The organism is Oceanobacillus alkalisoli (genome assembly GCF_022213125.1).
Lineage (GTDB): Bacteria > Bacillota > Bacilli > Bacillales > Amphibacillaceae > Oceanobacillus > Oceanobacillus alkalisoli.
On the sequence record NZ_JAKNRA010000009.1, the window covers coordinates 1 to 57671 of the forward strand.

53 protein-coding genes, 1 other RNA gene, 2 pseudogenes and 3 other annotated features (1 of these 59 running past the window's edge) are annotated in these 57671 nt (G+C 40.2%); of the genes and pseudogenes, 6 read left to right on the forward strand and 50 right to left on the reverse strand.

Annotation, left to right across the window (positions count from 1 at the left end):
- Positions 1–139: 139 nt before the first annotated feature.
- From ssrS to hisS, 3 genes are all read right to left on the reverse strand, one after another.
- Positions 140–318, reverse strand: a non-coding RNA gene (gene ssrS, locus L3V42_RS11665) — 6S RNA.
- A gap of 227 nt (positions 319–545) precedes the next feature.
- Complete coding sequence (gene aspS, locus L3V42_RS11670) at positions 546–2312, reverse strand: aspartate--tRNA ligase (protein ID WP_238472062.1); 1767 nt, start codon at positions 2310–2312, stop codon at positions 546–548.
- Between the two features lies 1 nt (position 2313).
- The gene (gene hisS, locus L3V42_RS11675; RefSeq protein WP_238472063.1) at positions 2314–3594 is read right to left on the reverse strand and encodes a histidine--tRNA ligase; all 1281 of its coding nucleotides are present in this window, start codon (positions 3592–3594) and stop codon (positions 2314–2316) included.
- Positions 3595–3664: 70 nt separating this feature from the next.
- Positions 3665–3882, reverse strand: a binding site (T-box leader).
- A gap of 158 nt (positions 3883–4040) precedes the next feature.
- Here hisS and L3V42_RS11680 point away from each other — a divergent pair.
- Entirely contained in the window at positions 4041–5099 is a 1059-nt protein-coding gene (locus L3V42_RS11680; protein WP_238472064.1) for an N-acetylmuramoyl-L-alanine amidase family protein, read from the forward strand.
- Positions 5100–5179: 80 nt separating this feature from the next.
- Here L3V42_RS11680 and dtd read toward each other — a convergent pair whose 3' ends face one another.
- The 7 genes from dtd to L3V42_RS11715 form a co-directional block, all read right to left on the reverse strand.
- Complete coding sequence (gene dtd / locus L3V42_RS11685) at positions 5180–5626, reverse strand: D-aminoacyl-tRNA deacylase (RefSeq protein ID WP_238472065.1); 447 nt, start codon at positions 5624–5626, stop codon at positions 5180–5182.
- 25 nt (positions 5627–5651) lie between these two features.
- Positions 5652–7856 carry a RelA/SpoT family protein gene (locus L3V42_RS11690; RefSeq protein ID WP_238472066.1) on the reverse strand — a complete coding sequence of 735 codons (2205 nt, stop codon included), beginning with the start codon at positions 7854–7856 and terminating at the stop codon, positions 5652–5654.
- Positions 7857–8065: 209 nt separating this feature from the next.
- A complete protein-coding gene (locus L3V42_RS11695) occupies positions 8066–8578 on the reverse strand; it encodes an adenine phosphoribosyltransferase (protein ID WP_238472067.1) in 513 nt (170 codons plus the stop codon).
- Positions 8568–10880 carry a single-stranded-DNA-specific exonuclease RecJ gene (gene recJ / locus L3V42_RS11700; RefSeq protein ID WP_235760996.1) on the reverse strand — a complete coding sequence of 771 codons (2313 nt, stop codon included), beginning with the start codon at positions 10878–10880 and terminating at the stop codon, positions 8568–8570. The genes L3V42_RS11695 and recJ overlap by 11 nt, the downstream gene beginning before the upstream one ends.
- A 55-nt stretch (positions 10881–10935) precedes the next feature.
- On the reverse strand, positions 10936–11271 hold the full coding sequence (locus L3V42_RS11705; RefSeq protein ID WP_238472068.1) for a LapA family protein: 336 nt from the start codon (positions 11269–11271) through the stop codon (positions 10936–10938).
- 20 nt (positions 11272–11291) lie between these two features.
- Complete coding sequence (gene secDF, locus L3V42_RS11710) at positions 11292–13544, reverse strand: protein translocase subunit SecDF (RefSeq protein ID WP_238472069.1); 2253 nt, start codon at positions 13542–13544, stop codon at positions 11292–11294.
- Between the two features lie 40 nt (positions 13545–13584).
- Entirely contained in the window at positions 13585–13869 is a 285-nt protein-coding gene (locus tag L3V42_RS11715; protein ID WP_235760999.1) for a post-transcriptional regulator, read from the reverse strand.
- Between the two features lie 112 nt (positions 13870–13981).
- Here L3V42_RS11715 and spoVB point away from each other — a divergent pair, with 112 nt between their 5' ends.
- Both spoVB and L3V42_RS11725 read left to right on the forward strand, forming a co-directional pair.
- Positions 13982–15535 (forward strand): stage V sporulation protein B, encoded by a 1554-nt coding sequence (gene spoVB, locus L3V42_RS11720; protein ID WP_235761000.1) that lies wholly within the window; start codon positions 13982–13984, stop codon positions 15533–15535.
- 99 nt (positions 15536–15634) lie between these two features.
- Complete coding sequence (locus L3V42_RS11725; RefSeq protein ID WP_235761001.1) at positions 15635–16012, forward strand: TIGR04086 family membrane protein; 378 nt, start codon at positions 15635–15637, stop codon at positions 16010–16012.
- Positions 16013–16125: 113 nt separating this feature from the next.
- On the opposite strand, the gene yajC is transcribed toward L3V42_RS11725, so the two are convergent.
- The 28 genes and pseudogenes from yajC to L3V42_RS11865 form a co-directional block, all read right to left on the reverse strand.
- Positions 16126–16383: a preprotein translocase subunit YajC gene (gene yajC, locus L3V42_RS11730; protein ID WP_235761002.1), complete on the reverse strand. Its 258-nt coding sequence runs from the start codon at positions 16381–16383 to the stop codon at positions 16126–16128.
- A 48-nt stretch (positions 16384–16431) separates the two neighbouring features.
- Positions 16432–17571, reverse strand: a complete 1140-nt coding sequence (gene tgt, locus L3V42_RS11735) for a tRNA guanosine(34) transglycosylase Tgt (protein WP_235761003.1) — start codon at positions 17569–17571, stop codon at positions 16432–16434.
- A 16-nt stretch (positions 17572–17587) separates the two neighbouring features.
- The gene (gene queA, locus L3V42_RS11740; RefSeq protein WP_238472070.1) at positions 17588–18616 is read right to left on the reverse strand and encodes a tRNA preQ1(34) S-adenosylmethionine ribosyltransferase-isomerase QueA; all 1029 of its coding nucleotides are present in this window, start codon (positions 18614–18616) and stop codon (positions 17588–17590) included.
- 43 nt (positions 18617–18659) lie between these two features.
- On the reverse strand, positions 18660–18851 hold the full coding sequence (locus L3V42_RS11745; RefSeq protein ID WP_235761092.1) for a DUF2905 domain-containing protein: 192 nt from the start codon (positions 18849–18851) through the stop codon (positions 18660–18662).
- Between the two features lie 2 nt (positions 18852–18853).
- Positions 18854–19858 (reverse strand): Holliday junction branch migration DNA helicase RuvB, encoded by a 1005-nt coding sequence (ruvB, locus tag L3V42_RS11750; protein ID WP_235761093.1) that lies wholly within the window; start codon positions 19856–19858, stop codon positions 18854–18856.
- 18 nt (positions 19859–19876) lie between these two features.
- Entirely contained in the window at positions 19877–20476 is a 600-nt protein-coding gene (ruvA, locus tag L3V42_RS11755) for a Holliday junction branch migration protein RuvA (RefSeq protein ID WP_235761005.1), read from the reverse strand.
- Between the two features lie 102 nt (positions 20477–20578).
- Positions 20579–21313, reverse strand: a complete 735-nt coding sequence (locus tag L3V42_RS11760; RefSeq protein WP_235761006.1) for a YebC/PmpR family DNA-binding transcriptional regulator — start codon at positions 21311–21313, stop codon at positions 20579–20581.
- 170 nt (positions 21314–21483) lie between these two features.
- A complete protein-coding gene (locus L3V42_RS11765; protein ID WP_235761007.1) occupies positions 21484–22017 on the reverse strand; it encodes a YhcN/YlaJ family sporulation lipoprotein in 534 nt (177 codons plus the stop codon).
- Positions 22018–22075: 58 nt separating this feature from the next.
- The gene (gene nadE / locus L3V42_RS11770) at positions 22076–22816 is read right to left on the reverse strand and encodes an NAD(+) synthase (protein ID WP_235761008.1); all 741 of its coding nucleotides are present in this window, start codon (positions 22814–22816) and stop codon (positions 22076–22078) included.
- Positions 22817–22953: 137 nt separating this feature from the next.
- Entirely contained in the window at positions 22954–23856 is a 903-nt protein-coding gene (locus tag L3V42_RS11775) for a LysM peptidoglycan-binding domain-containing protein (RefSeq protein ID WP_235761009.1), read from the reverse strand.
- Between the two features lie 140 nt (positions 23857–23996).
- Positions 23997–24848, reverse strand: a complete 852-nt coding sequence (gene pheA, locus L3V42_RS11780) for a prephenate dehydratase (RefSeq protein WP_235761010.1) — start codon at positions 24846–24848, stop codon at positions 23997–23999.
- A 21-nt stretch (positions 24849–24869) separates the two neighbouring features.
- Positions 24870–26150: a GTPase ObgE gene (gene obgE, locus L3V42_RS11785; protein WP_235761011.1), complete on the reverse strand. Its 1281-nt coding sequence runs from the start codon at positions 26148–26150 to the stop codon at positions 24870–24872.
- A gap of 11 nt (positions 26151–26161) precedes the next feature.
- The gene (locus L3V42_RS11790) at positions 26162–26674 is read right to left on the reverse strand and encodes a Spo0B domain-containing protein (RefSeq protein WP_235761012.1); all 513 of its coding nucleotides are present in this window, start codon (positions 26672–26674) and stop codon (positions 26162–26164) included.
- 108 nt (positions 26675–26782) lie between these two features.
- Complete coding sequence (gene rpmA / locus L3V42_RS11795) at positions 26783–27073, reverse strand: 50S ribosomal protein L27 (protein ID WP_235761013.1); 291 nt, start codon at positions 27071–27073, stop codon at positions 26783–26785.
- A gap of 13 nt (positions 27074–27086) precedes the next feature.
- Positions 27087–27416 (reverse strand): ribosomal-processing cysteine protease Prp, encoded by a 330-nt coding sequence (locus L3V42_RS11800; protein WP_235761014.1) that lies wholly within the window; start codon positions 27414–27416, stop codon positions 27087–27089.
- 12 nt (positions 27417–27428) lie between these two features.
- Entirely contained in the window at positions 27429–27737 is a 309-nt protein-coding gene (rplU, locus tag L3V42_RS11805) for a 50S ribosomal protein L21 (RefSeq protein ID WP_235761015.1), read from the reverse strand.
- A gap of 14 nt (positions 27738–27751) precedes the next feature.
- Positions 27752–27828: a sequence feature (ribosomal protein L21 leader region), on the reverse strand.
- Positions 27829–27888: 60 nt separating this feature from the next.
- Complete coding sequence (locus L3V42_RS11810; protein WP_235761016.1) at positions 27889–28740, reverse strand: M50 family metallopeptidase; 852 nt, start codon at positions 28738–28740, stop codon at positions 27889–27891.
- Entirely contained in the window at positions 28727–29488 is a 762-nt protein-coding gene (locus tag L3V42_RS11815; RefSeq protein WP_235761094.1) for a M23 family metallopeptidase, read from the reverse strand. Before L3V42_RS11815 ends, L3V42_RS11810 begins: the two co-directional genes overlap by 14 nt.
- A gap of 319 nt (positions 29489–29807) precedes the next feature.
- Positions 29808–30608 (reverse strand): septum site-determining protein MinD, encoded by an 801-nt coding sequence (minD, locus tag L3V42_RS11820; RefSeq protein ID WP_235761017.1) that lies wholly within the window; start codon positions 30606–30608, stop codon positions 29808–29810.
- Positions 30601–31287, reverse strand: coding sequence for a septum site-determining protein MinC (gene minC / locus L3V42_RS11825; RefSeq protein ID WP_235761018.1), 687 nt, complete (start codon positions 31285–31287; stop codon positions 30601–30603). Before minC ends, minD begins: the two co-directional genes overlap by 8 nt.
- 41 nt (positions 31288–31328) lie before the next feature.
- Positions 31329–31862 (reverse strand): rod shape-determining protein MreD, encoded by a 534-nt coding sequence (mreD, locus tag L3V42_RS11830; protein ID WP_235761019.1) that lies wholly within the window; start codon positions 31860–31862, stop codon positions 31329–31331.
- Complete coding sequence (gene mreC / locus L3V42_RS11835) at positions 31859–32761, reverse strand: rod shape-determining protein MreC (protein ID WP_235761020.1); 903 nt, start codon at positions 32759–32761, stop codon at positions 31859–31861. The genes mreD and mreC overlap by 4 nt, the downstream gene beginning before the upstream one ends.
- 12 nt (positions 32762–32773) lie before the next feature.
- On the reverse strand, positions 32774–33811 hold the full coding sequence (locus L3V42_RS11840) for a rod shape-determining protein (protein WP_235761021.1): 1038 nt from the start codon (positions 33809–33811) through the stop codon (positions 32774–32776).
- Between the two features lie 202 nt (positions 33812–34013).
- Positions 34014–34154, reverse strand: a pseudogene (locus L3V42_RS11845) (JAB domain-containing protein); the annotation flags it as partial.
- A 79-nt stretch (positions 34155–34233) separates the two neighbouring features.
- Positions 34234–36113 (reverse strand): annotated as a pseudogene (locus tag L3V42_RS11850) (reverse transcriptase/maturase family protein).
- 551 nt (positions 36114–36664) lie between these two features.
- Positions 36665–37225, reverse strand: coding sequence for a RadC family protein (gene radC / locus L3V42_RS11855; protein WP_235761023.1), 561 nt, complete (start codon positions 37223–37225; stop codon positions 36665–36667).
- A 166-nt stretch (positions 37226–37391) separates the two neighbouring features.
- Positions 37392–38144, reverse strand: coding sequence for an SPOR domain-containing protein (locus tag L3V42_RS11860; RefSeq protein ID WP_235761024.1), 753 nt, complete (start codon positions 38142–38144; stop codon positions 37392–37394).
- Positions 38145–38237: 93 nt separating this feature from the next.
- A complete protein-coding gene (locus tag L3V42_RS11865; protein ID WP_235761025.1) occupies positions 38238–39458 on the reverse strand; it encodes a bifunctional folylpolyglutamate synthase/dihydrofolate synthase in 1221 nt (406 codons plus the stop codon).
- A gap of 59 nt (positions 39459–39517) precedes the next feature.
- Here L3V42_RS11865 and L3V42_RS11870 point away from each other — a divergent pair, with 59 nt between their 5' ends.
- Positions 39518–40408 (forward strand): ATP-grasp domain-containing protein, encoded by an 891-nt coding sequence (locus tag L3V42_RS11870; RefSeq protein ID WP_235761026.1) that lies wholly within the window; start codon positions 39518–39520, stop codon positions 40406–40408.
- A 36-nt stretch (positions 40409–40444) separates the two neighbouring features.
- Here L3V42_RS11870 and L3V42_RS11875 read toward each other — a convergent pair whose 3' ends face one another.
- Positions 40445–43087: a valine--tRNA ligase gene (locus tag L3V42_RS11875; RefSeq protein WP_235761027.1), complete on the reverse strand. Its 2643-nt coding sequence runs from the start codon at positions 43085–43087 to the stop codon at positions 40445–40447.
- Positions 43088–43142: 55 nt separating this feature from the next.
- Positions 43143–43367 (reverse strand) — a binding site (T-box leader).
- A 145-nt stretch (positions 43368–43512) separates the two neighbouring features.
- Between L3V42_RS11875 and L3V42_RS11880 the strand changes: the two genes are divergently transcribed.
- Entirely contained in the window at positions 43513–43701 is a 189-nt protein-coding gene (locus tag L3V42_RS11880) for a YszA family small membrane protein (protein ID WP_235761028.1), read from the forward strand.
- Here the strand turns inward: L3V42_RS11880 and L3V42_RS11885 are convergent.
- The 7 genes from L3V42_RS11885 to hemA form a co-directional block, all read right to left on the reverse strand.
- Positions 43698–44690 (reverse strand): YutH/CotS family kinase-like spore coat protein, encoded by a 993-nt coding sequence (locus L3V42_RS11885; RefSeq protein WP_235761029.1) that lies wholly within the window; start codon positions 44688–44690, stop codon positions 43698–43700. The genes L3V42_RS11880 and L3V42_RS11885 overlap by 4 nt on opposite strands.
- A gap of 64 nt (positions 44691–44754) precedes the next feature.
- Positions 44755–45726: a stage VI sporulation protein D gene (gene spoVID / locus L3V42_RS11890; RefSeq protein WP_238472071.1), complete on the reverse strand. Its 972-nt coding sequence runs from the start codon at positions 45724–45726 to the stop codon at positions 44755–44757.
- Positions 45727–46112: 386 nt separating this feature from the next.
- Positions 46113–47402: a glutamate-1-semialdehyde 2,1-aminomutase gene (gene hemL / locus L3V42_RS11895; RefSeq protein WP_235761031.1), complete on the reverse strand. Its 1290-nt coding sequence runs from the start codon at positions 47400–47402 to the stop codon at positions 46113–46115.
- Positions 47403–47416: 14 nt separating this feature from the next.
- The gene (hemB, locus tag L3V42_RS11900; RefSeq protein WP_238472099.1) at positions 47417–48394 is read right to left on the reverse strand and encodes a porphobilinogen synthase; all 978 of its coding nucleotides are present in this window, start codon (positions 48392–48394) and stop codon (positions 47417–47419) included.
- Between the two features lie 28 nt (positions 48395–48422).
- A complete protein-coding gene (locus L3V42_RS11905; RefSeq protein ID WP_235761032.1) occupies positions 48423–49169 on the reverse strand; it encodes a uroporphyrinogen-III synthase in 747 nt (248 codons plus the stop codon).
- Positions 49169–50095, reverse strand: coding sequence for a hydroxymethylbilane synthase (gene hemC / locus L3V42_RS11910; RefSeq protein WP_235761033.1), 927 nt, complete (start codon positions 50093–50095; stop codon positions 49169–49171). Before hemC ends, L3V42_RS11905 begins: the two co-directional genes overlap by 1 nt.
- A gap of 40 nt (positions 50096–50135) precedes the next feature.
- Entirely contained in the window at positions 50136–51509 is a 1374-nt protein-coding gene (gene hemA, locus L3V42_RS11915; protein WP_235761034.1) for a glutamyl-tRNA reductase, read from the reverse strand.
- Positions 51510–51770: 261 nt separating this feature from the next.
- Between hemA and L3V42_RS11920 the strand changes: the two genes are divergently transcribed.
- Entirely contained in the window at positions 51771–52253 is a 483-nt protein-coding gene (locus tag L3V42_RS11920) for a LiaI-LiaF-like domain-containing protein (RefSeq protein ID WP_235761035.1), read from the forward strand.
- A gap of 69 nt (positions 52254–52322) precedes the next feature.
- Here L3V42_RS11920 and yihA read toward each other — a convergent pair whose 3' ends face one another.
- From yihA to tig, 4 genes are all read right to left on the reverse strand, one after another.
- Positions 52323–52904, reverse strand: coding sequence for a ribosome biogenesis GTP-binding protein YihA/YsxC (gene yihA / locus L3V42_RS11925; protein ID WP_235761036.1), 582 nt, complete (start codon positions 52902–52904; stop codon positions 52323–52325).
- Positions 52901–55228 (reverse strand): endopeptidase La, encoded by a 2328-nt coding sequence (gene lon, locus L3V42_RS11930; RefSeq protein ID WP_238472072.1) that lies wholly within the window; start codon positions 55226–55228, stop codon positions 52901–52903. The genes yihA and lon overlap by 4 nt, the downstream gene beginning before the upstream one ends.
- Before the next feature lie 357 nt (positions 55229–55585).
- Positions 55586–56863: an ATP-dependent protease ATP-binding subunit ClpX gene (gene clpX, locus L3V42_RS11935; RefSeq protein ID WP_235761038.1), complete on the reverse strand. Its 1278-nt coding sequence runs from the start codon at positions 56861–56863 to the stop codon at positions 55586–55588.
- A gap of 264 nt (positions 56864–57127) precedes the next feature.
- Positions 57128–57671 carry the final stretch of a trigger factor gene (tig, locus tag L3V42_RS11940; protein WP_235761039.1) on the reverse strand. The gene runs 746 nt beyond the window's last position, so 544 of the gene's 1290 nt are visible here — the last part of the coding sequence; the start codon falls outside the window, past its right edge — the gene reads right to left on this strand; the stop codon is at positions 57128–57130.

The window sequence follows — 57671 nt, forward strand, 5'->3', positions numbered from 1 at the left end:
AGTTCACCGCCAAAAACTCCAAAAAAATAAATAACGATGATAAATTTCTATCAAAAAAGAATCCAAGCCGCATTTTAATGACTTGGATTCTTTTTTTATTATTTTTGGCTAGTTATGTCCCAGCCTCTTTTTTTATGTACGATATCCCGATCGTGCCGTCCAGTAAAAGTTTTGATCCCGCTTTTAGCAGGTGGGTGCCCTGTTCCAAACTGCTGATATTGTCTGCAATAGACGGTATGGCAGAATGGAAACTTCCAGGCTCCCTATCATTTGGTGTTCGGTCAAAATACTTCGTATGAACGCACACATCAGGATATATTGGATTACTTTTTTGAATGTAAACTTATATTAACATAGCTTTTTAGATTAATCAAATGATAAAGTGAAACTTCAATCAGTGGGGGTTCCTTACCTCTCGCTGATTGGTAGTTGAACAGAATCAAGGTGTTAGCTCACGTTCCTTCCCACCTAAACTTTCTCGATATGACCTGAAGGTTTGAGATGAAGATTTTACGGATGGTTACACCGGGATAAACAAACCATAATTAGTCTTTTTGTTTTGCTAATTGAATCGATAACTCTTTCAGTTGTTCTGGAGATACTCCACCTGGCGCTTCCGTTAACAGGTCTGAAGCAGAAGCTGTTTTTGGAAACAGGATCGTATCACGCAAGTTGGAACGGCCTGCAAGCAGCATGATAATCCGGTCAAGGCCTAACGCAATTCCTCCGTGTGGCGGTGCACCATATTCCAGAGCTTCCATTAAAAATCCGAACTGTTCTTCTGCTTCCTCTTTTGTAAATCCAAGGGCTTGGAACATTTTTTCCTGCGTTTCTTTTTGATAAATTCGGATGGAACCTCCACCTAATTCATATCCGTTTAAAACAAGGTCGTACGCATTCGCCCGAACATTCTCAGGTTCTGTTAATAATTTATCGAGCTCCCCTTCCACTGGAGATGTGAATGGGTGATGCGCAGCAAAGTAACGATCAAGTTCTTCGTCGTACTCAAGCAATGGCCAGTCTGTTACCCAAAGGAAATTGTATTTCGACTGATCGATTAAATTCAAGTCTTTCCCAAGCTTTAAACGTAATGCACCTAAACTGTCAAAAACGACTTGATTTTTATCTGCAACAAATAATAATAAGTCACCGTCTGTCACTTCAACTGCTGTTGTTAATTGTGCTTTTTCCTCTTCCGTTAGGAACTTGGCGATTGGACCTTTTAATTCCGTTTCTTCCGCTTTCAACCAAGCAAGTCCTTTAGCACCATACACAGCAGCATATTCTCCCAGCTTATCAATATCTTTTCTGGAGAAATTAGCTGCTTCGCCTTTCACATTCAGGAGTCTCACGCTTCCTCCATTTCCAATTGCCCCTTTGAACACTTTAAATTCTGAGGTTTTGAAAATCGACGTGGCATCAATAATTTCCATAGCAAATCTAGTGTCTGGCTTATCTGAACCGAAGCGATTCATGGCGTCATCATAAGACATCCGTGGAATCGGTAATGTAATATCAATGCCTTTTACTTCTTTCATAACGTATTGCATCATTTTTTCCGTCATTTCCATAATGTCATCACTCGTCTGGAATGACGTCTCAATGTCAATTTGCGTGAATTCCGGTTGACGATCGGCCCGTAAATCCTCGTCACGGAAACAACGGGCAATCTGATAGTATTTTTCAAAACCGCTCATCATGATCAACTGTTTAAACAGTTGCGGAGATTGTGGCAGGGCATAGAATTCTCCAGGATGGACCCGACTAGGCACAAGATAGTCACGGGCACCTTCTGGCGTACTTTTTGTTAAGATTGGTGTCTCCATTTCAAGGAACCCGTCATGATTTAAAAAGTTACGAATCGCCTGGGTTGTTTGGTGACGTAATTTAATGGTCTCTTGCAGACTTGGACGTCTTAAATCAAGATAACGATATTTCAACCTTAGATCCTCAGCAACATCCGTTTCATCTTTAATCATAAACGGCGGGTTCTTCGATTTATTTAAAATTTCAACAGATGAAGCAACTACTTCTATTTTACCTGTTTCCATTAGCGGGTTGACCGTACTCGCGTCCCGTCCGACAACGAGCCCTGTAATCTCCACTACATATTCTGATCGAATCGTATCTGCAATCTTCAGCGCTTCTTCTGATTCATCTGGATTGAACACAACTTGGACAATTCCCGATCGGTCACGTAAATCAATGAAAATTAATCCGCCAAGGTCACGGCGCTTTTGCACCCAACCTTTTAAAAGTATCGTTTGACCGATATGTTCTTCATTTATCGTTCCGGCATAAATTCTCGTCATCTTACTTACCTCCTAATAATTTCCCTGTTAACGTATCGACTATATTCTCAATCGGCAGAACCTGTTGTTCCCCAGTAGCCATTTCTTTTACTGTTATAGTATTGTTTCGTACCTCATCTTCCCCAAGGATTAAAACATATTTCGCTTCATAACGGTCCGCCGCTTTCAATTGGCCTTTCATCTTACGCTGTTGGTAATCTTTATCGACCCCTACACCATTGGCACGCAAATCATGTACGAGACGGACGGCTGCTTGTTCCGCTTCTTTACCAACAGCAACAACATAACAATCTAATTTATCTGTATCCGGTATTTCAACCCCTTCTGCCTCAAGGGCCATCAGAAGACGCTCCAAGCCCATCCCGAATCCGATAGCAGGTGTAGTTGGTCCACCGAACTCCTCAATCATTCCGTTATACCTTCCGCCACCAGCAAGTGTTGTAATTGCGCCGAAGCCTTTTGCATCACTCATGATTTCAAAAGCCGTATGGTTATAATAATCGAGTCCGCGAACTAATGTTGGATCTACAACATACGCAATGTCCATTGCATCCAAGTACTCTTTTACTTCTTCAAAGTAGCTTTTCGATTCTTCATTTAAAAAATCAAGAATCGATGGTGCTGTTCCCATCGCCGGATGGTCTCGGTCCTTTTTACAATCAAGAACCCGTAATGGATTTTGCTCAAGACGGACCTGACAATCAGCACATAATTCTTCTTTATGCGGCGTGAAGTGATCGATCAATGCTTGACGGTGATTCTCTCTACTCTCCTTATCGCCTAAAGAATTAATTACAAGTTTCAAGGAAGTTAATCCTAATGATTGATATACCGTCATTGCCAGGTCAATCACTTCTGCATCGACTGCGGGATCCGCACTGCCTAACACTTCAATACCGAACTGATTCAATTGACGCATTCTTCCCTTTTGCGGACGTTCATAACGGAACATTTCTGCAAAATAATACAATTTGACCGGCTGGTTCACGTCTCCATATAGCTTATTTTGCACATAAGCTCTTGCGACACCAGCTGTCCCTTCAGGTCTTAGTGTTAAACTTCTTCCGCCGCGATCCTCGAACGTGTACATTTCTTTCTGGACAATATCTGTCGTATCGCCGACCCCGCGCTGGAACACTTCCGTATGCTCAAATACAGGTGTACGGATTTCTTTATAATGATACCTTTTACAGACTTCCTTAATTTGTTCTTCAACATACTGCCAAGCTTTGACATCTTTCGGTAAAATATCAACTGTACCTCGTGGTGCATTCATACTCAACACCATCTCCTCCTTCACTCTCTAAAATCATTTGCTAAAAAATCATATAAAAATCCCGTCCCTTATAAAAATAAGGGACGGGATTTTTGCCCGCGTTGCCACCCTAGTTGATGTAAAAACATCCGCTCTCAACAGTTAACGCCTGTCTACGTATATTCCTACTCCAATTTCGGTCTATATCCTCTAGAATGTCTTTCATCGGACTATCGTATAGAAATGCTCTCAGCCAGTGACATTTCTTCTCTGCTTTACCTAGTTTCCAATTACTTTTTCCGTCAACGGTATTGTCTATTTATTCGTATCTTATTTGAATGATTATAATAATAAGCTGTTCCAAGAAAATTGTCAAGAACGATTCCTCCACCTCTAGCTTTGCCACTAGCATTAAAATTTATTATACTTTAAAATGTTACTATAGATTGTATGGATAGATTGGAGGAACAAAATTGTCTTTTAGAAAGATTATTATTCTCTCTCTCACATTTATTTTATTACTTACTTCAACCGTTTTTGCAAAAGAAGCAACGATTAATGAAGATAATTTAAATGTAAGAAGTGGACCTGGTACAGATTTCGACCCTATCGGACGAGTTGATAGTGGTGATGAGTATGAAATCCTTGAAGAAACCGACGAATGGATAAAAATTCAATATGATGATTCTGAAGGCTGGGTAACAAAAGAATTTGTGACAATTAATCAAGACGAATCAAATGAGCAAACGATAGAAGATGAAGAAAAAACAAACGAATCATCGCTATCTACCGTGTCAATCCAGCAAGATGGGACACACTTAAGAAAAGAAGCCTCTCCTCAGTCTGATATTGTTGCATTTACCGAAAAGAATGAAGAATTTGAAGTTGTATCCGAAACCGAGAACTGGCTGGAAATCTCAAATGATGATGTGACAGGCTTTGTTTTACGGGATTATGTTGAAAATAAGGGAAAACGAAATACTAGTCTGCGGGGTAAAACAATTGTCATTGATGCTGGACATGGCGGCAGAGACGTCGGTGCAATTGGCATTAGCGATTCATACGAGAAGGACATTACCTACTTAACGGCTAGGGCGTTGGAAAATGAACTGACAGCGCTTGGAGCTGAAGTTGTAATGACCCGCTTGGAAGATGAATTCGTCCCCTTAGAAAGCCGATCTAGCTTGGCTAACGTTATCAATACAGATGCATTCTTGAGTATACATTACAATAGTTTTCCGGAAGTGCCAACTGTTTCAGGAATCGAGACGTTCTATTACCATGATCAATACGAACCGCTGGCAAGATATGTTCATGACGAAATTATTAGGGAAACCGATGAAGCGGATAGAGGAATTTCCCATCAAGATTTATACGTCACCAGGCAAACGTTCAAACCTGGCGTTCTGCTAGAGCTTGGGTTTATATCCAATAAAGACAGCGATGAGCTATTACATAGTACAGAGTATCAAAAGAAAATGGTGACTGGTATTATCAACGGTCTCCAAAGGTACTTTGCAGAGATCGAATAATACAAAAGAAGCAAGGATACAATGATCACGTATCCTTGCTTCTTTTTTATGAATACAACAAAACTTCAATCATGAGAAGTTCAATTATCTTTGCTGTCGATGATGATGGTGACCGGGCCCTTGTTGGTGAGGTTCACGTCCATCATAGCACCGAATTCGCCTGTTTCTACGTGGATATCCGCCTCACGTAGGGCTTCATTAAAGTGTTCGTATAAACGATTAGCTTCATCAGGCTTAGCTGCATGAACAAAACTCGGTCTTCTTCCCTTTCTCGTATCCGCATATAACGTAAACTGCGAAATGGAAAGAATGCTTCCAACCGTATCTTTTAAAGATAAATTCATCTTTCCATTTTCATCTTCAAAGATACGCAAATGGATGATCTTATTCACCAAATAATCAACATCCTGCTGCGTATCTTCATGTGTCACCCCAAGCAAAACGACGAGGCCGTGTTCGATTTCACCTATGACGGAACCGTCCACAGTTACAGATGCATTGGTTGCGTGTTGAATTACTGCTTTCATTCTACTATTTCTCCTTACTTTATAACTAGTTTATCGTTCTTGTTACAGAGTAAACATCTGGGATTTTCTTTAATCTGCCAACAATTTTTCTTAAATGACTCGTATTTTGAATAAGAATGGTTAGCTGGATAACAACCATTTTATTTTTATCTGTCTGGCCATTCACATGGGTAATGTTTGTCTTCATTTCACTTACAGCATGGAGCACTTCATTCAACATTCCTTGACGATCATATCCAGAGATTTGTAAATCGACATAGTAATGCTTCGAATCCGTATAATGCTCTTCCCAAGATACGTCAATGAAGCGGTCTTTTGCTTCTTCTGTGTCGATATTCGGACAATCGGCACGGTGAACGGACACTCCCCGTCCTTTCGTAATATAACCTTTAATTTCGTCACCTGGTACTGGGTTGCAGCATTTCGCTAAACGAACTAATAAGTTTTCTACGCCTTCTACCCGAACACCAGAATCTTTACGATGGGCTCTTCTTTTTGTCTTTTCGGCTGATTCTTCGGTAAGTATTTTTTTAACACTTTCTTCTTTTTCTCTATCTTTCCGTATTGTATCTGTTAATCTTGTAGCTACAAGTGCCGCCGTAATTCCTTGGTAACCAACAGCTGCATAAAGATCTTCTTCATTCGTAAAACTGAATTTCTCACAAACTCGTTTTAAATTTTCCTCCGTTAACACTTCTTTTGGAAGGATATCCATCGCTCGGATTTCCCGATCGACAGCTTCTTTTCCTTTGATAATGTTTTCTTCCCGACGCTGTTTTTTGAAAAATTGTTTGATACGGCTTTTTGCTTGTGATGTTTTAGCAATCTTTAGCCAATCTTGTGACGGACCATAGGAATGTTTCGAAGTCATCACTTCGATAATATCGCCATTTTTCAGTTTATAATCCAGTGGCTCCATTTTCCCATTAATTTTAGCACCTATTGTTTTATTACCTATTTCTGTATGGATTTTATAGGCAAAGTCAATTGGTACGGATCCGGATGGTAATTCGACAACATCTCCTTTAGGTGTGAACACATACACCATGTCAGAGAATAAGTCGATTTTTAATGACTCGATAAACTCTTCTGCATCATGGGTTTCACTTTGCCAATCCAATATTTCCCGAAACAGTGATAATTTCTCTTCAAATGATCTGCCTGAACCGCTCTTCGCTTGTTTACCTTCCTTATACGCCCAGTGTGCAGCAATCCCGTATTCCGCAATTTCATGCATTTCCTTTGTTCGGATCTGCACTTCAAGCGGATCTCCCTTTGGACCGATAACGGTCGTGTGCAACGATTGATAAAGGTTCTGCTTCGGCATTGCAATATAATCTTTAAACCTTCCTGGCATCGGTTTCCAGTTTGTATGGATGATACCAAGCACAGCGTAACAATCTTTAATACTGTTCACAATAATCCGCACTGCAAGTAGATCATAGATTTCATTAAATTGTTTATGTTGCTTCACCATTTTTTGGTAAATACTATACAAATGCTTCGGTCGGCCAGACATTTCCGCTTCAATATGAACATCATCCAGCTGTGAGGACAATTGCTTGATAACCTCTTCAATATATGTTTCACGCTGTTCCCGCTTCTGCTTCATCAATTGTACGATTCGGTAATACTGCTGCGGGTTCAAATAACGTAGTGAAGTATCTTCGAGCTCCCATTTAATCGTTGAAATTCCGAGCCGATGGGCAAGCGGGGCGAATATTTCGATTGTTTCATTCGCTTTTTGCCGTTGTTTATGAGGTGGTAAATGTTTCAGTGTCCGCATGTTATGCAGACGGTCCGCAAGCTTAATGAGAATGACGCGGATATCTTTAGCCATTGCGACAAACATTTTCCTGTGGTTCTCCGCTTGCAGCTCTTCTTTTGATTCATATTTGATTTTCCCGAGCTTTGTCACACCATCAACAAGCAATGCGACTTCCACATTAAATTCTTCCTCAATTTCTTCCAGAGTTGTGTCGGTATCTTCTACGACGTCATGTAAAAATCCACCTGCAATCGTCTCTGCGTCCATTTGCAAATTGACAAGTATCCAAGCAACTTGGACAGGGTGAACGATATACGGTTCTCCTGACTTCCTAAATTGGCCTTCATGGGATATTTTCGCATATTCATAGGCACGTTTAATAAAGGCTAAATCGTCTGCAGATAAATATTCACTTGCCCTGTCCATTAATTGTTCAATTGTTATAATTTCATCTTTTGCCATTTAATCACCTTTATCAACTATCTAAAATTGTGTAAATGTTTCCGTAGATAAGAAAATTTCCTTGAAAATAATCCTTCTAAATAACTTCCATTATATGCGTTTATTCTTCCACTGTCTATAATTTCGCGAGGAAAGCAGGGCTATGGTCGAATTGGAGGGGTATATTAGAAGAGGTCTGACCAATAATATAGCCAGACCTAATGTGCATGTTAATACGTCATCAAAGATAAAACTTCGTATCCTTCTAATTTATCAATTCCATTTAAATAGCTCAACTCGATAAGAAACGCGCATCCTACTACTACTCCGCCAAGTTCTTCCACTAGCTTAATCGTAGCCTCAATTGTTCCACCTGTTGCTAATAAATCGTCTGTAATCAGGACACGCTGCCCTGGTTTAATAGCATCTTTATGCATAGCCAGAACATTTTCACCGTATTCTAAACCATAATCCACTTGAATTACTTCTCGAGGCAATTTACCTTTTTTCCGAACAGGCACAAATCCGCGTCCCAATGCGTACGATACAGGACAACCAATAATAAATCCTCTTGCCTCTGGTCCGACAATGATGTCCACTTCTTTTTCTTTTGCAAATTCTACAATATCATCTACCGCTGCACGAAATGCGTCGCCATCGGCCATGAGCGGGGTAATGTCTTTAAAAGAAATCCCTTCTTTCGGCCAGTCATTTACGATTTCAATGTATTTATTATAATCCATTTATCATTTCCTCCTTGGGATTCTTCAAATAACCCATATATGGTGTAAACCAGTTTTTAAATTCCTCATAATTGGAATAATACAATTGTTGTTCAATTTCCAACTGACGAACGCGGCTTTGATATGCGTCGGCAGTTTTCAAGTCCTTTTTCTCCGGGTTCGGATTAACATGGACTACTCCGTTATCCATCGTAACAAATTTAAGTTCGGAAAACACGCGCAGCATAAAGATAATATGCTCTTTTGACCATGACTTTATTTTCATAATGGACTGGATTTCCTGTTTCATGTCAATAGTTTTACGCTTATGGAACAGTGCATATAACCAGACAAAATCTTCCCGTGTTGGAAATGTTTTTAAATAGGCACTTTCATTTAATTGGAAACAGGCGTAAATATTGACCGGTTGTATCTTCTGAATGAGTTGAACTAATTCTTCCATATGGGATGGTAATTGATATAAAATCAAATGTGGGACTTTGGGCAATTCTTCGTCTTTCGCTTTATAGCTCATGGTTGGAATCGAGAGGTTTTCAAGGGGTTGCTCAGAAACTGCAACTGCCTCTTCTGTCTCCAAAAAGCTGAAATCGACATTTCTTCGACCACGATAATCAAATAGCTGCCATTCCTCGATGCGCATGTCTTGAATCATAATCTGTGGTTTTCGGTTGCCATTCCATTCATTGATTCCTAACTCCCCCACTACTTGCAGAGGGGTGTTTGGCGAAACTGCATAATATAAATTACCGAAACCAAAGCCGATTCCATCTAAAGTCTTTCCATCTTCGTGAAATTGCAATTTCAAATGGTTCCTTTTGCTCCCAATCTGCCTTCCTTCAGCTGGAATATGCTCAATCTTGAATATAGGTTTTGGGTTACCCATACCATACGGTGCTAATCGATTGATTTCGTTAATCAACCCTTCATTTATTTCAGCAATAGCTATTTCACCGCTAATTGTAATTTCTTCTTTACAATCTTCTTCTGTTAATTGCTCTCTCATATATTCATCAAGCGTGTCCTGGATCAATCCGACATTTTCAAGTGGAATGGTCATCCCCGCAGCTTGGGCATGACCGCCAAACTTAGAAAATAAATGACGGACTTTCATGCAGTTTGCGAATAAATCGAAAGCTGGAATACTTCTTGCAGAGCCTTTTAATTCGTTTGTTTCTGGATTAAAGTTTAAGACAATCGCCGGCTTGCCAAATTGCTTTACAAGTCTTGAAGCGACGATTCCAAGTACACCTTCATTCCAATTTTCCTTATAAACAATCATAACACCAAACTTGCTCGGATTGACCATTTTCTCAGCTTCTTTTCTGATTTCTTCCACAATCCGTTGTCTTTCCTGGTTCAATTGATTAATCTCTTCAGCGAGTTCCTGTGCTTCTTCTGTAAACTCTGTCAGCAGAAGTTCAACGGCAAGCCCGGCATCCTGCAATCTTCCAACAGCATTCAAACGAGGTCCTATTTTAAAGCCGACATCTTCTTCTGTCACATTGCCTTCGATTTTGCAAATCTGTTTTAACGCTGCTATCCCTGGTGTATTGCTAGTCGTTAATTCTTTCAATCCGTAATAAGTAAAGATGCGATTTTCATCTGTTAACGAAACTAAATCAGCAATCGTTCCTATTGCTACGAGTTCAAGAAGATGTTTCGGGAAATAACCAAGTAAGTAATGCGCAAATTTAAAAGCAACTCCAACTCCTGCTAATTCTTTAAATGGATAATCAACAGAGAGTGCGGGATGGATAATTGCATAAGCATCAGGAATTTCATTCTGTGCTTCATGGTGATCGGTAATAATCAAATCAATGCCAAGTGATTTTGCCACGTCAGCTTCATGGACAGCCGTAATTCCGTTATCCACCGTAATAATCACCGTGAAACCATTAGCATAGGCCTGACGAAATGCCGCTTCATTCGGCCCATACCCTTCCGTAAAACGATTAGGTATATAATAAGAACAATTTGCTCCAATCTCTTCTAACGCCTTCATGAGAAGCGCTGTAGATGTGACGCCATCAGCATCATAATCCCCGTATACTAAAATCTTTTCATTTTGTTCCATCGCTTCTCTCACACGTGCAACTGCCTTATCCATCCATTGTATCTCTTCTGGTGAATGAATATCCTCATACGAGGGAGATAAAAACTTTTCCGCTTCTTTAGACGAGCGGATTCCTCGCTGCAGCAATAACTTTTCAACGACAGGAGAAACTTCAAAAGATGTATCATTTATTAATGTTGCATCAGATTCTATTTTGAATGTTTTCCAGTTTGCCTTACTATGTAACATAAATTCACCCCTGACCAATCTATTATACAAAAGACCGGCAGGGGTAGCAATTTAATTATTCTTTTTCATGAGCGGTTTTAAGTTTTTTAGTCTTTGCTTCCTCTTTGATGACAGGAGGCGTTATTCCTGCATTCTCTAAACTTTTCCGGTAGAGCTTATGCTCTTTCTCCAGCTTTGCCATTTGTTTTCTCATTTGAAAGATTTTAAACATGCCTGCAACAGCTGTAATGAGTCCTCCCATTAATACGGAAAACAGAATAACGAGAATGAGAGGAGATGTCGCACTCCAAAAGAAATAATTCACTTGGACAGGTTCAATATTAATAACTGCAAATATTGCAATTAAAATCGTTAGCACAATTGCTAGAATAACGTAACCTTGACCTTTCATTTGCATCTCCTCCTACAAATTTAAACTTGTGGTCCTTCCACACGTTTTTTCTTTCTGAAATCGAGTGGCTTTTCTTTAAGATTTCTGCCCCGTAAAGCGAGCCACACTTGGGCTGCCAAGAAGAGCGATGAATACGTACCTGCAACTAACCCAATGACTAATGCAAGTGTGAATGTAAAGATGGATGAAGCTCCAAGCACGAGAAACGCTAGAATTGCAATTAATGTCGAAATTGTCGTATTCATCGTACGAGTAAACGACTGAATAATACTCTTATTAATAATCTTGGCAAGTACTTTACTAGACGTTACCCGTTTTTCAAATTGAATATTCTCCCGGACTCGGTCAAAGATTACAATTGTATTATTAATGGAGTAACCGATGATCGTAAGGATTGCCGAAACAATCGTTACATCGAATTCAATTTGCGTAATACTGAAGGCAAACAACATGATTAATACATCATGGAAAAGCGCAAGGACTGCAGTTATCCCGAATATCAATTCGAACCGGAATGCAACGTAAATAATGATGAATACCGCTGCAATTGCAACTGCATAGAGGGCATTCTTTACAAGTTCTTCTCCAACAATTGGTGAAACGACACTTATTCCTGGATCAAAGTGATACCTTTCATTAAAAGCTTGTTGAATATCAGCAATTTGTGTATCAGATAGCACCGTATCAAAGCGGGCAACAGCAAGTTCATTATTTTCTCCGGAGAGCACGAGGCTGCTTGCCTCCACTCCGAACTCATCAAATGTTTGTTCCACTTCTTCGATATCAATTGCTTCGTCCGCTACTACTTCAATCCGCGAGCCGCTTGTAAAATCAATGCCTGGATTAATCTTAAAGATTGCTAGTGCAGCAAATCCTGCAACTAAAATAATTCCTGTAAATACAAAAAACTTTTTCCGGTGTTTGACAATATTAATTTCCCGGTTCCATAGCTTCGGTTCTCTCTCCGGTTCCGCAATATCTTTAATTTCGTTGTTCTTGACACCGAACCATGTCTTTCTATTTTTCAAGAAACCGCTTTTCACCCAGAAATTAAGGAGTAGACGGGTTCCCAATACTGCCGTAATGAAGCTGACGAGAATACTAATGATTAACATCGTTGCGAATCCCTTAACTGAACTCGTACCAAAAATGAAAAGGACAACAGCCGCAATCATCGTCGTAATGTTCGCATCTAATATCGTACGGAATGAGTTCTTGCTTCCTGCTTGGAAGGCAGCTTTCACCGACTTGCCTGAGCGGAGTTCTTCCTTATAGCGTTCAAACGTAATAACGTTCGCATCCACTGCCATACCTACACCAAGAATCAACGCGGCAATACCAGAGAGCGTCAGTACTCCATTCATCGCCATGAAGACAAGCAGAACGAAGTAAGTATAGATAATCAGATTGATGGAAGCAATAAATCCAGTAACGCGGTAAACAGCAAGCAAAAATAGAACGACAAGAGCGATACCAATAATACCTGCAAAGACTGTATCATTCAGTGCCTGTTCACCAAACTGTGCCCCAACAGAGGTAGAAAAGATTTCATTCATATGAACTGGCAGCGAACCGGAGTTAATAATATCAGCTAATGCTTTCGCTTCCTCCACCGTGAAATTACCGGTTATCATGACATCGGTCGTATGTAAAGTCTGATCCACGCTAGGTGCGGAAACGAATTTTGGATTCTCCTTTGTTATTTCTTTTTGAAAAGAGTCTCCTTCCTGGAAATCCATCCAAATGACCAATAAATTATCAGGTGATCCCATATCTCTTATCTGCGTTGTAACTTCTCCAAACTTATCTGCGTCATTCAATTTTAGAGAAACAATCGGAGAGTTCGTTGTCTGGTCAAAATCCTGTTTTGCGCTTCCTGGCCGGACGTCGGAGCCATCTAATAATTCGACATCATTTACGTCACGGAAAGAAAGCTGTGCGGACGTGGCAAGCATCTCCCTTGCCTCCTGCTGATTCTCCACACCAGCAAGCTGTACACGTATTCGATTTTCTCCCTCAATATTAATGACTGCTTCACTAATTCCTAACCGGTTCACACGATCATTCAATGTTTGCACGGTACCTTCCATGAGTCCCCGGGTAATTTCCTGATTTTCATCAATCGGGTCGACTTCGTACAGAACTTCAAAGCCGCCTTGTAAATCCAATCCTAAACTTATGTTTTTTGTAACTCCAGTTGTCGTTGTTCCAATCAGTGCACCAAATATAAGCACGATTAGAAAAAAGGCAACGAGTCTGCCTCTTTTTTTCATGTTCCTTGTTCCTCCCTTGATCTCTCGGGTTAAAATTTCTTTATGTATCTAATAAAGCAGCAATGGAATCGGCAAGATTATCATTTTGAAATGAATGGACAGTAAGGTAACTTAAATAAGTAGCTGAATTTAATTGCATAATATCAGCTACCATTTCATAAATCCGCTTATCCGGATATCCTTTCCACACTTTATCGATGAGACATTTCCAGACATCTTCACTTGTTGCCTGTTCATAGCCCATTAAATGTAATTCCTTTGCTTTACTGTCTAAAAATGGTGCAACAGTTCTTTTCCACGTCTTAACATTTTGAATAGCTTCCATCCTTACCCCTCCTAAATGGAGTATTTACAGATTCTTGTCATGCTTGGCCAACACAATTGCATATATATCATTGTATATGAATTTGTATTTTTTGAGAAGGCAGGACGATAAAATGACAAGGCAAACATTTTTACAAGGCGCTTTAATTCTCATGCTCGCAGGAATGATTACGCGTTTTCTCGGTTTCATCAACCGAATTGTAGTTGCGCGTTTAATTGGTGAAGAAGGTGTCGGTCTCTACATGCTCGCCCTTCCGACCTTGTTTTTAGTCATTACTTTAACCCAAATTGGGCTGCCTGTTGCTATTGCTAAACGGGTTGCTGAAGCGGATGCAGTCGGCAATCAAGAGAAAATTAGGAGTATTCTTGTTGTTTCTCTTCTCCTTACGTCGGTTACAAGCATTGTATTAACAATTGCCATGATTCTTGGCTCACCATATATCGCCTCTACACTGCTCACAGACGAACGCACGATTTATCCATTGCTCGCAATCAGTCCGATTGTTCCTATCGTCGCAATCTCTTCTGTTCTAAGGGGCTACTTCCAAGGCAAGCATAATATGAAGCCGCAAAGTTACGCCCAAGTGTTAGAACAAATTGTTCGGATTGTATTTGTCTATATTTTCATTAAGCTACTTCTTCCATATGGAGTTGAATTTGCTGCAGCAGGGGCAATGTTCAGTGTTATCCTCGGCGAGTTCGTCTCTTTAATGTACATGCTATATCAGTTTAAAATGAGAAAATCAGGAGAAAACCGCAGCCGGATTCGTTCTTATTTTAGAAATACACGAGAAACGATACAAGCGTTATTTTCCATCGCCTTACCAAGCACTGGCAGCAGACTAATAGGTTCCATCTCTAATTTCCTTGAACCAATCCTTGTGTCCCAGTCTCTTGCAATTGCCGGAGTCACTGCAACATTGGCAACAAAACAATATGGTGAACTGACAGGCTATGTGATTCCATTATTATTCTTACCAACTTTTATTACACATTCCTTGGCAATCGCTCTTATTCCTTCCATTTCAGAAGCCGGTGCTAAAAATAATCAAAAACTTATTCATTACCGGATCCATCAAGCGATTCGCATTTCCTTTGCCTCAGGTGCAATTGCAACCATTGTACTGTTACTTTTCTCTGAGCAGATTTTATTATTCATGTACGGGAGTTCGAGTGCCAATCAACTGCTCGTTCTCATGGCGCCTTTCTATATTCTACTTTACATCCAGGCCCCATTACAAGCAGCACTACAAGCATTGGATTTTGCAAAAGAATCCATGTGGAATACGTTAATCGGTGCTTTTATGAAATTATTAATTATCATTGTACTCGCACAGCAACCAGAGTTTGGAATGAGCGGAGTTGCCATTGCGCTTTCAACCTCCGTCATTCTCGTTACGCTTTTACACCTTACTGTATTAAATAAAAAAATCAAGTACCGGATCCCGTTGATAGATATGTTAAAAATGGTCGTGCTTTTTATCCTGCCTTTCTTCATCGGTTGGACTTTAAAAGAAATTTATTATTTTAGTTCTGGTAGCTTGATTGTACTCGGAATAGTATTTCTTATCTTGATTGCAGTTTATGTCAGTGCATTGTTTCTCCTTCGCTTTATTACAAAGGAAGAATTACGAGCAATTCCATTACTTGATAAATGGTTACGCTAAATACGACTTGAAAAATTGAGGAGTCTATGAAAAATCACTTCTATTAGGAAGGGGGGATGAATAAAGTAATAAAAAGGACGACCATAGGGGGAGATAACGTTGCAACGGCAATTTATCGCATTATTGTATGGCTGGGTTTTTATTCTTCTGTTCATAGTAGTTTCCAGTTTTGTATTAGCATTAGTTCTACAGTTTACGACGATTAGTCAATGGATGCTTTCCTGGGTAGCATTTTCAGTTGGGTTGGTTGGGTTGTTTATTGGTGGGATGATTACAGGGATTAAGGGGAAATCAAAAGGCTGGGTTGTTGGCGGTTTAACGGGGCTTGGGTTTACATTATTTATCTTCCTTGTTCAATACCTTGGCTATCAAAACGGCTTTTCCATACAGCAAATGCTCCATCACTCAGGATTCATTCTCGCTGCCATTTTTGGTGGCATGATTGGTGTTAACCTATTCCAAAAAGATGCTGAATGATGAAGTTCGGTTTTCCCAGCCACTTGATTACATTAATTTCCCAAACAAAAAATGGCCCTTTAACAGGACCATTTTTTTGTTTGCAATTCTATGTAATTGAATCACATGATAGCTTACTCAGCAACCTTTTCACGGATTGCAGATCGGTCGTACGTAAGTTTCGTACCGTCTCCTGCTTGAATAACTACTGTACCTTCATCAAGCGCATGAATAATTCCATGGAAACCACCGATTGTAACAACTTTATCACCTTTTTGCAGTTCACTTTGCATTTCCCTTACTTGCTTCTGTCTTTTTTGTTGTGGACGGATAAGCAAAAAGTAAAAAATAACAAACATTAAAATAATAGGCAACAACGCCATTAAATCCATACCTCATCCTCCTTCCGTGTTTATTTCTCATAAGAGAAGATTTTCAATTTAAAAGTTTTTTGCATCTGGTTTATTAAACCCGTATTGTTCAAAAAACTCCTCTTTAAAATCACCAAGACGATCTTCGCGTATTGCAGTTCGTACTTGCTCCATTAATTTTAACAGAAAATGAAGATTATGATAAGTGGTAAGTCTGAATCCGAACGTTTCATTACTTTTTACAAGATGACGGATATACGCCCGGGAATAATTTTTACATGCATAGCAATCACAGTTTTCATCAATCGGACGGAAATCACGGGCGAATTTCGCATTTCGCACAACGAGCCTTCCAGTTGATGTCATACATGTCCCATTTCTCGCTATCCGAGTCGGGAGTACACAGTCAAACATGTCAATTCCACGCATCGCCCCATCGATTAAGGAATCAGGTGAGCCGACTCCCATTAAATATCTCGGTTTATCTGTAGGCAGTAAAGGTGTTGTGAAATCAAGCACCCGGTTCATCACATCTTTCGGTTCTCCGACGGAAAGGCCGCCAATTGCATATCCAGGGAAATCAAGAGAGATTAAATCATTGGCACTCTGTTTCCTTAAATCTTCATACTCACCGCCCTGAATAATCCCAAATAATCCTTGTTCATCCGGCCTACCATGCGCTTTTAGGCATCTCTCTGCCCAGCGCGACGTCCTTTCAACGGAAGACTTCATATAGTCATGTGTCGCTGGGTATGGCGGACATTCATCAAAAGCCATCATAATATCAGCGCCGAGATCGTTTTGGATCTGCATCGCTTTCTCTGGAGATAGGAAAAGCTTGTCCCCGTTTAGATGGTTACGGAAATGGACGCCCTCTTCCACAATTTCCCGCATATCACTCAGACTGAATACTTGGAATCCACCTGAATCAGTAAGGATCGCCCCATCCCAATTCATAAATTTATGGAGCCCGCCCGCCTCACGGATAATATCCTCACCTGGCCGGAGCCAAAGGTGGTACGTATTAGAAAGAATAATATTTGCATCCATTTCTTTCAGTTCTTCCGGGCTCATCGTCTTGACCGTTGCAAGTGTCCCGACAGGCATAAATGTCGGAGTATCGAAAGAACCATGTGGCGTATGGACCCTTCCCAACCTTGCTCCTGTCTGTTTATCTGTTTTAATTAATTCATATGTTATAGGTACCATATTATTCTTCCTTTGTCTATATAATTAGCATTGCATCGCCAAAGCTGAAGAAACGATATTCTTTCTCAACCGCTTCTTTATAGGCATTTAATACTTTATCTCTTCCGGCAAGAGCACTGATTAACATAATAAGGGTTGATTTCGGCAGATGGAAGTTCGTAATCAGCCCATCAATCGCCTGGAATGTGTAAGGCGGATAAATAAAAATATCCGTCCAACCGCTTGTTGCAACAAACTTCCCATTATGATCCCTTGCAATTGTTTCTAACGTACGAGTTGAAGTTGTACCAACGGAAATAATCCGGCCATTTGACTGTTTTACTTCATTTAATGTAGCCGCAGTCTCCTCGGGCATATGATAAAATTCTGCATGCATTTCATGTTGTTTAATATTATCTACACTGACTGGACGGAAAGTTCCAAGTCCGACATGTAACGTAATGAATGCAAGTTTTACTCCATATTGCTTAAGTTCCTCCATCAATTCGGTTGTGAAATGTAAACCTGCAGTAGGTGCAGCCGCAGACCCTTCTTCCTTCGCATAAACGGTCTGGTAACGGTCTTTCTCTGGTAATTGTTCTTTTATATATGGCGGTAAGGGCATTTCCCCTAATTTATCAAGCACTTCATAGAAAATACCTTCATAAGAAAACTTAAACATCCGGCCACCATGATCCTTGATTCCAGTACAGACCGCTCGTAACTCATCATTTCCGAATACCAGCTCTGTGCCGATTTTTACTTTCTTCGCAGGCTTTGTCAATACTTCCCATGTGTCCTCTTCTTCTTGATGCAGCAGTAATACTTCAATCTTTGCACCTGTATCTTTTTTTATACCGAATAATCTTGCTGGCAGAACTTTCGTATCGTTTAGCACAAGACAGTCGCCTTGCTTCAAATAATCCTTGATGGCTTTAAATTTCCGGTGCTCTAAGTTATCATTGGCTCGATTTAAGACGAGCAGCTTTGATTGGGTCCTGTCTTTCAGCGGCGTTTGTGCGATGAGATGCTCTGGTAAATGAAAATCAAATTCTTCTATGTTCATAGGTGTCTCCTTCACTCTGCTTCGGTTTGGAAATTTATTCGCATTATTTGAACCTGCCCACAAGATAAAAGAACAGAGTTAAAATAATACTGATTAATATGGAGGTGACAATCGGAAAATAAAAAGTCACGTTTCCAGTTTTGAATTGAATATCACCTGGAAGTCTGCCGATAAAACGCCATATGAGTCCAAGAACGATTAAAACAACTCCAGCGGTGATGAGCAGCTTACTCATATTCATTTTTTCTCTGGCCTCTTCATTCCAAAATGTTCATAAGCTTGGGCAGTAGCCATCCTTCCTCGTGGCGTCCGCTGGATGAATCCTTGCTGCAATAAATACGGTTCATACACATCTTCAATCGTTTGTGATTCCTCGCCAATTGTAGCAGCAATCGTATCTAATCCCACAGGGCCTCCATTAAACCGTTCAATGATGGTCGTTAATAGCTTATGATCAATATGATCAAGCCCAGCGTCATCCACTTGCAGCATCGTCAATGCCTGTCTTGTTATTTCTAAACTGATCGTTTTTTCTCCTTTTACTTGAGAGATATCACGTATACGTCTGAATAAGCGATTCGCAATTCTTGGTGTCCCCCTAGCCCGCAAGGCAATTTCTGCTGCAGCTTCTTTCCGGATCGATGTTTCAAATATTTCTGCAGTCCGTTCCACGATGGAAGTCAAATCCTTCTGCTCATAGTATTCCAGTCTGCTTAAAACACCGAATCGGTCGCGGAGAGGTGCAGTAAGCAGTCCAGAGCGGGTCGTCGCTCCAACTAAAGTAAAGGGCGGAAGATCAATCCGGACGGAACGGGCACTCGGCCCGGTGCCAATGACGATATCGAGAAAATAATCCTCCATTGCAGGATAGAGGACTTCCTCCACTACTCTTGGCAATCGATGTACCTCATCAATGAACAGGACGTCACCTGCCTCAAGCGAAGAGAGAATCGCAGCCAAATCACCAGCTCGTTCTATCGCTGGACCTGAAGTCGTTCGGAAATCAACTTCCATTTCATTCGCGATAATAGCCGCAAGTGTCGTTTTTCCAAGTCCTGGCGGGCCGGAGAGTAAAACATGGTCGAGCGGCTCATTACGCATTTTAGCTGCTTGGATAAAAATTTGTAAATTCTCTTTCACTTTATCTTGCCCTATGTATTGTTTTAATGTTTCCGGACGTAAACTCTGCTCAAGACCGATATCTTCTTCCTGGACTTCCCCGGCTAGCATTCTTTCTTCCATCATACGCTTCCTCCTCTCTTAGCTCTGTAATAATAATGCAAGTCCTTTTCGTACAATCTCATCCGAATTCGATAAGTTTTCTTTTCGTAATGCAGGCATGATACGTGTCAGTTCTCTTTCTGTATAGCCTAAAGCCTTCAGTGCTTCTTTCGCTTCTGATAGAGCAACTTCATCTGTATGACTGATATCTTCTGTATCAGTTGGTGTAATACGGAATGAACTGGTGAGCTTTCCTTTCAGATCTAAAATAATTTGTCTGGCAGTTTTTTTACCAACACCAGGAAACTGTGTCAGGAATTTCTCGTCTTCATTTTCCACTGCTGCAACAAATGATGGGATATCAACCGCACTCATTATACCTAGTGCTCCCTTTGGACCGATTCCTGAGACAGAAATTAGCTTCGTGAATAAATATTTCTCATCTTCATTTTTAAAACCATATAAAAGCTGCGCATCTTCGCGAACGTGGTGATATGTTTGTATGGTTACTTCTTCTTTAAGCCGATTCTGGTAATAAAACGGATTCGGACAAAGCAGTTCATAACCAATCCCACCTGCTTCGACAATTACAGCTTCATCTTGTATTGCCATCAGCTTGCCTTTTATATATGCAATCATCAAAGACCTTCCCCTTTAAATTCCTCATAATTTTATACTAACACAAAACGGTAAAAATGATTAAACTTCTATCCCAGTCTGGAATAGAAGTTTTATGGATAATCATTCATTCGATTCATCTATGTTGTGGTAAACCTCTTGAACATCTTCATTGTCTTCTAATGCATCGATCAATTGCTGTAATTTCTCTGCATCTTCTCCAGATACTGGGGAGTAATTTTGTGGGATTAACGTTAATTCGCTATCTGCTATGTCAAAATCCTTTTCAGTAAAGTAAGCAACCACATCAGAGAAGTTTTCCGGACTCGTAACAATCTCAAATACACCCTCATGTGTCAGGATATCATCTGCTCCTGCTTCTAAAGCTTCAAGCGTCATTTCATCTTCATCGATTTCACCATTATCATTATGGATGATGACGATACCTTTTCTGTCAAACATGAAAGCGACACTTCCGCTTTCTCCAAGGTTTCCGCCGTTTTTACTAAAAGCGTGTCTTACTTCCCCCGCTGTTCTGTTTTTATTGTCGGTAAGCGCATGGACAATAATCGCTACTCCTGCTGGTCCATAACCTTCATAGGTAATCTCCTCAAAGTTCTTCCCGTCTAATGTACCTGTTGCCTTTTTAATGTTTCTTTCTATGTTATCGTTCGGCATATTATCTGCTTTAGCTTTCTCAATTGCTAAGCGCAGTGCCGGGTTCATCGCTTCGTCTCCGCCACCTTGTTTCGCTGCGGTATAGATATCCTTTGCATGACGCATGAAGATTTTACCTCGTTTCGCGTCTTGTGCACCTTTTCTTCTCTGTATATTCTTCCACTTGGAATGACCAGCCATTGGACATTCTCCTCTCTAGCAATATCTTTCATAACTATACCAAAAAATGGCCCTAGTGAAAAGCATAGCCATCACAGCACGATGTTCAGATTGAGGAACGCCATACATTTTTTGGGAGTCCGCAGACTTTCTGTGAGTGCTGCGGATCCCCAGTAGTGCATATACAGCTTTTATTCCCTTTCAAAAAACTTATCGAAACTGTTCATCGGCTTAAATTCTGCTTCTTCGTTTTTATATTCGTTCCACTCGGTATGATCAGTCCAGATAATAAGCTGCTTTTCATCGGCTCCAATTACCTCTCTTACCTGCTTCTCAATTTCCGGAATGACATTTTCTTTATGGGAACGCCCCGAAACATTTTCCCTCAGCCGAACCGCAACATAGATTTGATCATCCAGCTCATGTACCTCTGCCATAATAATATCACGGTTCTCCATTAATTTTTGTGAAATTTGTTCACTCTTATCCGTAGTTGTCGGATCCGTGTAAGAATCAAATTCATTTGTCGAGAGCTGTTCCTTTTGCAACTTTCTGCCATAATCATTGACATTGCCTTCATCATGCCCGCTATGTTTATAACTGGTAGTCCGAGGGCTGATTGTTCTCCCTATTTCATCTTGCTCTGAATTATTTTCCGGAGACATTACGCAGCCTGTTATAAACAAAAACAAAAGCGATAGAAAGAATATTGATTTTTTCATCATAATAAAACAACCTCCTTATCCATAGTTTGTATAAGAAAGGCTGTTTTACACATCTATTTTATTGTCTCCGGTACATTGGCAGGCTTTCCCTCTTATGCTTCGTGCGTTCATGCATGCTTTCAATCAAAACTTGGTCAGCTTCTGATATCGTTTCACCTTTCAAATACGCGTCGATTATCATATAGGAAATACCCATTTCGATTTCATCTGTTTGCTCTTCCCACAAGTCAGCACTCGGAACTTTTTCAATAACAGCTTCTGGCACATTTAAAGCTTGAGCCATTTCACGGACTTCTGTTTTTGTAAAATCAACGAGTGGAAGAATGTCAACTCCTCCATCCCCATATTTTGTAAAGTAGCCGGTGTGCCATTCGGACGCATTATCCGTACCAACGACTAGATAGTTACGGTGCGCTGTAATCGTGTATAAGGTGCTCATTCGTAAACGGGCACGTAAATTGGCATCAGCCAGTTGGTCCTGTGCTTGTGCAAAGCTTTTATTTTCAATCATTTTTTCAGAAATCGTTTGATACATCATCTTGTGTGTTTCCGTTAAGTCGATCGTCATTTCTTCAATCCCGCAAGCTGTCGTCACATCACGGGCATCTTGAATGTTTTTTTCGCTAGTTTGGATAGGCAAGATGACTCCTAAAGAGTTATCAGGATAAGCAAGCTTAATCAGATTTGCTACGACCGCAGAATCCAGTCCGCCACTGACACCGACAAGCAAACCGTCTGCTCTCGCTGCTTCAGTTCGTTCCCTTAACCATTTTACAATCGATTCAATATGTTGTTCCAAGTTGGTCCACTCCTTTATGAACAGTATCTCGTCCCATATTAGCATGAAAATTGGTTTTTTAACACTTACACATACTATACGGTTTACTTCTATTTTACCCGAAAAAAAAGAGACATAACGTCTCTCGTAATTTGGGGCTATTCTTCTTCTACCTCAATTGGTTTATGATCTGTTTCCTTTTCCTCAGGGGTAGGGTATAATTCTAACTCTTCATTCCTCAACCCTGCAGTTGGTTCTGGATACATCTGCATCATATTTGGATCCACCGACTGATACATCTCTTCTTGTGGAGCCTGAAACTGCTGTTGGTGCATCATATTCGGAAAGACTTGAGGTTGGGGTTGAGATTGCATTGGCATAAATATCGGTGCCTGCCAGCCGTGATGAAATGGGTGGTGATACCCGTGTCCCCCGCCACAGCCAAAACCGCAATTACTAGGTACATGCGGCATTGGCATATATCCTTGACAAGGATAAGTAAACATTGGCATCATTGGGGGTTGAGCGAAACATGGTTGGTCCACCGGCGGCATCATTGGCTGTTGCATGGGAGGATGCATTGGCATTGGTGGCTGCATTGGCTGTGTTTCTGGCATGTCTTGTTTCTCTTGCTTCGGCTGTTGTTTCGGTTTTACTTGTTCTTTAGCTTTCGGTTTTTCTTTCTTTTTACTTGTTTTTGGCAGTTCTGGTAAAATTTCTATCGGATATTCTTTATGCTTTTCTTCAAGGGTTGGCAACATTTTTTCTGGTTCAAAAGGAAAGGTCGGCATTTTTGGCAGTTCTGCTGCAGGCTTCTTCTCTACCTGAACTTCTTTCTTCGGAGCTGGAACATGCTTCAGCTCTTCTTTTGGCAATGTTTTTGTTTTTTCGCCTTGCGTTATCTTTTTGGAATGAGTCGGAATCCTTATTTTCATCCCAGGCATGATCATGTCAGGGCTTGCTAAATGTGAATTTAGTTCTTTTAATTCTTCAAAATCCACATGATACTTCTTCGCAATCTCCCATAACGTGTCTCCTTTTTGGACAATGTGTATTTTCAAAAAGATCCTTCCTTTCTAGTTAACAATCTAGGCTAATTACTCTATATCAACATATGCAATGTAATCTTAAAAGTTAACCCGGAAGATACATAAAAAAAGAAGCTGGGATAAATTTTATCTTCCTAGCTTCTTTTTTCTTTCTATAAATTCATGTGATATACAGGATAAGTACCTAATATATTCACCTCACAGCCAAGTGCTTCCAGTTCCCCTTTCACTCCGGGAAATAGAGCATCATCATAGGCTTGATTGACGTCAATAATGAAAAAGTAATTGCCTAACCCTGTTTTTGTCGGACGTGATTCAATTTTTGACAGGTTCATCTTTCTCCAGGCAAAGGCAGAAAGAATTTGATGCAATGCACCTGGTTGGTCGCTTGGTAATATAATTTTTAATGTTGTTTTTTCCAATTGAATCGGGTGTTTAATTTCTAACAAATCCTTATTCTTCGTCAGTGCGATAAATCGTGTATGGTTGTTTGGATAGTCATGAATATTATTCGCATAAATTTGTAGTCCATATTCTTCTGCGGCCAAGCTATTTCCAATTGCAGCAATTGGTTCTGCACTTTCAGCAACGATTTCCGCAGCCCGACCAGTCGAGGTCGTATAAGAGATCTTTGCTGTCATTAAATTTTTATGAATGTAACGATGACATTGAGCAATCGCGTGACTATGGGAATGAATTTCCGTAATTTGTGACAAGTCTCCATCAAAATCCCGCCTTACGAGTAAATGCTGTTGAATAGGCACAACCACTTCAGCAACAACCGGTAAAGTGACTTCATGGATGAGATAATCCACAGTCAACTGAACGGTCCCTTCAATCGCATTCTCTATCGGTACGACGGCGATGTCAATTTCATCATTCGCTACTGCATCAATACACTCCGGAATCGTTGCGTAGCTAACTTTCTCCTCATTATTGAACGTTGTATCCACTGCCAATTTCGTAAATGTACCTTTTGGTCCCAAGTATCCAATCGTCGTCAAAATAGTCCCCCCAAAACAAATCTATTCTATAAATTCAAATTCCAAATCAAGTAAGTGAATCGTGTCTCCATCCTTTGCTCCCCGCTCTCTAAGAGCATCATCCACACCCATTCCACGCAGTTGGCGAGCAAAGCGTTGCTGCGACTCTTCGCGGGTGAAATCTGTCATTTTAAATAACCTCTCCAATTTTTCCCCGTGAAGAACGTAAGAACCATCCGGATTACGTGTAATCTGAAAACCATCCTCTTTTTTATGATGGCGATATACAACGGTTTCTTCTCGCTCAGTCATATCAGGTTCTCGCTTCGGAATTGTGTCGAGTTGATCAGCGATCTCAAAAACAAGCTCTTTCAAGCCTTGTTTTGTTATTGCCGATACTTCAAAAATGCGTACATCTCCACTCAGCTTGTCCTCGAAGTTTGCAAGGTTTTCTTGCGCTTCCGGCATTTCCATTTTATTTGCCACGATAACTTGTGGTAGGTTCTTAAGTCGCTCGTTGAAGGATGCAAGTTCTTCATTAATTGTCACATAATCTTCATATGGATCACGTCCATCAATTGCAGCCATGTCAATGACATGGACGATGAGCCGTGTTCGTTCCACATGACGAAGGAATTGAAAACCAAGACCTACTCCTTCACTCGCTCCTTCAATTAACCCTGGCAAATCCGCCATAACAAAACTGCGGCCATCCCCAGTATCGACTACTCCCAGATTCGGAGCTAGGGTCGTAAAATGATAATCAGCAATTTTCGGTTTTGCTGCACTTACAACAGATAATAACGTTGATTTACCTACGCTTGGGAAGCCAACAAGTCCGACATCCGCAATTACTTTTAGTTCAATTCGAATGTTCTTCTCTTCCCCAGGTTCACCATTCTCTGCGATTTCTGGTGCAGGATTTCTTGGACTCGCAAAGCGAACATTTCCTCGTCCACCTCGCCCACCTTTTACAATCACAGCCCGTTGCTTATGTTCAGTTAAATCCGCGATTACTTCTTCTGTTTCTTCATCTATAACAACCGTTCCGGGAGGCACACTTAAGATGAGCGCTTCAGCATTTTTACCATGCATTGATTTACTCATCCCGTTTTCGCCACGCTTTGCTTTAAAATGACGATTGTAACGGAAGTCCATAAGGGTGTTCAAGCCTTCATCGACTTCAAAAATTACGTCTGCTCCGTTACCGCCATCACCGCCAGCTGGGCCTCCCATTGGAACAAATTTTTCCCTGCGGAAAGCTACAAGACCATTTCCACCGTCTCCTGCTTTCACATATACTTTAGCTTGATCAACGAACATACTATCACCTCTTAACTTGCAAACACGTTAAAACTGTATATCAGATTTTCCGGTGTTTGTTTTATGTAAATATCTTCAGAAGGGGAAATTATTTGTTCCTCACTTCTCTCATTTAAATCGACGGAAACATTTATTGTACAATCCGTTTCATTTTCAATAAAATCGACATGTATCGTATAAACATTTACATCATCCGATCTTTGTTGTATATCTTGAATAATTTGATCCAGTTTTTCTTTAATATACAGATCGGCATCTGTTAATTTTATACTCTCTGAGTGAATCGAATAACCAAGTTTAAATTGATTGTACTTCATCCTGAATTTCTTAAACCAGACAACAACATGAGGGATGTTCAGATTCAGTAATTTCCGTTCCTTATGGAAAAATTCGAAGAGCTTAGTCAGATTGTCATCCACTTTTTCCATCTTACCTAATTTAACATACCCCTGAATAATCTGCAGATCGTTCAGTAAATCGTGACGATACGATTGAATGATGTCCACTACCTCTTTTGCTTCCATAAGTGTACCTCCTATTGATATAGAAAGTATAGCAGAAACGAATAAATACTTCATCAAATAGCGAAAAAAACTCCAGCCAAAATTCGGCTGGAGTTCGTTATTTAACTCTTATGCTTCTTGGGCTTCCGGATAAACACTTACTTTTTTACGGTCGCGACCGTAGCGTTCAAACTTAACAACACCATCCACTTTTGCGAATAATGTGTCATCCGAACCAAGCCCTACGTTATCACCTGGGTAAACTTTTGTACCGCGCTGGCGGTAAAGAATGGAGCCACCTGTTACAAATTGGCCATCCGAACTTTTAGCACCTAGACGTTTCGAATGTGAATCACGTCCGTTACGCGTACTACCTGCACCTTTTTTCTGAGCAAAGAATTGCAAATCTAAACGTAGCATGTCGTGCACCTCCTTATGTTTCCTGAATTCGTATAAATTCACCGTATTCCATTTCAATGGATTTTAAGGAAATAAGCATTCCTTCGAGAAGAAGTTGTGCCTTTTCCAATTCGTTTTCAGTATAAAGGGATGGGAATGTGATTTTTAAGTAACCACCTTCTCCTCCCTGCTTAATGTCAATATTCGTATCCGTTAATTCCAGGACTGCGTTTACTGCCCCAATCGACACTCCAGAAACAGCTGCGCAGACAAGATCATAGCCATATGGTCCACTTTCAGCATGTCCAGAAAGTTCGATGGAGTGCAAAACGTTGTTATTGCGTTCAACCGTTATTTGAATCACTTCAGTCGACCTTTAAGCATTGATTTTTTCAATTACTAGTTTCGTATAAGGCTGTCTATGACCTTGTGTACGATGGTAATTCTTTCTACGTTTGTATTTGAATACTCTAATTTTCTTTTGACGGCCTTGTTTCTCAACTTTAGCAGTTACGTTAGCTCCGTCAACATATGGAGCTCCAACTTTTACGTCATCTCCACCAACAAAGAGTACCTTGTCAAATGTTACCGTTTCATTCGCTTCAGCAGAAATTTTTTCAACATAAATTTCTTGGCCTTCTTGAACTTTAACTTGCTTGCCACCTGTTTCGATAATTGCGTACATGAATGCGCACCTCCTTAATTACTAAGACTCGCCATACAGGTACTTTTATTCCTAGAAGTTTAAAACCTGTTCTGCGCGGTTGTAGCACTGGTGCTACGTTGAATAACGTATAAATATTACCATAGTTTAAGCTTCTATGTCAAGCATCCATCTAAAATAAATCATCCATTCGTTTCCCATATTGCTTCTTGTGAAAATAAGCATGTAAACAGTCCGTTTCGTCAATTCGTTTCACGGAACTATCGGTACCACGGAGAATAATCAAATGTCTTCTTTCCCTTTTAAATTGACTGAATACATCCATCAATGTTGAATTACCTGTTAAATATAATGGTTCGATTTTTTTAACGTCTTCATTCCCCCTGTATCTCCGCATTAGAAAGCGCAAAAATACATAAAATCGGCGTTTCCATTCCAGTCTGTTTTCAAGAAACAGAAAAATCATGATTGCGGTATAGGTCAACGTAAACGGATAGAAAAATATATAACCAAACGCAAGACTAGCACACAAACTTAAAGATAATAAAAAAATGCCATCCAATGCTTTTCTAAAAGGGAGGATGACCGATAAGAAGTAGAAAAGAATTTTCCCGCCATCAAGTGGCCAGATTGGCAATAAATTAAATAAAAGAATGACTGTATTATACCATAGCGCTGTTTGAAACAATGATTCTGAAATCGCTCCAACAGAAAGCAATACTTCCAGGGCAGCATAGATTGGGATATGCTGAAGCGGCCCTGCCAATGTAACGATTAATTCCTCCTTCACAGGACGATTACTGTGTTCGTCTGTTTCCATTACTCCGCCAAATACCCAAAGCATTACCCGCTTGATCCGCCACCTGAAAAACTTTGCCGCCAGATAATGTCCCATCTCATGGACAAACACAATCGCAAAAATAATTGTCATTTCCATGAAAGTACCAGTCAATAAAGAGATACCAATAAATAAAATAAGTATGGGGTGAATGTGCAGTGGAGGAAGCAGATTACGGACCATCATCAACCACAATCACCTTGACTGGATCGAGGAATGTATTATCTTTCTCTAAGGAAAAAAATACAGATTCACTGCTTTCTGTTGGCGCAAATGTTCCGATTCGCTCGTTTGCTGTTACGTATTGATACAGATGGACATCAATATTTGTTAAATGACCATATCTGGAATTCGTTCCGTCAGCATGTTGGATAACGATTGTTCTACCTGTGTCTGGATATCTGCCGGCAAATACTACAACCCCTTCATGATGAGCAACGATATCCGTCTCTTTACCTGGGGATATTTTCACACCTGTCCCGTTTGTTTGAAAGGTTTCAATGATGTCCCCGTTTATAGGCATGACTACTTCTTGATGTTCATCAGGCAAATCTGCAGGCTGCGGGGAGAATGCTAATGGGCTGCCGAAAACATCCCTGTACCAGCTATTTACTTTAGCGAATTGAAAGTCTTTACGCAATAACTGATGGACAACTTCCTGCGGCTTTGCCAGTAAGGCATGATTCGTAGTCATTAATAGGGCGACTGAAAAGAATAGGATGCCTGCAAGAATGCCTTTCATCATGAGGCCGGTTACGAAATCTTTGCTCGCTTTCTCTTTAAATACATAGTTATTGATTTCTGGTGGGTATCCGTGCTTTTCTTCTGCTTGGTGGAAGATCCCGCTGTCTTGTTCTATTCCTTTATTTGGTACATTACGTTCCTTTTTACGTTGTTCTATTGCTTTTCTTACTTTTCTAATATCCTTGCTCATTCCATTCACCGTCTTTCCTGCTATTTCCTTACCAATATATGAAAGCTCGTCCGGTGTTATGAATGGATATTTCTGTATAATATAGAGAGAGGAATGAACCACTCTCTACTGGAGGTCCGCAATCCTTATACTCCTGCTCCTGCGGGATAAGAAAAGCATCGATGAGACCCCACAACGGGTTTGCCAGGGTGGAGGCTCTCATCAGGCGCCCGTGGAAAGGGTGTATGGGCGCTGCGGAACTGGAGTAGCGCAAAAATATTATAAAAAAGCCGATACCTGAGTGATATCGGCTTTATGAGTTATTAATAAAAATATAATTTTATGAGCGCATACCGATGAATTTTTTGAAGCGTTGGAAGATGCCTTTTTCTTCTTCTAAAGATTGCAGTGGAACGTTTTCTCCGAGTATTCTTCTTGCGATATTCCGATAAGCAATAGAAGCTTTAGGGTTGGGGTTTAATGCAACAGGCTCCCCGTTATTAGAAGCTTTAATTACTTCTTCATCATCGATTACAATACCAATTAAATCAATTGCCAGTAACTGAACAATCTCATCTACTTCCATGATGTCACCACTTTGCATCATATGGTTTCGGATTCGGTTAATAATGAGGCGCGGTGCTTCTGTCATATCTTCCTGCTCCAAGAGACCAATTATGCGATCGGCGTCACGCACACTTGACTTCTCAGGGTTGGTTACGACAATTGCCCGGTCTGCTCCTGCTATGGCATTTTGGAATCCCTGCTCAATTCCCGCAGGACAATCAATGATGATATAATCATATTCTTGCTTCAGTTCTGCAACGATTTTTTTCATGCCTTCCGTAGTGACTGCAGATTTATCACTGGTTTGTGCAGCTGGGAGAAGAGTCAAAGAGTCGAAGCGCTTATCGCGAATCAATGCTTGATTTAACCGGCAGCGTCCCTCCACAACATCCACAATGTCATAGATAATTCGGTTTTCAAGCCCCATAATTACATCAAGATTTCTTAAGCCTATATCCGTATCAATTAAACAGACTTTTTTCTCCATTAAAGCTAATGCTGTACCTATATTAGCGGTTGTTGTTGTTTTGCCAACGCCACCTTTACCAGAAGTAATTACAATAGCTTCACCCATTTTGCATTCTCCTTTCAAATCCGCTTATTTCATTTCGTTTCCGTGAAAGAAGCTTCAACGAATCAATGATGATTTTATCTTCATTATCATCAATAACGCCACACTCCATATAGACACCATCTGCCACGTAGTCTGGTGCGCGGCTAATATAATCAGCAATCCGCAACTGGGTCGGCTTCATATAAGATGCTGCAATAAACGTATTGCGGTCACCTTTATAACCAGCATGGGCAATTCCGAATAAATTACCTAAAACATAAATGTTACCAGTAGCCATTACCTTGCCACCAGGATTCACATCACCAATAAGCAAGAGATCACCTGTCACTTTTAAAACTTGTCCAGAACGAATAATCCGGTGAGTCCTCTTAATTCCACTTTCTTCCTTCCAACGTAGCGCTTCATCACGATGAACAACATTTGTTTCAATAGCAGTTACTTTGAAATGATTATCCTCTTCAATCATAACTCGTAATCTATCCCGCTTTTCTTCATCTACAAAACGATTGCCAGATTGTACTTTCACAGAAACAAGCGGTTCATTCTTGTTCTGTTGAGTCGATTGTAATTTATCTTTTAATTCGACCAGGGCTTCCTCAAACGGCACTTCATCGTCAATCATTAATGTAAGGCCTTCCCTGTTCCCTTTTATTGTGATTATTGGTTTCTTTTCATGCACAGTTCGTCACCTCTTCCAAAAAAGCCCCGAATATCCTCATCTTAATTTCCACGATCCAACTGTTCCTTACTCCACTGAACAATCCTTTTCTTGAATAAAGGAAATAAAAGCAGTAAAAATAACAGATTAGCAAGTATTGTCGGAAGCATTCTTCTCAGTAAATAATCCGACCAAATCATATCAGTCACACCTATTACGGTATACATCATGTAAATTAAACCATCTGCAACCGCAATTGCTGTGACACCTAAAATAAGCAAAACGTAAAAATTCCGGTGCAATAATTTCTGTAAGCCGTGGATGGCATAAATAGCTATCCCATAAGAAAACATGTAAATACCGAGAATACCTGTATAGACTACATCAATTAATAACCCAAAAATAAAAGCATAAGTAATGGAATAATATGTATCCTCCACATCGTAATAAACAGCAATGTAAACAAGGAATACAAGAACCCAGTGAGCGATGATCAGATTGGTACTCAATACTATTTCATTTGGCAGGAGATTGATTGCTAAGCCTTCAACGATAACAAGAACAAGTAGAATGAGTGGTAAGTAAGCCTTTTTCATTCCTCATTGTCCTCCTCTTCCTCATCAGCCGCCTCGCTGGATTCATCAACCTGGTCAACTGCACGGTCAAGTACGATAACATGATTAATATCATACATATCAGATGCCGGTTCAACAAGAGCAATCTGGGTTAAACCGTATTGATCAGATGTTACTTCTTTAACTGTACCAATCGGAACTCCAGCTGGGAATACGCCTCCCATCCCGGAAGATACGACAAGATCATCTTCTGCAATATCTTTTTCGGATTCCTCAATGATACGGAAGAGTAAAGAATTCGTCTCCTCATCAAACCCTTCGATCATACCGAATATATTACGTCCTTCATCCCGTGAAACCATTGCAGATATCCGATTAAATTGATCAAAGCCAGTTAACAGCTTCACTCGTGCAGTAACATCATTAGCTGATTGAACCTTTCCAATCATTCCGTCTGCCGTCATCACTAACATATTTGCTTGAACACCATGCTTTTCACCTTTATTGATTGTCACTTGTTCGAGCCATCTTTCAGGAGAGCGTGCAATAACAATTGCCTGAATTGCCTCATGGCTGCGAATGGAATCAGATTCCATCAAATCAAGAACATCCCGTAATTCTTCATTTTCTTTATTGACTTCCTGCACTTCATAAATAAGGGAACGATATTGGCTAAGCTGTTCTTTCAATATTTGATTTTCCTCGTATGTGTTGCGGAAGTCTTTGATATTTGTAAATACATCTGTTGTAAAATTGACTGGTGTGTGGACGACATATTGCACCCAGCCAACTGCATCATTTATGAATTCTTCTGCAAAGGTGACATTTATCCGGTCTCTGAAGGTATAACCGACAAGCACGACGAGCAGGATAAATCCAATCAGAAAGATAAAAAGCCGTTTATTTCTAAAAAAGCGCATGAAAACACCTACTTAATTATTTGAAGATAACGTTGATACATTTGAATTTCGGAAATGGTGAATATAATCAATTGATTTCCCTGTTCCTATTGCCACACTTTCAAGTGGCTCTTCCGCAATGAAAACTGGTATTTTCGTTTCATCACTAATGACTTGATCAATATTTTTAAGCATTGCACCACCGCCTGTGAGTACAATACCGCGATCCATAATATCAGCAGCAAGTTCCGGTGGTGTTTTTTCAAGTGTGTTCTTCACCGCTTCAACAATTGCCTCCACTGTTTCATTTAAAGCAGAAGACACCTCTTTTGCGGTTACGGTTATTGTTTTTGGCAGGCCGGTCAGCAAATCTCTTCCTCTAATGTCCAATTCACTATCTTCTGTCACTTCTCCAGCTGTTCCAATATCTAATTTAATTGATTCTGCTGAACGTTCACCGATTAGCAAGCTGTATTCTTTGCGGATATAATTAATGATCGCCTCATCCATATTATCACCGGCAACACGGATTGAACGGCTTGTCACCACTCCGCCAAGGGAGATTACTGCAACCTCTGTCGTCCCTCCGCCGATATCAACAATCATACTGCCTGTAGGCTCCCAGACGGGAAGACCTGCACCGATAGCAGCAGCGAAAGGTTCTGAGATTGCAAATGCCTCGCGGGCTCCAGCTTGTTTCGTTGCATCAATTACCGCTCGTTCTTCCACCATTGTAATTCCAGACGGGACACAAATCATGACATTTGGTTTCTTAGCAAATATGGAACGTCCACGCATTGCCTTCTTAATATAATAATTCATCATTGCTGCTGTTGTATCATAATCCGCAATGACGCCGTCTTTCATCGGACGAATAACCGTTATATTTCCCGGCGTTCTACCAATCATATTTCTCGCATGACTTCCTACCGCTTCAATATTACCAGTTTCCGAATTTTTGGCAACAACAGACGGCTCACGTACGACTACTCCTTTACCTTTAACGAACACCAATGTATTTGCAGTACCTAGGTCGATACCAAAATCTTGAGAAAAGCTAAACTTTGCCAATCCAATCTCCCTCTCCGTTCACGAATTTCTTATATGTAGTTTAACTATATCTATTTCTGAAACCTCATGCAAACATTCATTTTATCCTAATTTTCAAGATTAAGAAGCGCCACTTTCAATTGTTAGCAGAAAAATGGCGCTTGATATAACAATCCCTATAATATTATACGAAATAAATGATAAAATAGATAGTCTAATATTGTTATAGATAACCTTTTTCCTTCAATGAAACAAATTTACGATTTCCAATGATGAGATGATCCAGTACTTCGATTCCCATTATTTTGCCCGCCTCGACTAATCGTCTCGTTACATGGATATCTTCCTGGGATGGCGAAGGATCGTAGGGTAGGAATCAAGCGCCTTATTATGTTTCCATAATAGGTTTCACAATCCCCCCCTCCGAACCGTACGTACACCTTTCAGCGTATACGGCTCTCCAGTTGATTAATCGGAATTTGCTTTTCATGGTGTTTATGGTGACAGTCATAGCATAGGGCTAAGGTTTTTCGGTTTCGTTCAATCATAATACGCTCTAAAAGCTTGAGATTTTTTTCTTCAAGTCTTTTAGTTTCCTTATATGATGGACTTCCATTTGACCTTCAGTCGTTCCACATGCTTCACATTGGTTTGCTAATAAACGTTTTTCAAACTCTGTTCTACCCGAATATTTATATACATTTGAGATAATATCAGATTGTGTTGAGTCTGCTTTTATAGCACCTTTTGTTTTTGGCATATCCTTCATCCTTACAAATTGATGGAGGATTTCATTGCCCTTTTTGTCATAGCGTACAAGACATAGCACACCTTGCTTATGCTTTCTCATACTATTTGCTACTTTTGCCGAGGTGCTGCGTCGTTTATTAGCCATCGTCTTGATAAAACTACTCTCCGCTAGGTAGAATAATCTATCCAAGTGGTGATAGTTATTTGCTAGCTTGTAATAGTTGGCAATGCCACGTAGTTCCGCGTTGTAGGTCATTAAAATCTCTAGTTCAAAGTTATTAATAAGTTTTGTCCTATGCGTTATTTTGAAATCGTCTAAATTTCCATAGTTATTTTTTAATGCGAAATCTTTTATTTTACTTGAAGGGATTTCTAGTTTAATCGCGTCCGATAAGGTCCTTTTCTTCAGTGGCTGTCCGTAATTCTTATATTTCACTCGTTTGACCTTCACTTCTTGCCACGTTCGGAATTCATACCCTAAAAATGGAACTGGATTCTCTAGATGTGTAACAAGTGTCTTTTCTTCGCTTAATTCCAATGCCAATTCATTTTCGAGAAATTTTCCTGCTAACTCTTTAATCTTCCTTGCGTGTTCTTTATTCCCTGCAATTCCAATAACGAAATCATCAGCATAGCGAACGTACTTCATTCTTCGATAATTTTCATCCATTGGGTCTGTTGATGGAACGGTTAAACCTTTCTTTTTTAGGTCGCGTATCAGTTCTATTAGTTCTGATCGTCCCTCCCAATGTTTGTGTCCGTATTTATCGTCTAGTCTGTTTATTTTTCTTTTAGTAGAGTCAATTTTTGATCTAATAGCTCTTGTTTCTTTCCTTCTTACACGGACTTTTCCTTTATCGAATTTCTTGATTTGTTCTTCCACGAACAAGTCAAGCTCATGAAGGTAGATGTTCGCCAGTAATGGAGAGATAATTCCTCCTTGTGGCGTTCCACTATACGTCTTATTAAACTGCCAATTTTCCATTACGCCACATGTTAATGCGTTGTGTATGAGAAGTAGAAACCTTCTATCCTTAATTTTCTTGGAAATTAACTTGATTAGAATTTGATGGTTGATATTATCGAAAAATCCTTTAATATCCCCCTTAATACACCAAGTCAATCCCTTCCAAGTGTTTTTAATTTGTGATAGAGCTGTGTGACAACTTCTTCCTTCTCTAAACCCATGTGAATTGCTTGAAAAGACAGGTTCGTAAATATTGTCTACAATCATTCTCATAACTTCTTGGACAAGTTTATCTCGAAAATTTGGCACCCCTAATGGTCTTTTCTTACCATTGGATTTTGGAATATAGACTCTTCTTACTGGTGAGAAACGAAATGTACCAGCCTTCAATTGCTCGATGATTTCATCAATTTTTTGTAGGCTACATCCATCAATTGTTTCTTCAGTAGTTCCCTTTGTGAGATTTCCTGCGTTCGGATATAACTTGGCGTATGCCTTTATCCATAACTCTTTGTTGTACATTAGACGATAACAATCTGTTACTTTAAGACCATGTAAAGAGACATTCCTTATAACGTCCAACTGTCGAAATGGATTATTTGCCATATTCATGACTCCTTTCATGTTGACGTTAACATCAACCTGTTTTTCTTCCCCATGCTAAACTCATTACAAGCAAACGTTGGGTACTATAAAAACTCCATTATCATATGCAATTTTCATAGACCTTTGTCTAATAGCTACAAGGCACTTGCACTTAGATAATCCCTGCATTATGACATAAATTTAGAAATGTGATGGTTAGGTATCCCTTTCGACGTTTTCTTCTAGTGGAAGATTGAAGGATAAATCTTACTATGGACAGGAAAGCGGCGATTTCCAACAGACGCTCAGGCGATACATCTCCCATTTTATCCTCATTACCTGTTAGCTATCTTAGGTAATGGCGCACCCATCGCTCATTCGTCTAGGATTCAGGCAGTATAGCTTTTACCATACATCACTTGGTCTGAAGAACTGACTCAGGCGTAGATAGCTTGCCTGTCTATTCTCCTTTTCACATCATGCTATGTTCCCTCTATGAGTTTCCTCTCAAGGTAAGATGCTGACCATAGAACGTTGTAAGAAGTTCTAGATTTCCATTGAAATCGCTAAATTTATGCACCTTGCAGGCGCACACCGGATGGATGATTATGGCAAACGATGATCGATGCAGCTGAGCGTTTAACAGCTTCACGATACACCTCGCGAGGATGAACGATCGAAGCATTAAGGCTCCCGACAAAAATCGTTTGCCGGTGAATAACGTGGTTCTTAGTATCCAGGAACAAAACAACGAAATGTTCCTGTTTTAGCAGGCGCATTTCCTCCATAACGTAATTCGCTCCGTCATCAGGTGAGCGGATTACGTATTTATCATCGGGTTTATATTGGCTCATTCTCTTACCAAGTTCAATTGCAGCTAGGATTTGAACCCCTTTTGCATGTCCGATTCCCTTAATCGCTGTCAACTCTTCAAGCGTGGCATCATGCAATAGTTTTAAGCCTTCAAAATGCATAAGCACCCGGTTGGCGAGCATCATGACAGATTCTATTTTCGTACCGCTTCCAAGCAAAATGGCTAAAATCTCCTGATTGGTCAGATGATTTGTTCCAAGCCTGATGGCACGCTCCCTCGGTCTGTCTTCTTTTGGTACATCTTTAATCATGATTTGCATCCCTATAACCTCCTTTCTTGTTCTCACTTTACGAATTATGAAAATAAAACTCAACTTGCTGTTTCTCTGTTTTAAAGGCTCTTTTACCGGGAGAAATCGAAAAACCACCTGGAGATATTCTCCTTATCAGGTGGTTTTCTATGTTCATGTTTCATAAACGGATAAGTTACAAATTATCATAGGCTTGCATAACCTGCAGGAGATAAACTCCAACATCTTCTGTAGGTGCCTCTATGACTTCAACGAGATTTTCTAACCTTTCTCCTTGAGGTGTATGCTCCGAATGGTTCAAGAGTGGAGTGTTTTCTTGCGCAGTTAATGCTTCTTCCCACACTTGGCCAAACTGTTCAATCCATTCAGAAGCTTCTTCGTGAAGTTCTAGCTCCTTCTCCGTTGTTTGCCATTGTTTAACAAATACATCAAATCCCTCACCTTGTAACTCTATTGCGCGCTGTTTAGCCAAGTCTTCTGTCTGGTAGATTCCGATTAATAGAAAATATTGCTCATCTCGTTCCCAAATGAATGCTGGTTCACCTGCTGACGTAAAAGTGTCCCGCCATTCTTCCGCATTCGCCTGCTCCTCAAACAGCCCGGCTTGAAGAACGTATCCAGCTAGTGCTGCCAGTTGTCCTGAATGTACTTGACTGTCCGTTTCTTGAGCCGTAACAGCTGCAGATGGACTTACCTCTTCCTCTGACTGTTCATTTTCAATACCGGTAAATAAATGGATTATAAACATTCCTAATACTGTACCGATTACGCCCGCTGAAAGAATGGTTACAACAACAGGTGCAAGCCAGCTTTTTTTCTTTGCACTTTTTGGACGATAGTGGACAGGGGTTATGTCACTTTTCACTTCCTTTTTCACCGCGCTGCCATCCTCAATAATCCGGTCATCTGTATATTTATTATTCGTCATCTTTTCACTCCCTGCTAGAATACCTTTGCATCACTCTAGCATAATCAGAATGAAAAAGTAGAAGAAATTTGTCAGTTGGATTGTAAAACTTTTCTACATCATTTTACGTTGATTCAATAAATAGTGACGCACTTCTGTTATAAAGTGGAGTGAACCTGTAATAAAATAAACACTGTCATTATCTGGTATGTATTCGAGAAGTGCTTTATAATCAGGGTTCACTTGTTCAACCGGAATGTTACGTGGCAAATTATTTAGATTCCATGCACGTGGATGTTCAAAGGTAGTAAGCGTAATATGCTCAAATTGTTCCGATAATAAATCAAGCATTTCTGCTATTGCTTTATCGCGAAACATGGCAACAATGACTTGTTTGTTCGCATCAGGATATTGCTCATGAGCAGTCTGAATAAAAGCTTTTATCCCGGCCGGATTATGAGCAGCATCGAGTATAACTACCGGATTGTGCTGAACACATTCAAATCGACCAGGCAGCATGGTATCCTCTATTTGGCAGATTGCTTTTTCGAAGTCCAGTTTGAAACCACTTTGCTTTAAAATATGTAAAGCTTGTAAAGCAATTGAAGCATTATCTTGCTGATGCTCTCCTTTCATTTGCAGATTGAAATACAAGCGGTTAAAATCCATTCCAAGTTTAAAACAGGGAGCGTGCTTTTTCCGGGACTCTTCTTTCATTACAGCAAATGCTTCCTCATCCAAATCTCCGACAACGACTGGTATTGTTTCCTTAATAATTCCAGCTTTATGCCAGGCTATTTCCGACTCACCTTCACCTAAATAATCCATATGGTCGCGTGCAATCGATGTAATAATCGACAGAATCGGCTGCACGGCGTTCGTCGTGTCGAATCGACCGCCCATGCCCGCCTCGATCAGAACAAATTCCCCATTTTGCGCAAAAAAACAAAACGCCAGAGCAGTAAGTACTTCAAACTCTGTTGGCGCCAAATCCGCTTCGTCCATTTCTATAACATGCGGCAGAATGTGATTCATCTGTTCAACCATTATTTTTTCAGGGATTTCCTGATCGTTTAACAAAATATGTCCGCGTACCCCTGTGAAGCTCGGTGATGTAAAAACCCCGACCTCATAGTCATTTGCCTGCAAAGCTGCTTTAATAAAATGCAGTGTCGAGCCCTTACCGTTCGTGCCAGCAATATGAATTGCTTTAAAATGATTTTCTGGATTACCTAATCGGGCTAGCAACTCATGAGTCCGTTCGAGACCCGGCTTCATTCCTAACTTTTTTCGTTCATTGAAAAACACTTCCACCTCTTGTATAGTAGAAAACATGATAACACCGCTTTCCTCAATTAATCGTAAATTCATTATAACAGAAAGGAAAATGAATGTTGAAACGAACAGGATGGATAATCTATAACGGCAACTTGCCTGGAAGTAAGTTTCTTGATTTCGCAGAGATGCTGCAAAAGGCAGCAGAAAAATTCAATAGTAAAGCAAAACTCATTAAAAATAATGATTTACTTAGTTTGCTTACAACTTCAAAACTTGATGTATTATCAGAAATGCCTCTCCCTGATTATGTTGTATTTACGGATAAAGATATTTATTTAGCGAAACAATTGGAATACCTAGGTGTTCCTGTATTTAATAAGGCCGAGGTAATCGCTGTAAGTGATGATAAGATCGCGACCTATCAAGCACTTGCTAAATTAAATCTGCCAATACCAAAAACAATAATTGCTCCCAAAATATTTCACACAGGAAGTTTTGATGAACGAGTTATCGAGATGGCAATCGAGGAAATCGGCTTTCCTCTTATAATGAAGGAAGCGTTCGGTTCCTTCGGTGAGCAAGTATATCTTGTTGAAAGTAAAAAAGAACTCAATAAGAAACTCGAGTTAATTGGCAATAAACCATTTGTTTTTCAAGAATTTGTCCGAACGAGTTATGGAGTTGATCTGCGCCTTCAAGTAGTTGGTAATAAGGTCGTCGCTGCTATGAAGCGAAAGTCTGACAATGATTTCCGAGCCAATATTACGGCGGGAGGTCGGATGGAAGCTTATACACCAACACAATCAGAAGAAGAGATCGCAGTGCTGGCAACAGAAGCAATTGGAGCAGATTTTGCCGGAGTAGATTTACTGTATGGTGAGGAAAATCAGCCAATTATCTGTGAAATAAACTCCAATGCACATATTCGGAATCTATATGAATGCACAGGAATCAATGCGGCAGATTATATGATGGAATATGTTTTAAACAAGATAAAAGATTATTAAAAAACGGCTGGAAACCCAGCCATTTTCTATATTCCATTATCCTTTTAATTCTTCCAGTCTTGCTTTTACTTTTGCCTGTCTTTCTAGATAGTCTTTTTCTTTCTGGCGTTCTGCTTCAACAAGAGCTTCCGGCGCTTTACTTACAAAGCCTTCATTGGATAATTTCTTCTTCACTCTGTCTACTTCTTTTGTCCATTTATCCAACTCTTTTTCCAGTCTTTCCAACTCTTTGTTAAGATCAATCAGCCCTTCCAGCGGCAGGAATATTTCTGCACCCGTTACGACAGCTGTCATTGCTTTATCTGGAATTTCCAGCTTAGCTGCAACTGCTAATTTTTCCGTGTTACAGAAGCGTTCCAGGTACGTACGATTCTGCTCCAGTTCAGAGACGATTTCCTCATTCTCTGCTTCAATCAGCATATTGATCTTCTTGGACATTGGGGTATCAACTTCTGCCCTGATATTACGAACAGACTTGATGATTGCCACTAAGCGCGACATTTCCTTAACAGCCACATCATCATGCAATTCTTGTTTTACTTGCGGCCAGCTTGCAATCGTAATGGATTTCCCTTCATGTGGCAATTGCTGCCAAATTTCTTCCGTAATGAACGGCATGAATGGATGCAGCAAGCGCATCGTTTGGTCAAGCACATAGGCTAAAACGGATTGTGTTGTTTTCTTTTGGGCTGCATCGTCACTATAAAGTGGTAATTTCGCCATTTCAATATACCAGTCACAGAATTCATCCCAAATAAAGTTATATAAATGACGTCCTGCTTCACCAAACTCATATTTATTCGTATTCTTCGTTACTTGATCAATCGTCTCATTCAATCTTGTCAGGATCCATTTATCAGCAACCGAAAGATCTCCTGACAAATCAATATCATCATAATTGAAATCCTCTAAGTTCATTAAAACGAACCGGGAAGCATTCCAAATCTTATTTGCAAAATTCCATGTTGATTCAACCTTCTCCCAGTGGAATCGTAAATCCTGTCCAGGCGTTGAACCTGTTAACAAGAAGTAACGAAGAGAGTCTGCTCCGTATTTAGCGATGACATCCATCGGGTCAACACCATTTCCAAGGGATTTACTCATTTTCCTTCCTTCTGCATCACGGATTAATCCATGGATGAGCACATCTTCAAACGGCTTTTCCCCTGTAAATTCTTTCGATTGGAAAATCATCCGTGCTACCCAGAAAAAGATGATATCATAGCCTGTTACGAGTGCCTGGGTCGGGAAATAGCGTTTGAAATCAGCCGCTTCCGTATCCGGCCAACCCATTGTAGAGAACGGCCACAGGGCGGAAGAGAACCATGTATCAAGTACATCTTCATCCTGTTCCCAATTTTCGTGATCACGAGGAGCTTCTCTACCTACGTAGATTTCACCAGTTTCCTTATGGTACCAAGCTGGTATCCGGTGTCCCCACCATAACTGTCTTGAAATTACCCAGTCCCGAATGTTTTCCATCCAGTGGAGATATGTCCGCTCAAACCTTTCTGGGAAGAAATTGACTTTTTCGTCACTGTCTTGTAATGCAACTGCGGCATCAGCAAGTGGCTTCATCTTTACGAACCATTGAGTTGATAAATATGGTTCTACAACCGCGCCACTGCGTTCTGAATGGCCAACCTGATGGACTCTTTCCTCAATCTTCAGAAGGGCACCGATTTCCTCTAGATCTTTTACAATTTGCTCACGACATTCAAACCGGTCCATCCCTTCATATTTACCAGCATTTTCATTCATTGAGCCGTCTTCATGCATCACTAGAACTCTTTCCAGATTATGGCGATTACCAATTTCAAAGTCATTCGGGTCATGAGCAGGCGTTATTTTTACCGCGCCAGAGCCTAGTTCCATATCAACATAATCATCAGAAACAATTTCAATTTCCCTACCGACAAGTGGTAAAATTACCGTTTTGCCAATGAGATGCTGGTACCGTTCATCATCTGGGTGAACAGCTACCGCCGTATCTCCAAGCATTGTCTCGGGACGTGTTGTAGCAATTTCGATATATTCATCACTATCTTTGATTGGGTATTTAAAATGGTAAAACTTGCCTTCCACTTCTTCATGAATCACTTCAATATCAGAAAGTGCTGTTTTCGTCTGCGGATCCCAGTTGATGATGTATTCACCCCGGTAGATGAGTCCTTTCTCATAAAGCTTGATGAAAACCTCTTTAACCGCATCAGACAATCCTTCATCGAGTGTGAAACGCTCTCTTGAATAATCAACACTTAAACCGAGCTTTTCCCATTGTGACCGGATAAAGGAAGCATATTCTTCCTTCCATTCCCAAGATTTCTCAAGGAACTTTTCCCGGCCGAGTTCATAACGGTTCGTTCCCATTTCTTTCAGTTTAGCTTCAACTTTAGCTTGGGTTGCAATTCCTGCGTGGTCCATGCCTGGAAGCCAGAGCACATCATACCCTTGCATTCGTTTCATCCGAATAATCGTATCCTGCATCGTCGTGTCCCACGCATGCCCGAGGTGGAGTCTGCCCGTTACGTTTGGCGGGGGAATAACAATAGAATAAGGTTCTTTTTTCGGGTCGTTTGGAGCCTCAAAGAATTTCCCCTCCAGCCAAAACTGATAACGACCTGCCTCTACTTCATTTGGATTATATTTTGATGGCAATGTTACTTTTTTATCCGACATTACCGATCAGCCTCCTTTATTTTTTACAATTAAAAAAACCCTTTCCATCCTTCCAAAAAAGGACGAAAAGAGTTAACTTCCGTGGTACCACCTTTGTTTACAAATTAATATTTGTACACTCGTTGATAGATATCGGCATTTTACCGGCATGCTTTTACTATAATTCAAAGCTGCTGCATCATGGGCGACCTTCCAGCACAACCTTCCTAGGAAATTCTCAGCAAATCATTTCCCTTCCTGTAGGCGTTCATCCTGTACTCTTCCCAATCATTTGCATTTTCATATTTTCTTATCTTATATTGTATACACTTCGCTTGAATACGTCAACTTTATCTTTCATTTCATCATATGTTCGGAAGGAACAAATAAAACTTCATTACATACGATATAGCAAGGAATATCATCAATGATTATGAGGTGATCTTATGGGTCGGTATTACCGGTATCGTCTGCCTCCTTGGGCGAGACAATGCCTGTTCGGTTTAGAAAAAGCAATGATGCCGTTATTAGTATACCAGCTTCTCCGTACAATTATACTCCCGACAACATTAGACGTATTTTTACTAGGTATTTTCATCTTTCTCTATCTTGCTTTTTACTTGGAATGGATTTAAACATCGTCATTTCTAATCTTTTGTTCAAGCATTTCTTGGAAACTCAGCCCGAAGATTAATTGACGATAAATCTGTTCTAATTCAATCGATAACGTAAGATGAGAGGGATAATTTTCTTTAGCTGTATGATAATTTTCCACAATCCGTAAATATTTATTGCTATTTAGCAGGTAGAGACAAAGTAAAGCTTGTTCCAAGGAGGTTAACGGATTTTCTTCCAGGTAGATGGCGAAATTTTGCAGGAAATGATTTTTTAATTGTGGTTCTTGAACTGCCCCGTTGCGGAAAAGGTCATATAAATCATAGATAGCATGTTTATAAGAAGCCCTCTCCCAATTAATAATATAGTGTTCAAATAAATGACCGGCTTGTAGATTACCATGATTTAAACTGATTCCCCAGTCCGATTCCCCTTCAGCATAAGAGAGAATCTCATCAACGAGTTGTTGAGATCGATTGAGGGAGAAACGAATATCACGATAGTGGGTTAAGACTTGCAGTTCGAAAGGAGAAGGATAATGGCTCTCTTCCATTGTCTCAATCCATGCAAGAAGCCGACTTTCATCTTTTGAACAACTTTTCTGATAGGTTTGAAATCGACTGGACAATTCTTGCTTGTTTAGACGGTGCAAACTTTTCGTTTGGACATGTATCCGGCCAATTTGTTTATATATGGACTGGATCCGGTTTTCACCTATAAATCTGTTATTAGTCTCAATCCATGGGGTCAGGTAATAAAATGCACCCGCTGATTCGACATACATTTTCCGGTCCCTTGTTAAATAAACAGGGATGACTTCATGAAGATTCTGTTGATTTGCTCTCGTATAGATAGACTTCCAAGTTTGTATGGATTGTTCATTCAGCCTGCTTCGTTTTAATGCATATTCTTTTCCGCCTGCCTTAACTTTATCAAGCCTATCGGTAACAGGGACAATTCCTTGGGGAAATAAATGATAAGCTTTAAGAATTTCTGTTTGATTTTCCATCCTGATAACCTCCGGAATGCTTAACATAAGAAAACCCCTTGCTTCCATTCACAAGGGGATTGCTTTATTTCTTCGGGATATATAATAACTGTCCCTCGCTAATGTCAAAGTCATCATCAAGCTTATTTTGTTTAATTAATTGTAAGGCACTAACTTGAAATCTCTCCGCAATTGAATCGATCGTGTCGTCCTCTTGGGCAATGCAAATTCGCATCTTTGTATAGCTTTCCGATTCTTCATGGCGGAATATATCTGTTAAATAACTAACATCATTCACAACTTCTGCCGGTCCGCCCTCTTCTTCGCCTTCCTCTTCTTCCTTCGCGCGAATCGTCAACTCATTTTCCATTACATCTTCCGTTTCTCGTTCTGTGTTTGCTTCTATTCCTTCTTCTATTTCTTCAACTTCTTCTACTTTCTCCGTTGCAGTTGCAGTTTCAACATCTTCCATGGACCCGGCTTCCTCGATTTCTTCTACTCTTTCCGCTTCCATTTCATTTTCTTCTCTTTCTACTTCAAAAGTAAATGAATCTGACGTTTCGTCCTGCTCAGACTCTACTTCTCTTTCTTTTGTTTCCTTTTCTTTCCATAAATCAACTTGCGCTTTGATACCTTGGATTTCTGCCACTGCTGTAAGCTGTAATTTTGAATTGGCCGGTAATTCGTAATCAAAGTTAATAATTTCGATTCTGATATCATCCATGTTCTCAATCCGGTATTCCGGAATGGAAATATCTACAGGAAAACGATGATAAAATTCAGCCATATTATCTTCTTTACTCTCTACCTGGTGCACAAATCGTTTCGCATCCAAGTCATCGAGTGTAAGATGATCTGTTTCGTCTATTCGTTGTTCATCACGCATGTATTCTCCCCGTAGTTCAATCTCCCCGCGGATAGACACATACGTATCATATGATTGAATCTCTACTTCAGGATTAAGTGAAACACCGATTAACTCGAGTACTTCATCACCTTTGTCAAAATACAATGTTTCTTGTAATTCAAATTGAAAGCCTTGATTAGCAGAAGACAAAATAACTCCTCCCTTCTCCATTGCCTATACAGTTAAAGCCTGTGTATACACTATCTATATGAATGGATAAAAGGAGATATGCATGAAAAAGCCTGACACAACTAGAGGAGTATCCTCATGTATCAGGTCTTCAAAATGTATTATTCAAAAAAGCTAAAATCCCAATCACTTTCATTCAGCGTAAGTGTCCGAAACCGAAATTCTCTTCTGGAGGTCCGCAGTCCAGACACCCCTCGCACCTGCTGAGCGGCCGGCCTCCTCGCGCTGAGCACTAAGGGGTCTCGCCAGGGTTACCTCCGAACAGGAAGTTCTAATGCCGGCGTTGGTCACAGGACGTGACATTAAGGTATCCTTAGCTGTTTTATGCTTCGGATACCTTAATGTTATTACTTATTGAGATTTGCAAACACGCGGTTGACTGCTTGAATGGTTGTTTCAATATGCTCCATCGTATGTGCAGTAGATAGGAATAGTCCTTCAAATTGAGATGGTGGCAGGAAAATCCCTTCCTCAATCATACCACGGTAATACGCTGCAAAACGGTCTAAATCAGAAGTTTGAGCTGTTTCAAAGTTGATTACTTCTTCTGGTGTAAAGAATACACCAACCATGGAACCGACACGGTTTATTTGTAAAGGAATATCGTGCTTCTCGCTAGCTTCACGGAAACCTGCTTCTAATTTATCTGCTAATTTTCCAAGTTCTTCGTATGCCGCTTCGTCCATTGCTTTTAATGTTTCGTAACCGGCTGTCATTGCTAGCGGGTTACCGGATAATGTTCCTGCTTGATAGATCGAACCTTGTGGAGCGATTTGTTCCATCACTTCCCGTTTTCCGCCGAACGCTCCAACAGGCAGACCTCCACCAATAACTTTCCCAAGGCAAGTAAGGTCCGGTAAGACATCATAATAACCTTGTGCACAGTTATAACCAACACGGAAGCCTGTCATGACTTCATCAAAAATAAGTAATGCGCCATGTTGCGTTGTAATATCACGCAGGTTTTGCAGGAAATTATTTCTTGGTGGAACAACCCCCATATTACCGCAAACAGGTTCTGTAATGACCGCCGCAATCTGATCGCCGTACTGTTCAAATGCAAGCTGAACACTTTCCCAGTCATTGTATGGAACCGTAATCGTATTACTTGCAATTGATGCTGGCACCCCTGGACTGTCTGGCAGACCAAGTGTTGCTACACCTGAACCAGCTTTAATTAATAATGAATCTCCGTGGCCATGATAGCTTCCTACGAATTTTATGACAAGATCACGGCCAGTATATCCACGGGCAAGTCTGATAGCACTCATCGTTGCTTCTGTCCCTGAATTCACCATCCGAACAATTTCTATAGAAGGTACCCGTTCTTTCACGAGGGCGGCGAGTTTATTTTCCATTTCAGTCGGTGCACCGAAGCTCGTCCCTTTATCAACTACCTCTTTTAACTTTGTCGTTACTCGTTCATCAGCGTGCCCTAAAATTAGTGGTCCCCAGCTTAATACATAATCGATATATTCATTTCCATCAATATCTGTAATCGTCGCACCTTTCCCTTTTTCCATAAAAATCGGTGACATACCAACCGATTTGAAGGCACGGACAGGTGAATTTACTCCACCAGGCATTAGTTCAACTGCTTCTTTATATGCATCGGTTGAGTTTGTAAAGTTTTTCATCATTCGTTCCTCCCTTATGATTTTCGTAAAATTGCTGCTGCATCTTTTGCAAAATAAGTTAAAATAATATCTGCTCCAGCACGTTTCATGGAAGTCAGCATTTCAAGAACGAGTTGTTGTTCATCAATCCAGCCATTTTGTGCGGCAGCTTTCACCATCGCATATTCCCCGCTCACATTATAAGCAACGACAGGAAGGTCAAATTCATTTCTAACATCACGGATAACGTCAAGATAAGATAATGCTGGTTTCACCATAAGGAAGTCTGCTCCTTCTTCCACATCAGACCGGGCTTCTCTAATTGCCTCCAGACGATTTGCCGGGTCCATCTGGTACGTCTTACGGTCACCGAATTGTGGTGCGCTATCTGCTGCATCCCGGAATGGTCCGTAGAACGCAGAGGCATATTTGACCGCGTAAGACATAATTGGAATATGAGTAAATCCTGCTTCGTCAAGTGCTTCCCTTATCACTGCGACAAAACCGTCCATCATATTGGATGGTGCAATAATATCTGCTCCAGCTTCGGCTTGGGATACGGCTGTTTTGGCAAGTAGTTTTAATGATTCATCATTATCCACATCATTCCCATGAATGACGCCGCAATGACCGTGGTCCGTATACTCACAGAGACAAGTATCGGCAACAACAAGCAGCTCAGGGTATTTCCCTTTCACGAGCTTCGTAGCTTGCTGGACGATTCCGTCTGCTGCATACGCCCCCGAACCGACTTCATCCTTATCTGTCACGACACCGAAGAACATAAGTGCACGTATACCTAATTCATATGCTTCTGTCACCTCTTCCATTAAGCGGTCCAGTGAGAATTGATAAACAGAAGGCATGGATGGGACTTCATTCTTAATGTTCTCTCCTTCAATAACAAATATCGGATAAATAAAGTCCTCTACATGAAGATGTGTTTCCCGAACCATCGCCCTAACCGACGCACTGCTACGTAAACGGCGATGTCTTTTAAAATGGTTATTCATTGCCAACTTGAAACATTCCTTTCGTCCATTAATCTTGAATCATCATTGCTTCGAGCATTCCTTCAATCGTGAATGTTTTCGCGGTAATCAAATGAGTGAACCCTGCCGCGCTTGCTGCCTTTTCTGTTGTCGTACCGATACAGACACAAGGTGCAGAGACCGCCTTGCCGTATAAGTCTATAAATCCGTTCACGGTTGAAGGACTTGTAAATGTAAGGTAATCAAAGGCACCCTGTTGTACGACATGGGTCAATCTGTCTTTTATCTCTTCATTTATGTTTGTTTCATATATTTCTATCGAATCAAAAGCAATTCCCTTTTCTCCCAATCGTTTCGGTAAAACATCAAGAGAACGGCTTCCTCGTACTAATAAAATTCGTTCGCCGTTTTGATGAATTGGCAGGAAAATAGCTGATAAAGTCTCTGCATCATATGTATCCGGCACGAGGTCCGCCGTATAGCCAAAACGCCGCAATGCTAAATCTGTCTTATGACCAACCGCAGCGATTTTAACTTGCTCTCTAAAACATCCCTGATTCTTATCACTTGCTGCAAAAAAACAATTAACACCATTTGCACTCGTGAAAATTATCCAATGATAGCTCTGCAACTGATTAAAAATATCCTGTTCATTATTTGGGCTTATACAATTTATTCGAAGAAGCGGAATTTCAATCGGTACACCGCCAAGTTCCCTTATTTTATCCGAGAAACTCTTCGCCTGGCCAGCTTCCCTCGTGACAATGATGCGTTTCCCCTGTAAGTCACTGGACATTACTCCAGCTCCTCTTTCGCTTTTTGAACGATTTCTTTCGCACCTTGGTTAATAAGGAGGTCAGCAGCTTCTGTTCCAACTTGAACCGGGTCTTTACCTGTTACTACTTCTTTCAAGATTGTCTTCCCATCAGGAGTTCCAACTAACGCGGTCATAATGAGTTCATCTTCTTTGTAATAAGCATGTCCGCCGATTGGCACTTGACAACCCCCTTCGAGCAAATCTAAAAATGTTCGCTCTGCAGTAACTGTTTCCTTTGTCTCCGCATCATTTATTAAGGATAGAATTTCTCTCATTTCTTCATCATCTTCCCTGCATTCAATCGCAAGCGCTCCTTGTCCAACTGCTGGTACACATACTTCCGGATCAAGATACTCTGTAATGATCGACAAATCCATTCCAACGCGTTTAATACCAGAAACAGCAAGAATAATCGCGTCATAATCTTCTTCTTTCAGTTTCCTTAGACGGGTTTCAATATTACCGCGAATCCATTTTATTTCCAGATCCGGGCGAGCGGCAAGTATTTGAGTGCCACGACGCAAACTGCTCGTTCCAACAATTGCCCCTTCCGGTAATTCGTTCAATTTCAAATTGTTCTTGGAAATGAAAGCATCCCTGTAATCTTCCCGAACTGGAATCGAACCAATCACCAATCCTTCTGGGAGCACCGCGGGCATATCTTTCATACTATGAACGGCAAAGTCAATGCGCTTATCGTACAACGCTTGCTCGATTTCCTTTACAAACAAGCCTTTTCCTCCGACTTTTGATAGCATGACATCAAGTATCTGGTCTCCCTTTGTAACAATTTCCTCGATGACAAATTCATTTTTGACTCCTGCTTGTTTTAATTGTTCAATGACCCATTTCGTTTGTGTTAAGGCAAGATTACTTCTCCTTGACCCAACAATAATTTTACGCATGAAAAAAAACCTCCTAATTACCAATCAATATTCTTTCTCTCTACATGGTGGAAATAGCTTTAATACGAGGTAGCGGTGTGCTTTCTGGTCGATTCAACTCTTTCATACTTTCATTTTTCTCCATTTGTTTATCGAACTCTTCCACTACTTCCGCTTCGATGCCGAAAATGTCGACAAATAGCTGCAAGCTTTCTTCTGCATTTTCCGAGCCAGCTAACTCTTTCGCCTGGGTGATCGGCTCCTTCAGCAACTGATTAATAATACTTTTTGTATGTTTGCTCAGAACCTTTTTCTCTCGCTCGGTTAAATCCGGCATTTTCCGTTCAATACTTTTCATCGTTTCCGCTTGTATGCCTAATGCTTTCTTTCGGAGAGCAGAAATTACCGGTACAACACCTAGCGTTCGGAGCCACTCTTTAAAGTCGATAATTTCTCCATGAAGCAATTGCTCCACTTCATTTGCGGCTCTTCTTCTTTCTTCTAAATTCTCATCCACAATATGCTGCAAATCATCTATATCAAATAAATGGACCGCATCAAGATCACCGATTGCAGGATCAATGTCCCGGGGGACAGCGATATCCACTAAAAACAATGGTTTATCTTCCCTTTTAGCAAGAATTGGTTCAAGCATTTCTTTCGTTAGTACGATATCACTTGCTCCTGTTGTCGTAAATAAGATATCTGTCGTTTGCAGAATATCAAGCAGTTTCTCCGTCGGTGCTGCCTTTGCACCGAATTTTCTTGCCATTGCTTCTCCCTTAGAAAAGGTGCGGTTTACAATTGTTATATTTGCTGCGTGGGCTCCGTGTAAATTTTTAGCAGCAAGCTCTGCCATCTCTCCTGCACCGAGAATCGTTATATTTTTGTCTTGCAAGTCTCCGATTTTACGTTTTACGAGTTCAACAGCCGTATAGCTAATGGATACCGCATGTTCGCCAATTGCTGTTTCATGATGAACCCGCTTCCCGAATGTAATGACTTGTTTAAATAGTTCATTGAAGATTGTTCCTGTTGCTTTCGCTTTCTGCGATGCAAAAAATGCATCTTTCATTTGACCAAGAATCTGCGTTTCCCCAAGCACCATCGAATCTAAACCGGTAGTTACCCGGAATAGATGCTCCAATGCATCATCATTTTCGGTAATCTGCAAGTAATTTTCAAATTCAACTTTATCAATACCAAACCAATCCGCTAAAAATGTTTTGATATAATATCTTCCGGTGTGTAACTGATCGACAACCGCATAAATTTCTGTGCGATTACAAGTTGATAATATGACGTTTTCTAAGATGCTTTTTCTCTCTTTTAGTTCAACCATTGCTTCATGTAAAGACTCCTCAGAGAATGTTAATTTTTCTCTGATTTCAACCGGAGCATTCTTGTAATTAAATCCAACTTTTAAAATGTGCACGTGTCTTACCTCCAGAAGTAATCAATCATTTTCCTTTAATTGAATTTACATTTTCCATTATAAGTATAGTATTATTATATCATAAGGCTTTATCCAGTAATTTTACAGCTTTAGTACAATTACAATTTTGTTACATTTATCAGTAACAAATCTTACTCAATCCAAAACGCGATATACTTTCACTTATCGTAAGTGCAACTCACAAAGTTGCTTTTTATGTATGAATGTCAAAAAACTACTATTCGTTAAAGGAGAAGATGAATGAAGACGCAAAATCCTTTGCTTGCTTACATATTAATTGGAATTGGCGTGTTTTTTCTTTTGCGTGAATTGAAGCTGCCGATCATTACCGATTTTTATTCATGGCAAACATTTTTAATTATTATTGGGCTGGCCTTTTTAATTCACAGTTACCGGTCCCGGAATTATGAACATATTTTTACCGGTGTTCTTATCCTCGGCATCGGCATCCATTTACATGGAGCAACGCATTATCACTTTTGGATCGACCATTGGGGAGTTTATTTGATCATAATTGGTTTAGCCTTTTTAATTCGCTATCTTAAAACGAAATCGGGCTTTCTGCCGGGCATTGCCTTTCTTGCTGTTGGTGTATTATTTATTTATTCAACCGCGTTTCATGCATATTTTTATTGGATATATGATGGAATCGCTCTGGCGGAAAGGTTTTGGCCAATTTTACTGATTGTTCTAGGATTTGTCTTATTAAGAAAAGGGAAATAAATTTGTTATTGAGGAATAGCCTCCTCTTTTCACGGATGTTGCTACCCGTAAAAAAAAGGAGGCAGTTCCTTAGAGAAATTGTTTAATCGCCTGCCATGCCTGTTCCTTCCCTTCTCCTGTTTCAGCTGAGAACGGAATAACAATATCTTCTGGTTCAATTTCAAACGTATCTTTTGCAATCTTCACATGTTGATGTTGTCTCGATTTTTTCACTTTATCAAGTTTGGTCGCGATAATGATGACGGGAAGTTGATAATGCTTTAGATAGTCATACATTTGGACATCGGCATCTGTTGGTTCATGACGGACATCGCAAACGAGCACAACTGCTTTCAAGTTCTCTCTCTCTTGGAAATACTCATCCATCATCTTGCCCCATTTTTCTCTTTCTTTCTTGGATACCTTCGCATAGCCGTAGCCCGGCACATCTACAAAGTAAAAAGCTTCATTTAGTTTATAAAAATTCAATGTTTGTGTTTTTCCTGGTTTTTGTGACGTGCGAGCAAGATTTTTTCGGTTAATCAATGTATTAATAAATGATGATTTTCCGACATTCGAACGTCCTGCTAAAGCAATTTCAGGTAAACCTTCCTCCGGGTATTGTTTTTTGCTGACCGCGCTAATTACGATTTCCGCTTGATTGATTTTCATTTTCTTTTTTCTTCCTCCACCAATGCGATTTCTAACACTTCATCCAAATGACTGACAGGGATAAATGTTAAATTCTGTTGTACGCTTTCTGGGATGGATGCGATATCCTTCTCATTTTCTTTAGGGATAATAATCGTCGTTAAACCAGCTCGGTGTGCACTTAATGACTTCTCTTTTAAACCGCCGATTGGAAGCACTCTTCCTCGCAACGTTATCTCACCAGTCATCCCAACTTCTTTTCGTACAGCTCGACCTGTCAGTGATGAGACAAGTGCCGTTGCTATTGTAATCCCGGCAGATGGTCCGTCTTTTGGTGTGGCTCCTTCCGGCACATGGATATGAATATCAAACTTCTCATAAAAATCAGTTGGGATTTGCAGTTCTGCTGCACGGGAACGAACATAACTCGAGGCAGCTTGAGCAGACTCCTGCATTACTTCGCCTAGCTTACCCGTTAGGATTAATTTACCTTTTCCTGGATAATGGGACACTTCAATCGATAAAATATCTCCACCTGCAGAAGTATAAGCAAGACCAGTCGCTGCGCCAACCTGATCCTCTGCTTCCATTAAACCGTAACGATATAATGGCTGCTCCAAGAAGTCCGTCAAATTCTTGACTGTGACTACTACTCGCTTTTTATCACCAGAAATAATGACCTTAGCGGCCTTACGACAAATTTTAGCAAGTTGTCTCTCTAAATTACGGACACCTGCTTCCCGTGTATAGGTTCTTACCACTTGCAGGAGTGCTTCATCTCGGATTTGTAAATTAGACGACTTTAATCCATTTTCTTTAATTTGTTTCGGTAATAAATGTTCCTTTGCAATATGGAGCTTTTCCACTTCTGTATAACCAGAAAGCGAAATCAATTCCATTCGATCGAGTAATGGACCTGGAATACTGTTCACATTATTAGCCGTTGCAACAAATAATACTTTCGATAAATCATATGTTTCTTCAATAAAATGATCACTATAATTATTGTTCTGCTCCGGGTCTAAGACTTCAAGCATTGCAGATGACGGGTCTCCCCGGAAGTCATTCGACATCTTATCAATTTCATCGAGTAAAAATACTGGATTGATTGTACCAGCTTTTTTCATTCCTTGGATAATCCGGCCTGGCATCGCACCAATATAAGTTCTCCTGTGGCCTCTAATTTCCGCTTCATCCCGAACTCCACCGAGGGAAACACGGACAAAATTCCGATTTACAGAACGGGCAATGGAACGTGCAAGTGATGTTTTTCCAACTCCGGGCGGACCAACTAGACAAAGGATTGGTCCTTTTAAGGAATTCGTTAACTTTTGAACAGCTAAATATTCTAAGATACGTTCTTTAACTTTATCTAGTCCGTAATGACCTTCATTTAATACACTTTCAGCTTCATTAATATCAATTGTATCTTGTGTTTGCTTCGTCCATGGCAAGTCTAATAGCCAATCCAAATAATTACGGATAACAGAACTCTCACCAGAACTTTGCGGTACTTTCTCATAGCGCGCTAACTCTTTAAGAGCAACTTCGTAAACATGTTCCGGCATATCGGATTCATCGATTTTTTCTCTTAACTCACTAACTTCGCCTGATTTACCATCCCGGTCACCGAGCTCTTTCTGGATAGCTTTTAATTGTTCTCGCAAATAGTATTCTTTCTGGGTCTTTTCCATCGATGTCTTCACTCGTTCACCGATTTTCTTTTCAATGCTTAATACTTTCTTTTCATTCGTAATTAAACGGATAATTTGTTGCATGCGCTCGGTTACATTCGACATTTCCAGTAATGCTTGCTTTTCTTTTAGTTTAATCGATAAATGAGAACTAATAATATCAGCAACCCGCGCTGGATCTTCCATATCTGCAACTGATTTAGCTGATGCACTGGATACTTTTCTGGAAAGCTTCGTATACTGCTCGAATTGCTCAAGCAATGCGCGCATAAGTGCTTCTTCTTCCGTCTGATCTTCGTGTACTTCTTCGAGCTGTGTAATTTCTACTATAAATTCATCTTTTTCATCGATTGTACGAACAATTTCATATCGATCAAGCCCTTCTACCAATACACGCAATGTACCGTTTGGCATTTTCAGCATTTGATTTACTTTTGCAAGGGTACCAATACGATAAATCTCATCTATTTTTGGATCATCAATGCTCGTCTTTTTCTGAGCAGCAAGAAATATAAGTTGATCATCAACCATTGCTTTCTCAAGTGCTGCAATCGACTTGTCTCTTCCAACATCCAAATGTAAAACCATGGATGGAAACACGATTAAACCTCGTAATGGCAGGAGGGGGATTTCTTTTATTTGGTTTACCATGATAACGACCTCCATAATGAATATGTACATGTATATATCAAATTGTTCTAATGAACATTAATAGTTAGTTTAATGAATTTCATAATACGTATTTAATGCTTCACTATCACCATATGTAGTTGAGTTGATTCGTTCCCAACTACATATGGTGATGGAAAAGCCGACTCTGGTAATTATGAAATTCATTCAGTTGATTAATATTTGGTATCGGTGATTTACAAGTTGTAATAAATACTATTCCCCATTATCCCGTTTATACAAACAGAAATGGAGACTCGGTGCTAATAGGCTCTTCAAACAGACGAGAGCATCTTTTAAGCAGCCGGTCTCCATTATCTTAAAATGTTCTAAATAATGTTATGCACTTTCTTTCGGTAATTTCTCATTTCCTTCAATTACAGTACCATCACGGAAAACAAGCTTAGGACTGCCATTTTCATCTTTCACCGTATCCTCTGTGATGATACATTTCGTGATATCTTCACGGGATGGAAGCTCGAACATGACGTCCAGCACAATCCCTTCAATAATGGAACGCAAGCCCCGGGCCCCTGTCTTCCGTTCGATCGCTTTTCGGGCGATTTCACGTAAAGCAGATTCCTCCATCTCCAGTTCCACATCATCCATTTCAAATAGCTTCTCATATTGTTTAACGAGAGCATTTTTTGGTTTTGTAAGAATTTGGATAAGGGCATCCTCGTCCAGTGGTGTTAAACTGGAAATAACCGGAATACGACCAATGAACTCTGGGATTAATCCATAACGAAGCAAGTCTTCTGGTAAAATTTTGGAAAGCAGCTCCCCCATGTCCAGATCCTCTTGTTGTTCGTTTGCACCAAATCCAATTACTTTCTTGCCGAGACGACGTTTAATTACTTGATCAATCCCGTCAAAAGCACCACCTACGATAAACAGGATGTTTGTCGTATCAATTTGGATGAACTCTTGATGTGGATGCTTCCGTCCTCCTTGTGGAGGTACACTTGCAACCGTCCCCTCAAGAATCTTAAGTAAGGCCTGCTGCACTCCTTCACCGGAGACATCTCTTGTAATCGATGGATTTTCAGATTTTCTTGCGACTTTATCGATCTCATCGATATAAATAATTCCTTTTTCCGCTTTTTCTACATCATAATCTGCTGCCTGAATTAATTTAAGGAGGATGTTCTCCACATCTTCCCCTACATAACCAGCTTCTGTAAGTGATGTAGCATCAGCCATTGCAAAAGGTACATTAATAATTCGCGCTAATGTTTGCGCTAGTAATGTTTTACCGCTTCCTGTCGGCCCGATTAGTGCGATGTTACTTTTCGCAAGTTCTACATCATCGGTTTTATTCATCGAGTTAACCCGTTTATAGTGGTTATAAACCGCTACAGATAGGCTTTTCTTCGCTTGATCTTGACCAATGACATAATCATCAAGTATTTCACAGATTTCTTTAGGTTTCGGAATTTCCGTAAATTCCATTGCGTCTTCCGAACCGAGTTCTTCTTCTACAATTTCTGTACATAGTACAATACATTCATCACATATATAGACACCAGGTCCAGCAACTAATTTACGAACCTGTTCTTGATTCTTTCCACAAAAGGAGCATTTGAGTTGTCCTTTTTCTTCATTGAATTTAAACATATTTTCACCCCTATAGTTCATAAGAAAATTAAATTTCCTGACTTAATTATAGCAATCATATCAGATACGAATTAAAAAACAAAACGATAAACCTTGCAACATAATATCTGCTTTAAATAATACCATATAACTTATCTATATGTCAGATAGCAACTGTTAAGTCAGAGAAATATGAATTAATCCGCTGTCCGGTTCGGTTATATAGAAACAAGGTGCGAGGGAATTCGCACCTTGTTCGTGTTGGATTGTCTTTTCTCGTGATGATTAGTTAGCTGCTTTGCTGTGTTCCACTAATAGGTCGATTGCTTTTCTTATTTTGAGATCATTTTGGATTGTTTCTGTGTTTCCGCCAAGAATTTGGACGAGTTGGTCTTTTTCAACACCATACATGCCAGCCATCTTATCAATCTCTTCATCCACTTCTTCTTCAGTTGCTTCAAGATTTTCTGCATTTGCAATTGCTTCAAGTGTCAAGCTCGTTTTCACTCGTTTAGCTGCATCTTCTTTCATTTGTTCTCTTAATGCCTCTTCATCCTGACCAGAGAACTGGGAATACATTTCTAATGTCATTCCTTGCATTTGTAGACGCTGTTCGAATTCAGCAAGCATTTGTTCCAATTCATTTTCAACCATTGCATCTGGAATATCAACCTCTACATTATCAGATGCTTTTTCAATTAGGCTTTCACGTTTTGCAGTGTCTGCTGCTTGTGTTCTTTCTTCCAGCATTTGTTCTTTTTTCTTCGTTTTGAATTCATCTAATGTTTCAACTTCATCATCAACGTCTTTTGCGAATTCATCATCAAGC

What these genes read in the sequence shown, in the direction of transcription:
- aspS (WP_238472062.1), bottom strand. Translation starts at nt 2,312, where the DNA reads ATGACGAGAATTTATGCCGGAACGATAAATGAAGAACATATCGGTCAA.
- dtd (WP_238472065.1), bottom strand. Translation starts at nt 5,626, where the DNA reads ATGAAAGCAGTAATTCAACACGCAACCAATGCATCTGTAACTGTGGAC.
- L3V42_RS11690 (WP_238472066.1), bottom strand. Translation starts at nt 7,856, where the DNA reads ATGGCAAAAGATGAAATTATAACAATTGAACAATTAATGGACAGGGCA.
- L3V42_RS11695 (WP_238472067.1), bottom strand. Translation starts at nt 8,578, where the DNA reads ATGGATTATAATAAATACATTGAAATCGTAAATGACTGGCCGAAAGAA.
- recJ (WP_235760996.1), bottom strand. Translation starts at nt 10,880, where the DNA reads ATGTTACATAGTAAGGCAAACTGGAAAACATTCAAAATAGAATCTGAT.
- L3V42_RS11705 (WP_238472068.1), bottom strand. Translation starts at nt 11,271, where the DNA reads ATGAAAGGTCAAGGTTACGTTATTCTAGCAATTGTGCTAACGATTTTA.
- secDF (WP_238472069.1), bottom strand. Translation starts at nt 13,544, where the DNA reads ATGAAAAAAAGAGGCAGACTCGTTGCCTTTTTTCTAATCGTGCTTATA.
- L3V42_RS11715 (WP_235760999.1), bottom strand. Translation starts at nt 13,869, where the DNA reads ATGGAAGCTATTCAAAATGTTAAGACGTGGAAAAGAACTGTTGCACCA.
- spoVB (WP_235761000.1), top strand. Translation starts at nt 13,982, where the DNA reads ATGACAAGGCAAACATTTTTACAAGGCGCTTTAATTCTCATGCTCGCA.
- yajC (WP_235761002.1), bottom strand. Translation starts at nt 16,383, where the DNA reads ATGGATTTAATGGCGTTGTTGCCTATTATTTTAATGTTTGTTATTTTT.
- tgt (WP_235761003.1), bottom strand. Translation starts at nt 17,571, where the DNA reads ATGGTACCTATAACATATGAATTAATTAAAACAGATAAACAGACAGGA.
- queA (WP_238472070.1), bottom strand. Translation starts at nt 18,616, where the DNA reads ATGAACATAGAAGAATTTGATTTTCATTTACCAGAGCATCTCATCGCA.
- L3V42_RS11745 (WP_235761092.1), bottom strand. Translation starts at nt 18,851, where the DNA reads ATGAGTAAGCTGCTCATCACCGCTGGAGTTGTTTTAATCGTTCTTGGA.
- ruvB (WP_235761093.1), bottom strand. Translation starts at nt 19,858, where the DNA reads ATGGAAGAAAGAATGCTAGCCGGGGAAGTCCAGGAAGAAGATATCGGT.
- ruvA (WP_235761005.1), bottom strand. Translation starts at nt 20,476, where the DNA reads ATGATTGCATATATAAAAGGCAAGCTGATGGCAATACAAGATGAAGCT.
- L3V42_RS11760 (WP_235761006.1), bottom strand. Translation starts at nt 21,313, where the DNA reads ATGGCTGGTCATTCCAAGTGGAAGAATATACAGAGAAGAAAAGGTGCA.
- L3V42_RS11765 (WP_235761007.1), bottom strand. Translation starts at nt 22,017, where the DNA reads ATGATGAAAAAATCAATATTCTTTCTATCGCTTTTGTTTTTGTTTATA.
- obgE (WP_235761011.1), bottom strand. Translation starts at nt 26,150, where the DNA reads ATGTTCGTTGATCAAGCTAAAGTATATGTGAAAGCAGGAGACGGTGGA.
- L3V42_RS11790 (WP_235761012.1), bottom strand. Translation starts at nt 26,674, where the DNA reads ATGGAAGCAAAAGAGGTAGTGGACATCATTCAATCGTATCGTCACGAT.
- rpmA (WP_235761013.1), bottom strand. Translation starts at nt 27,073, where the DNA reads ATGCTACGTTTAGATTTGCAATTCTTTGCTCAGAAAAAAGGTGCAGGT.
- rplU (WP_235761015.1), bottom strand. Translation starts at nt 27,737, where the DNA reads ATGTACGCAATTATCGAAACAGGTGGCAAGCAAGTTAAAGTTCAAGAA.
- L3V42_RS11810 (WP_235761016.1), bottom strand. Translation starts at nt 28,740, where the DNA reads ATGATGGTCCGTAATCTGCTTCCTCCACTGCACATTCACCCCATACTT.
- L3V42_RS11815 (WP_235761094.1), bottom strand. Translation starts at nt 29,488, where the DNA reads ATGAGCAAGGATATTAGAAAAGTAAGAAAAGCAATAGAACAACGTAAA.
- minD (WP_235761017.1), bottom strand. Translation starts at nt 30,608, where the DNA reads ATGGGTGAAGCTATTGTAATTACTTCTGGTAAAGGTGGCGTTGGCAAA.
- mreD (WP_235761019.1), bottom strand. Translation starts at nt 31,862, where the DNA reads ATGAAAAAGGCTTACTTACCACTCATTCTACTTGTTCTTGTTATCGTT.
- mreC (WP_235761020.1), bottom strand. Translation starts at nt 32,761, where the DNA reads ATGCGCTTTTTTAGAAATAAACGGCTTTTTATCTTTCTGATTGGATTT.
- radC (WP_235761023.1), bottom strand. Translation starts at nt 37,225, where the DNA reads ATGCAAATCATGATTAAAGATGTACCAAAAGAAGACAGACCGAGGGAG.
- L3V42_RS11860 (WP_235761024.1), bottom strand. Translation starts at nt 38,144, where the DNA reads ATGACGAATAATAAATATACAGATGACCGGATTATTGAGGATGGCAGC.
- L3V42_RS11865 (WP_235761025.1), bottom strand. Translation starts at nt 39,458, where the DNA reads ATGTTTTCTACTATACAAGAGGTGGAAGTGTTTTTCAATGAACGAAAA.
- L3V42_RS11875 (WP_235761027.1), bottom strand. Translation starts at nt 43,087, where the DNA reads ATGTCGGATAAAAAAGTAACATTGCCATCAAAATATAATCCAAATGAA.
- L3V42_RS11880 (WP_235761028.1), top strand. Translation starts at nt 43,513, where the DNA reads ATGGGTCGGTATTACCGGTATCGTCTGCCTCCTTGGGCGAGACAATGC.
- L3V42_RS11885 (WP_235761029.1), bottom strand. Translation starts at nt 44,690, where the DNA reads ATGGAAAATCAAACAGAAATTCTTAAAGCTTATCATTTATTTCCCCAA.
- hemL (WP_235761031.1), bottom strand. Translation starts at nt 47,402, where the DNA reads ATGAAAAACTTTACAAACTCAACCGATGCATATAAAGAAGCAGTTGAA.
- hemB (WP_238472099.1), bottom strand. Translation starts at nt 48,394, where the DNA reads ATGAATAACCATTTTAAAAGACATCGCCGTTTACGTAGCAGTGCGTCG.
- L3V42_RS11905 (WP_235761032.1), bottom strand. Translation starts at nt 49,169, where the DNA reads ATGTCCAGTGACTTACAGGGGAAACGCATCATTGTCACGAGGGAAGCT.
- hemC (WP_235761033.1), bottom strand. Translation starts at nt 50,095, where the DNA reads ATGCGTAAAATTATTGTTGGGTCAAGGAGAAGTAATCTTGCCTTAACA.
- L3V42_RS11920 (WP_235761035.1), top strand. Translation starts at nt 51,771, where the DNA reads ATGAAGACGCAAAATCCTTTGCTTGCTTACATATTAATTGGAATTGGC.
- yihA (WP_235761036.1), bottom strand. Translation starts at nt 52,904, where the DNA reads ATGAAAATCAATCAAGCGGAAATCGTAATTAGCGCGGTCAGCAAAAAA.
- lon (WP_238472072.1), bottom strand. Translation starts at nt 55,228, where the DNA reads ATGGTAAACCAAATAAAAGAAATCCCCCTCCTGCCATTACGAGGTTTA.
- clpX (WP_235761038.1), bottom strand. Translation starts at nt 56,863, where the DNA reads ATGTTTAAATTCAATGAAGAAAAAGGACAACTCAAATGCTCCTTTTGT.